Below are 40,523 nucleotides of genomic sequence, written 5' to 3'. Positions count from 1 at the left end.
GGCCTCAGCCAGCCCCCCGCCTCCAACCCCGCGAGCGCTCCGAAGCCACCGACGAGCGCCCCCAGTACCGACCGGGGAAAACAGGGCCCCAACACGGCGCTCACGTGCAGCGCTTCGCGCCGGGTGGGTGACAACGCCTCGTGGCGCGCGGCCAGCACCGCCGGGCCCGACGAAGGAAGGGGCACCAGCGGGTGCTCCTCGTGGAACGCGAGCGCATGCAGCAGGTGCAGCGGATGGCCCGCGCCGACGTGGAGCAACGCGTCCCTGGGCCAGCCCGGACGCAGTCGCGTCGCGACCAGCGCCTGGGCATCCTCCGGATTGAGCAGGCCCACCTCCAGCATCTCCGCGGTCGGCGGCACGAGCCCCGGGCCGCCCGTGCGCTCCAGCACGAGCACGAGCACCGGCGCATGTGCCAGGCGCGACACCAGCACCTCGACGAGCGCCCGGCTGAGCGGGTCCGCGTGCTGCCAGTCCTCCAGGATGAGGATGCGTGGCCCCCGGTGCGGCAGCAGCGCGTGGCAGAGCGCATCGAACAGCGCGATGCTCTCCGAGGAGAGGCTCGCGGGGATGCCCTGCCACTCGCGGCCCTCCAGGAAGTGCGCGACGCGCTCCGCCTCCGCGCTCGACATCCTCCCCACGCCCGCCACGGGCCGCAGGCCCCGCGTGGCCTCCAGCAGCTCCAGCAGGGGCCCCGCGGGAGTCCCCGGCAGCGCCAGGCCACTGCCCTCCCAGACCTCGAAGCGATTGGCCGTGAGCGACTCCACCAGCGCGTCCTTCAGGCGCGACTTGCCCATGCCCTCCGCGCCCACCAGCCAGACGGCGCGCCCCAGCCCCCTGCGGGCCTCCTCGGCGCACCACTTCAGCCGCTCCAGCAGCGCGGTCCGCCCCACGAGCGGCGGCTGACAGGCCCCCGTCCCCCACCGGCGAACCCCTTCAGCCAGGGGCACCCGTGACGACACGCGCGGGCAGGTGGACAGGCCAGGGGAAAGTCGTGTCCCGCAGGCCAGGCACACGCCCGAAGACGAGGTCATGAGCACCTCCAGAGCCCGAACCTCTAACGCTCCCGGCCCCCCGCGCCCCTCGCGCCCAGGGGTTGTGCGTGTGTATTGAATTCGCCTGTGGGCCTGCCCTCCAAGCCACCGCACGCCTCCTCGGCGCTTCTGGCGGTGCGCTCAAACCCTCACAATCCGCACCGATCCACCAACAATGACAGACGTTTCCAACCCCACCGCCCCAGCTCTCACCCGCAGTATGCCCCGCCCCGTTTCTTGGGGGGCAGGCAGGCGTGTCGAGAACTGTTGAATACGAAATAAATTTGGTCGATGGTTGTCTCCGTCGCAACGCGGCGAACCCCCGCCGTGACCTTGGAGAACCCCCCCAGCTGAAACCAGGAACCGGCCCGTCGTGAGATGGCCGCCGGACACACTCCCCGTCTGTCTGTTTTTGAATCCCCAGAGGTCCCTACATGAAGAAGTCTCTTCTGCTGGCTGGAGCACTGCTCGGCCTGAGCGCCACCGCTTGTGGTCCCCAGGACGACGTCACCGAGCTGGGCGAGGCCCCCGCCGGGCTGGATGCCACGGAGTACGCCACGTCCGTCTCCGCCGCCGCGCTGACGGCCACGGGCTGTACGCAGCTCACGGCCGCGTCCGTCATCGCCAAGGGTCATGACGGCAACGTGCCGGCCAACACGATGGACGACAAGCTGGGCACCCGCTGGAGCTATCTCGGCAAGGGTGGCTGGATCGACTACGACCTGGGCGCCAGCAAGTCCATCTCCGGCGTCACCATCGCCTGGCACGAAGGCACCACGCGGGCCAACACCTTCACGGTGTCCGTCTCGCCGGATGGCTACACGTATACGCAGGTGTACAGCGGCACGAGCAGAAAGTCGTCCTCCGCGGAGACGTACTCGTTCAGCAAGGTCTCCGCGCGCCGCGTGCGCATCACCTTCATGGGCAACACCATGAACGACTGGGCGTCCATCGCCGAGGCGCGGGCCTGCTCCGCCACGACCACGACGCCGCCCCCGACGACGCCTCCCCCCACGGGCAGCAGCGTGGTGTGGGTGGGTGACTTCGAGACGAACAACATCAGCCAGTGGACGCGAGCGCAGATGGTGAGCGCGGACCGGCTGGCGATGGTGTCCTCGCCGAAGCGCCAGGGTGGCTACGCGCTCAAGGCCACGGTGAAGCGGGGCGACGACCCCATCAACTCCAGCGGCAACCGCAACGAGCTGGTGCGGATGACGCGCGAGCCGTCGGGCTCGGAGTACTACTACCGCTGGAGCACGATGTTCGACTCCACGTTCCCCAACGTGAACACGTGGCAGCTCTTCACCCAGTGGCACCAGGAGAGCGACACCGTGGGCGGCTCACCTCCGGTGGAGTTCTACGTCTACGGCAACGAGGTCCGCCTCAACATCGGCGGCAACCCGGGCACCATCGTCTGGCGCGCCCCGCTGACGCGCGGCAAGTGGATGGACTTCATCTTCCACGTGCGCTGGTCCGCGGACTCGAAGGTGGGCTTCGTGGAGCTGTACCTCGACGGCAAGCTGGTGATGCCCAAGCGCTACATCGCGACCCAGTACTCGGGCCAGGTCAACTACCTGAAGATTGGCCTGTACCGGAATGACACCATCACCCAGACGGGCATCGTCTACCACGACGGCTGGCTGATGGCCCGGAAGCTCGAGGACGTGCTCAACCCCACGGCGGTCATCAAGGCCCCGTAGGCACGCCACGGCTGTACGGCACCCCACACCGTGCCCTCATCCGGGCCGGGGTCGCGTCCCCACGCGGCCTCGGCCCGGAGTAGTTTCCGGACATGCCCAACAGCCTGCGCGTCGTCCATGTCCAGGTCCACGTCAAGCCGGAGCACGTGGACGCCTTCCGCGAAGCCACCCTCGCCAACGCGCGAGCGAGCGCCCAGGAGCCCGGCATCGCCCGCTTCGACGTCATCCAGGACGCCGACGACGCGACGCGCTTCGTGCTCGTGGAGGTCTACCGGACGGCCCAGGCTCCCGCCGAACACAAGGAGACGGCCCACTACCTCACCTGGCGCGACACCGTGGCGCCGATGATGGCGGAGCCGCGCGCCAGCCGGAAGTTCGTCAACCTGTTCCCCGAAGACGCCGGGTGGTGACGTGAGTCCCACGGCCTTCGAGTTCGCCACCGCGACACGCATCGTCTTCGGCCCGGGCCGGCTGTCCGAGGCCCCCGAAATGGTGCGCTCGCTCGGCGGTCAGCGGGTGTTGCTCGTCACCGGGAAGGCCCCCGCGCGAGCGCGCGGCCTGAGGGCGTCGCTGGAGGCGCTCGGCCTCGCCGTGGAGTCGTTCGCCGTGGAGGGCGAGCCCACGGTGGAGCTCGTGCGCCAGGGCCTGGGCGTCCTCGGGGAGGCGCGCTGTGACGTCGTCGTGGCGATGGGCGGAGGCAGCGCGCTCGACGCGGGCAAGGCGCTCGCCGCGCTGGCGACACAGGGGGGAGATCCTCTCGACTATCTGGAGGTCATCGGGCGGGGCCAGCCGCTCACCCAGGCGTCGCTGCCCTTCGTGGCCATTCCCACCACGGCGGGCACCGGTTCGGAGGTGACGCGCAACGCGGTGCTGGGCTCGAAGCAGGCCCAGGTGAAGGCGAGCCTGCGCGGGCCACAGCTGCTGCCGCGCGTGGCGCTCGTGGACCCGGACCTGCTCATCGGCGCGCCGCCCGCCGTCCTGGCCTCCAGCGGCATGGATGCGCTGTCCCAGCTCATCGAGCCCTTCCTCTCCGCGCGCGCCAACCCCCTCACCGACGCCCTGGCACGCGAGGGCCTGCGCCGCTCCGCGCGCTCGCTGCGTCGAGCCGTCCTGACGGAGCCGGACGCGGAGGCGCGCGAGGACCTGGCGCTGGCCAGCCTCTTCGGCGGCCTGTGCCTGGCGAACTCCGGGCTGGGCGCGGTGCACGGCTTCGCGGCGCCAGTGGGCGGCATGTTCGACGCGCCCCATGGCGCCGTCTGCGCGGCCCTGCTTCCCGCCGTGCTCGACGTCAACCTGCGCGCCCTTCGCGCTCGCGCACCGGAGCACCCCTCCCTGCTCCGCTTCCGTGAGCTGGCCGCGATGCTCATCGGCCGGCCCGATGCTCGCGAGGAGGACGCCCTCGCGTGGGTGGAGTCGCTGCGCGCCGAGCTCCAGATTCCCGGCCTCGCCACCTACGGGCTGACGCCCGCGCGACTGCCAGAGTTGGTGACGAAAGCGCGCGCCGCGAGCAGCATGAAGGCCAATCCGTTGACGCTCACCGAGGCGGAGCTGACGGAGATCGCCACCCGGTCCCTGTAGCGAGCCGCCCCACACCTTCGAGGTATGCCCATGGAAGACATCGAGCTTCAGACCCGTGATGGAGCGATGGACGCGAAGCTGTTCCAGCCGGAGGGGCGCGGCCCGTGGCCCGCCGTCATCCTGCTGACGGACGCGCTGGGCATCCGCCCCGCCTTCGAGCACATGGCCCAACGACTTGCGGACGGCGGCTACGTCGTCCTGCTGCCGAACGTCTTCTACCGCGAGGGCCGCGCCGCGAGCCTCGACCTGAACGGCACTTTCGCGGACGAGGCGTTCCGCAAGCGCATCTACGCGCTCATCGCGACCCTGACGCCGGAGCGGCTGCGCGACGACGGCGCGGCACAGCTCGACTTCCTCTCGCGACTGCCCCAGGTGCGGGGCCCCAAGGTCGGCGTGGCCGGCTACTGCATGAGTGGCTCCATCGCCGTGCGCCTGGCCGCGGACTTTCCGGACACCGTCGCCGCGGCGGTGTCCAACCATGGAGGCCGGCTGGCGACGGAGTCCCCGGACAGCGCCCACCTGCGCGTGGGTGACGTTCGCGGCGAGCTCGTGTTCGGCCACGCGGACCAGGACAGCTCCATGCCGGCCGACGCAATCCTTCGGCTGGAGACGGCACTGAAGAACGCGGGCGTCCGACACCAGTCCCGACTCCGCGTCGGCGCCCGACACGGCTATGCGGTGGACGGCTCCGCCACCTACGACAAGGACGCCGCCGAGCAACACTGGCGCGAGCTGTTCGACGTATTCGGCCGCACCCTCTCGACCTGAGGACGTGTCAGGGCCCTGGCTTGCATTTGAAAGCGGCCGGCGTTATTCGTAGCGACATGGTTCTGGTCGTCAGTGCTCGTCGATTTAGCAGCCCCCCGGCTCCCTTTGGGTGTCGGGAGGCCGTGTCGCACTGAGCGCACGAACCTCTCGTTGGTGAAACGCCGTCAGGCGCGACGCCCACCCGGAGCCGCCGGGGGGGCATCCGAGGCCGGCGGCGCCTGGCGGACTTCTCGCTCGGCGTGCCGGAGACCCTGCGTTTCCACCGCTTCCGAGAGGTTTCCATGTCGTCCCCTTCCGTCTCCATCCTCAGCGCCGAGGAGCTTCGGCGCGCGCTCTCCGTTCGTGACCTGACCGACCCTGCTTCCGGCCCGCATGCCCTGCAACGGCTGGTGGCCTCCGCGCTGGACGCCCTGCGCTCCGCCTGGGGCTGCGACGTCCTCATCCACCGACAGAGCCCCGTCGTCTCCATCGCCGACAACTACGACCGGCTCCACTACCCACCGGGCGGCGTGGCCCGGGACGCGCGCTACACGCGGTATGTCTGTGACACGGCCCTCTTGCGCTCACAGACGTCCGCCATGATTCCGGCCGTGCTGCGCAAGCTCGCGGCGTCCCCACCCGAGGACGTGCTGCTGGCCTGTCCGGGCCTCGTCTACCGCCGCGACTGCATCGACCGGTTGCACACCGGCGAGCCGCACCAGATGGACCTCTGGCGCGTGCGACGAGGACCGCCCCTCACCTCCGCGGACCTGCGACAGATGATTCACACCGTGGTGGGCGCGCTGCTGCCCGGGCGCGAGGTGCGGCTCACCGACGCCGTGCATCCGTACACGACGGACGGGCTCCAGGTGGATGTTCGCGAGGGCGAGGAGTGGGTGGAGATTGGCGAGTGCGGCCTGGCGCTGCCAGCGCTGCTCGCGGAGAGCGGCCTGGAGGCGGGCCCCGTCACCGGGCTCGCCATGGGCCTGGGGTTGGACCGCATCCTGATGTTGCGCAAGGGCCTGGATGACATCCGGCTCTTGCGCTCCACGGACGCGCGCATCTCCGCCCAGTTGTTGGACCTGGAACCCTACCGTCCGGTGTCGCTGATGCCGGCGGTGCGCAGGGACATGTCGCTCGTCATCGACGAAGGCCGGACGTCCGAGGAGCTGGGGGACGCGGTGCGCGCCGCGCTCGGCGAGCGGGCGGAGCTGGTGGAGAGCGTGGAGGTGGTGACGGAGACTCCGTACTCCGCGCTCCCTCCCAGCGCAGTGAAGCGCCTGGCCCTCCGTCCGGACCAGAAGAACGTGCTGCTGCGGGTGGTGCTGCGCGCGTTGGAGCGCACGCTGACGCATGACGAGTGCAACGTCCTGCGCGATGACATCTACGCGGCGCTGCACCAGGGCACGACATGGGAGTGGGCCGCGCGACCGCACTGAAGGCCGCGCGGCGGAGGGCCGGACGCTCAGACCTTGTAGAGCAGGTCCATGTACTTCTTGAGCAAGTCGCTCACCAGGCCCCTGAAGGGGACGGCGGCCGCCATGCCGTAGACGGGCGCCATCGTCCCCTTCTCGCCCGGGTGGGCCTTCACGTGCTCCACCGCCTCGCGCAGGTCCGCGAGGAAGCGCTCGGCCACGCCCGCCTGCGCGTGCCGCAAGGTGACACAGAGGTGCACGGCCGCGGGCTTGTGCAGGCCGTTGAGGCTCCACCCGCGCTCGCCCATCCGCTCCATCACCTTGAAGATGTCCAGCGTCTCCGAGCCGAAGGCGATGACGAACAGCGGGTCTCCCAGCACATGCAGCTCGGGGACGGAGCGGATGCCCTGCTTCAGGGTGTCCGCCGTCTCCAGGATGCGGCGCGTGGCCTCCATGTAGCCCTGCTCGCCCATGCTCACCAGCGACGCCCAGGCCACGGCGATGAGGGCGCCGGGGCGGCTGCCGGAGAAGGTGGGCGAGAAGTAGATGCCCCCGGGCCACTCGGTGGCCGTGAAGTACTGGTGCGAGCGCAGCGCCGTGCCCCGGTACAGCACCACCGACGAGCCCTTCGCCGCGTACCCGAACTTGTGCGTGTCCACGGACATGGACGTCACGCCCGGCAGCCGGAAGTCGAAGGGCGGCACCTGACGCCCCAGCGCGCGCGCGAAGGGCAGCACGAAGCCGCCCAGGCACGCGTCCGTGTGGAAGCCCAGGCGCTTCTTGCGCGCCAGCTCCGACAGCTCGGAGATGGGGTCGATGACGCCGTGGGGAAAGCCCGGCGCGGAGCCGATGAGGAGGATGGTGTTGCGGTTGAGGGCCTTGCGCGTCGCCGCCACGTCCGCGCGGTAGTCCGGCCCCACCGGCACGCGCACCATCTTCACGCCGAAGTAGTGCGCCGCCTTGTCGAAGGCCGGGTGCGCGCTGGAGGGCGCCACCATCTCCGGCTTCGTGATTCCCTTCGTCTCCCGGGCCCAGTCCCGGTACGTCTTCACCGCGAGCATGATGCTCTCGGTGCCACCCGAGGACATGGAGCCGCAGACGTGCTCGTCGGGCACGCGGCCCGCGTTGGCGGCATCGGCGCCCAGCATGCTCGCCGCCATGGCCACGACCTCCGCCTCGAACTTGGTGGCGCTGGGCCACAGGTCCGCGTGCAGCGGGTTGCTCTGCGAGTGCAGGGCGTAGACGCGGTTGAGGAAGTCGATGTGCTCCTGGTCACCGTTGTAGACGGCACCGGACACCTTGCCCTCCCGCCAGCGCTCCTCCTCCTGGGCCTCCAGCGCCTGGAGCTCGCGCAGCACCTCCTCGCGAGAGCGGCCCGTCACCGGCAGGCGCCCGAAGGCCGTCATCTTCCCCCGGTAGGGCTTGAGGCTCCCCTCCAGCTCGGACAGCAGCGTGTCGGTCTCCTTCGACAACAAGTCCCGCACCAGCGGCACGGCCTTGAGGTAGCGCTCGGCCGCCGACAGCAACCGGGGCGGGACGTGGTTCAGCAGCTTGAGCGACTTCGGGTCTGGCAGGGCCATCTTCACTCCTTGGCGTCAGGCGCTCCGGGCGCGATTGAGGCGCGCGAAGATGGCCTTGTTGCTCTTGTAGAGATTGACGAACTCGCGGAACAACTCGTCGTACATCGCCCGGTTGGCCGGGTCGGGCTCGAAGGTGCGAGCGATGGGGACGAGCGACGGAATCTCCTCCACCGTCAGCTCGCCCAGCGCCACCGCCGCCTGGAACGCGGCCCCGCGCGCGTTGGCGAGCACCGGCTCGTCCACCTGCTGAATCACCCGGTCCAACACGTCCGCGTGAATCTGGCACCACAGCGCGGACCTGGCGCCGCCACCGATGATGCGCAGCGAGTCCAGCCTCCGGCCGACGAACTGCTCCACGTAGGTGAACAGCCAGCGCGAGTTGTAGGCCACACCCTCCATCACCGCCCGCACCAGGTGCGCGCGGGTCGTCTTGAGGGATTGGTTGAAGAAGCCCCCGCGCAGGGACTTGTCATCCACGGGGCTCCGCTCCCCGTTGAGCCAGGGCATGAAGATGAGCTTGTCGCTGCCCGCGGGCACCTTCCCCGCCTCGCGCTCCATCAGCCGGTACACCTCCGCGGAGTCCTCTTCCGCTCCGGGCCCGCCCCCCTGGCCATACAGGATGTTGTCCTTGAGGAAGGTGAGGCAGATGCCGGCGGACTCCTGCTCGTTGGCCAGCAGATAGCGCCCCGGCAGCGCGGAGGGGACGGAGGCCATCTGATGGAACAGGTCCGACTTCTTGTAGGGCACGTGGCAGCACAGCCAGGACGACGTGCCCACGCATAGGTGCGCCTCGTGGTCTCTCACCGCGCCGGAGCCCACCGCCGCCGCGAGGATGTCCGGCGCGCCCGTCACCACGCGCACGTCTTCGCTCAGCCCCAGCTCGTTCGCGGCCCGGGCGCTCAGCGGCCCCAGCACGCTCGCCGCGGGCACCAGGTCCGGCAGCTTGTCGCGGTGCAGGCCCACCATCTTCAAGAGCCGCTCGTCGTAGACGATGCGGTTCAGCGCGCGGTTGTCCGTCACCCAGTGCAGGGTGATGGAGTCGAACGACGCCGCGAAGCGTCCGCTCAGCCGCAGGTTGAGCCAGTCCTTGGGCTCCAGGAACTTGTAGGCGTCGCGGTAGATGTCGGGGTGCTCGGCCTGGAGGTAGAGGATGTGGCCCACCGGGTCCTTGCCGGAGAGGCTGGGCACCCCGCCCGTCAGGCGAATCCACGTCAACAGCCGCGCCGCGCCGTAGCCTTCGATGGGAATGAGCCCCCCGGCCACGCGCCGGACGTGGGGGGCGCCGCGCGAGTCCATCCAGATGAGCGCCGGACGCAGGGGCTTGCCTTGCGCGTCCACGGCCACGGTGCCGGACCACTGGGAGCTGCAGTTGACGCTGACGATGTCGCGCGCGGCCACCCGCCCCGAAGCCAGCAGGCGACGCGTGCCCCGGACGACGGCGCTCCACCACGCCTCCGGGTCCTGCTCCGCGCCTCCGTCGGGCAGGAGGTCGAGCGCCAGCGGCTCCACCTCGCCGCCGAGAATCCTTCCGCGAAGGGTGACGACGGCCAGCTTCACGGCCGAGGTGCCCAGGTCGATGGCCAGGATGGACTTCTCGCCTGCTTGGGACACTCGGCCCTCCGAGCCGGACTGCGTGATGCCGCCAACGCCGCGGCGCCGGGACTCTAGAAAGCGCGTCGCGCATCCCGCCATCCACAACTCACGGCAAGGGCGCTTTTCTGAACGCCCGGGCCCCGCGCGCGCCCGAGGTGCTAGCCTGCGCCGATTCCTGGGGGTGGCATGCGCCGGTTCTTCGTCAGCGCGCGGGAGCTGTGGCAACGGCACCCGGTGGCGCTCGGTCTCTCGGTGACCTTCACGCTCAGCCTGCTGCTGCGCTGGCTGTATCTGCAGTCCGCGCCGGACCGCGCGTGGCCCTTCTCCATCTTCTTCTACGGGGACGCGCGCTTCTTCCACACGTACGCGCTGGAGCACGTGCGCGGCACGGAAGGCCCCGCCACCCTGCCCTACCATCCGCCCCTGTTCCCCTGGCTCCTCGGAGTGCTGTACCGCGTGCTGGGGGAGCCCCAGGGCAATGCCTATCCATACAAGCTGTGCCTCGCCGCGCTGAGCGCGGCCACGGTGGCGCTGTCCTGGGCCTGGTGGCGCAAGCTGCTGGGCACCGCGTGGAGTCTGGTGGGCGCGGCCCTCTTCGCCTCCAGCTTCGGCTGGCTGGTGCTCTCCACGACGTACAGCAACGAGGTCCTCTACGCCTTCTTCCTGTCCGCCACGCTCGCGCTCGTCCTGCGGCACAAGGCGGGGCCGACCTGGGGCGGCGCCGCGCTCCTGGGCCTCGTCATGGGCCTGGGCTCGCTCACCCGCGCCGAGCACCTCTACCTGTGGCCCTTCCTGCTCGCGTGGGCCTGGCTCTACCGGGGCTCGACGCCGCTGCCCGCGCTCGCCATCCGCTGGGGCGCCGCGGTGCTCGTCTGTGGACTGGTGCTCGCGCCGTGGACCGTGCGCAACGCGAAGGTGCTCGGAGAGCTGAACGCGAACACGCCGACGCTGGAGCCGCTGCCGGTGCTCGCGCCCGTCACCGCCTATGGCCCCATCAACTTCGCCATGGCGAACCACGCGCGCGCCACCGGCGGCTTCACTCCGGACTCCGTCAATCAGCTCGGCCAGGAAGGCCACCTGGACGTGGCCAATCCCGCGCAGCGCAAGCTCTTGCTGCATGGCTATGCGGTGGGCCTGGAGTGGATGCGCGAGCACCCCGCGGACGCCGCGCGCCTCTGGAGCACCAAGCTGTCGCGCTGGCTGGACGGCCTGAGCCTGGGGCTGGGCGCCTCCAACCTCCCCTCCGGCCTGAGCGGCGCGCGCGCCCCGGTGGACCTCTTCGTCCCCGAGGGCACGTCGCTGAAGTGGCCGCTGCTCGTGCTGCTCGTCGCGGGCGCCGCGCTGTCCCTCACCCGCCCCTGGCGCGAACTCAGCCTGCTCACGCTGGTCGTCCTGCACCGCGCGCTCATCACCGTCGCCTTCTTCGGCTACACGCGCGGCCTGCTCACCATCTTCCCCGCACTGGTTCCGCTGCTGCTGCTGCCCCTCGTCGTCCTCACCGCGCGCCGCCCCGCACTGGCCACGCGCGTGCCCGCACTCGTGGTGGCCCTGCTGCTGCTGTTGTGGGTGGAGGCCGGCGCGCTGGCGCTCGGCGCGCCTCGAGGCTTCATGGCCAGCGGAAGCACGGACAGGACCAGCGGCAAGCTCATCCAGGATGACTGGGTGCGCATCTGGCCCCGCTAGCCCGCAACACCCTGTCAATAAAATTTTGGTGGCAGTGGCACACTTCCGCGCTTAGAGCCATAGCGGGATTTACTTACAGTGCGTTATGGCGTCGGCCAGTGAACACTTCGCGGCCTTGTTTTTCCTGGGGATCCAGTTTCGATTGGTAGCCGGGGAATAAGGCATATTCATTTTTTGGTGAGGCATCAGTAAGGCGTCTGCGGGCTCCGTCTTGGAGCCACCTCGGGTCCGCCCCTCGGGACCCCCTTAGAGGAGAACCGCATGCGCCACACCAAGGTGTCAGCAGCATGTCTTGCCTTGCTCATGTCAGCGACGAGCTGGGCGGTGCAACCCCCCGAACAGGGGCAGAGCGCCATCGCCAGCAAGGCGTTCTACAAGCCCGAGTTCTACCTGCCCATCCAGAACACACCGCTGGAGCAGGCGATGCGGACCATGGCCAAGGACACGGCCACGGGCTGGGATGACTTCTTCGCCCGCAACGGGAAGGACTTCCGCGTCCACATCGACCCTCGCACCGGCACCCCGTCGGGCATCGAGGGCTCCATTCCCCTCATCCCCGGCAAGGGCTTCCGTAACAACGTGACGCTGGACGGCGTGCGTGAGTCCATTGGCCGCTCCGTGGCGGCCGTGGACGAGTCCGTCATCGGCGACCTGGTCTTCAAGTTCATCGCGGACAACCAGGCCGCGTTCAACATCGACCTGATGCAGTTGGGCTCGCCCCGCATCACGGCGGTCAACGAGAACCTGTGGCAGGTCCACATCCAGCAGGTGGTCAATGGCCTGCCGGTGCGCCACGCGCGCATCGCCGCCACCATCAGCCACGGCAACCTCATCCTCATCGGCACCGAGGCGTGGGCCAACGTGGGCATCGACACGCGCCCAGCGCTCGCGCCGAACGACGCGCTGGTCGCGGGCAACGGCTTCGTCGGCCTGAACGCCAGCCCGCAGCAGCTCTGGCAGCAGCCCACGCTGGAGGTCGCCCCCATGGCGCCCCAGGGTGAGTCCTTTGCCGGCGCCGTGGGGACCGGCTACGAGCATCGCCTGGTCTACGCCTACGGCTTCCAGGACCCGGACGCCCACCAGCGCTGGAAGGTGACGGTGGATGCGCACTCCGGCGAGACGCTCGCCATCGAGGACGACAACCACTACTTCGACGCGCAGATCCAGGGCGGCATCTACCCGTCCACGAACATCGGCACCTGCGTGGACAACACGGTGTGCGGCACGATGAAGCCCAACTCGCCCATGCCCTGGGCGAACACGGGCCTGGCCTCGCCCAACAACTTCACGGATGGCGCGGGCATCTTCGCCTATAGCACTGGCACCGCCGCCACCACGCTGTCCGGCCGCTACGTCCGCGTGGCGGACACCTGCGGCGCGATCAACGTCAGCTCCACCACGGGCAACATCGCCATGGGCGGCGCGAACAACGACCACGACTGCATCACCGGCCAGGCGGGCAACTCCCCCGCGTCGCGCTCCAGCTTCTACGAGCTGAACAAGCTGGCCGAGCAGGCCCGCGGCTACCTGCCGGGCAACACCTGGCTGTCCACGCAGCTGCTGGCGAACGTCAACATCAACAGCACCTGCAACGCCTTCTGGAACGGCACGTCGGTCAACTTCTACCGCAGCGGCGGTGGCTGCCGGAACACCGGTGAGATTGGCGCCGTGTTCGACCACGAGTGGGGCCATGGCATGGATGACTTCGACTCGAACGGCGTGCTGTCGAACTCCAGCGAAGGCTACGCGGACATCGCGGCCATCTATCGTCTGCAGACGTCCTGCGTGGGCTACGGCTTCTTCCAGACCGGCAGCCGTGGCTGCGGTGTGACGCCGGACGGCACGGGGCAGAACCAGAACGAGTCGCAGGTCGGCACGCCGTGGTGCAACACCCGGTGCTCCGGCGTGCGTGACGCGGACTGGCAGGCGGCCACCTACGGCGGCGTGCCCGCGCCCCCGGCCACCCCGCAGAACTTCGTGTGCCCCAACTGCAGCTCCGGCACGGGCCCGTGCAGCCGTCAGGTTCACTGCGCCGCCTCGCCTGCCCGTCAGGCCGCCTGGGACCTGGTCAAGATCGACCTGGCTGGCGCGCCGTTCAACTACGACTCCAACACGGCGTTCATCGTCGGCAACAAGCTGTTCTACCAGGGCAGCGGCAACGTCGGCGCGTGGCACTCCTGTAACTGCACCGGCGGCACGTCCGACGGCTGCGGCTCCACCAACGGCTACATGCAGTGGCTGGCGGCGGACGACGACAACGGCAACCTGGCGGACGGCACGCCGCACATGACGGCCATCCACGCCGCGTTCAACCGTCACAACATCGCCTGTAACACCACCCCCCCGGTGAACTCGGGTTGTTCGGCCGGCCCCACCGCGGCGCCCACGCACACCGCCACCCCGGGTGACGGTCAGATTGCCCTGAACTGGACGGCCTCCGCTGGCGCCAGCGAGTACTGGGTGATGAAGACCGAGGGCATGGGCTGCAACTTCGGCAAGGCGAAGGTCGCCACCGTCACGGGCACCACGTACACGGACTCCGAGGTCGCCAACGGCCGCGAGTACTGCTACTCCATCGTCCCTGCGTCCTCGAACGCGTGCTACGGCGCGGCGAGCGCGTGCTCGTGCGCCACGCCGGCCTGCACCGCGCCGGGCCTCGCCACCCTGTCCACCCCCAGCAACGGTGCCACCGGCGCGGAGCTGGCCGCGGTGCTCGACTGGGCGGACGTGTCGGGTGCCTCCACCTACGAGGTCCAGGTGTCCACCGACCCGACGTTCGCGACGGTGACGGCCTCGGCCAACTCGCTGGTCTCCAGCACGTGGACGGTGTCCCCGGCGCTGAACGTCAACACCACCTACTACTGGCGCGTGCGGGCGAACAACTCGTGCGGCGGCGTGGGGGCCTGGTCCACCGCGTTCAGCTACACCACGCGCGGCTGCACGACGCTGTCGGCTCCGACGCTCGCGTCTCCGGCGGACGGCGCCACGGGCGTCGCGACGTCGGCGGCGCTGGACTGGTCCGACGTGCCGAGCGCGGCCAACTACGTGGTCGAAGTGGCCTCTGATTCGGCGTTCACCAACATCGTCCGGACGGGCACCGCCCTGTCGGCCAGCAACTGGACGGTGACTCCGGCTCTGACGAGCGCCACCACGTACTACTGGCGGGCCCGCGCGGCGGATGTCTGCGGTGCCAGCCCCAACAGCACCGTGCGGAGCTTCACCACCAGCACGGTCTGCACGCCCGCGCTGGCCACTTTCAACACCACGCTCCAGGCTCCGACCTGCGGCAACGTGTGCGGTTGCGACACCGGCACCACGCTGGTCAACGGCCGCGGCACGCTGTCTGGCGGCATTGAGCAGAACCAGCCGAACACCATCAACGACTCGTGCGCGGACGGCGTCTCCGGCGTCTACCACACCGACGAGAGCATCGACCGGGTGGTCATCAAGACGACGGACCAGGGCGCGTTCGCCACGGGCAAGCAGGTGACGGTGGAAGTCACCGTGTGGTGCTGGGGGACGACGGACTTCTTCGACCTCTACTACACGACGAACGCGTCGGCTCCGTCCTGGACGGCGCTGACCACCAACGTGGCCTGCACCGCGGGGGGCGTCGCGAGGACCTTCACCCACACGTTCAACCTGGGTGCCACGGCGGGCACGCACGCCATCCGTCCGCAGTTCCGCTTCAACGGGACGGCGAGCGCGTGCACCAGCGGCTCCTACAACGACCGCGACGACCTGGTGTTCTCGGTCGGCACGTCCGTGGCCGCGGCGGACAGCGGCAAGTCCGTCACGTCGCAGGGCCGCTCGGCCCCCGCGGGCCGCTGAAGCCTGGCGCCACGCCTCCGACGCTTCCCGGGTCGGAGGTGCGGCGCTGACGTCAACCTGAGCTGAACGAGGAGGGCTTCCGGGACACACTCCGGGAGCCCTTCTTCACGTCCGGGCGCCACGCCGCTCAATGGCGGTCGCCCTCCGAAGGCGGCCCCCCGTGCTCGGGCGTGTCGTCCATGGGGCCCGCGAACAGCAGCCCCTCTTCCACCGCGCCCCGCCCCGCCTGTCGCCGGGCATTCTCGCGGCGGTGGACGCGCCTCCAGTTCAGTTGCCGCGCCCGGAGCAGCTCCTGGACGAGCACCTGCGCGGCGGCGGCCAGGGGCACGGCGACGACCGCGCCCAGGAGGCCCGCGAGCGCGCCGCCGCAGAGCACGACGATGGAGATGAGCAGCGGGTTCATCCGGATGGCCCGGCGCTGCACCATGGGGCCCAGCACGTTGGACTCAATCTGCTGGTAGACCATGAAGACGACCAGCGCGATGACGGCCGCGCGCAGCCCCACGGTGGCCAGCGTCGTGAGGCTCACCAGCACGGCGCTGATGACACTGCCGATGTAGGGGATGACCCCCAGCACCATCACCGCCAGCCCCAAGGCCAGGAAGAAGGGCACGCCCTGGACGAGCGCGACGGTGGCGGCCACGGTGCCGCCGATGGTCATCACCAGCAGCGTGCCGGCGACGTAGTTGCTCACCGCGGCGCGCATGCGCTCCACCAGCCCGCGCACGTGGTGCCTCCGGCGTGGCACCACCCACTGGAGGATGCTCTCGTAGAGTTCCTTGCCGAACAGCAGGCTGAAGACGGAGAGGGCCACCACGGTGATGCCCGCCGCCAGCAGTCCCAGGGTGGAGGAGAGGACCCCGACGGCGCGACCCGCCAGGTCCATCGGCTCGAAGCGCAGCAGCTCCTCGGGTTGCAGCTCGAAGCCGTAGCGCGCTCCCAGCTCCCGCACCCATTGGGATTCGGAGAGCCGCTCCAACAGCCCCGGCATCGCCTGGACCAGTCCTTCAATCTGCTGGACGAGCGCGGGCACCAACGTGCCCACCAGCACGCCCACCAACCCCAGGAGCACCAGCGCCACCACTGCCACGCCCAACCCGCGCTTCAGGCCCCACCGCTCCAGGCGGCGTACCAGCGGATCCAGCGCGAGGGAGAGCAGCAGCACGACGGCCAGGAGCGTGAACAGCGGATACAGCCGCCGGAGCACCAGCCAGCAGATCGCCAGGAGCAGCACCTGCAGCCCCACGGCCCACACCGTGCGGGCGGGGACGTAGACCGGCAGCTGGCGACTGGAGTCCTTCATGAGCGACAAGGTAGGAAGTGATGCGCCGCCAGTCAGGCCCCCTCGCGTGCGAGCCTGACAAGCTCCGCACCTGAGAGCGGCCTGTCGGGCGCGCGGCGGATGGCCGTCCCCCCGTGGGGCAGCCGAGCGACCAGGCCCCTCTGTGCCAGCTGACTCCACGGGGCGGGCAGCGGCGCTCCGAATCGAACCCGTGCGATGGGGGTGCAGGCACCCCACCCTTTTGTTCGACGAGGTGGGGACACAACTGGACCACGCCCTTGTCCGATAATCTTCAAGCAGGTCTGGAATCGCCACGCCACGAGGAGGGCGACACGATGTGGATTGAAGCCATCGTCATGCCCCGGGAGCAGCCCACTGCGTCCCGGCCGTCCTCTCGCCAGGGTGGCAAGCGACCAGCCGCGTCCGCGCCCGCCAGGAGTCGGGCGGCGGTGGATCGGCAAGCGGGCGAGGAGAGCCAGCAGTTCCGCGACACGGTGCTGGGCTTCCTGCGGGCGCGGGAGTTGATGAGCGCCGTGCGCTGGGTAAGCGAGCCGGGGTTGTTTCCCCTGGTGACGCTGCACTGCACGCGCGGCGTGCTGGAGCAACTTCGCAAGGAGCCGGGGTTCGAGGCGGGGTTGTCCATGCCGCTGGAGTTGATGACCTGAGCACTGACGTCCGCCGGGAACGTCCCTAGGTTTCCCTTGGGAAACATGGGCGGGCCCGGGGCGTGTGGGGCGTGCGGCGCTCCTCCCTCCTCTGGCTCGCGGAGGGAAACATCATGAGCGAGTTCATCATCAAGCGATTCTCGACACCCGATGAGCGCCGGCCGTTCGAGGCGCACGGGCATGCGGACGTTCTCCAGTTCGACGGAGGGCGCACGGTGGGGATGGGCGTCTTCGAGCCCGGTTGGAAGTGGTCCCAGGACGTCAAGCCCATCGCTGGCACGGAGAGCTGCCAGGTGGCCCACTCCATCTACGTCGTCAGCGGAAGGATGGTGGTGAAGATGGACGACGGCGACGAGAACGAGATGGGGCCTGGGGACGTGGCCATCATCCCACCGGGGCACGACGCGTGGGTCATCGGCAACGAGCCCTGCCTCTGCGTCGACTTCGAGGGCATGGCGGAGTACGCGCAGCGAGAGGCCACGAAGTCGACCCGGTCCGGCATGACGCCCGAATCGGCGCCTGGCCTGCACTGAGTGAAGGGACTCGGAGGGCGCACGCACGGCACCTGGTGCCTGGGCCCTCCGCGCGAAGGAAGCGGCCCCGGTCCGGCTACAGCCGGGGGTCCACCGGCTCGCTCTCCAGCGCGAGCACGCCGAAGACACACTCGTGGACGCGCCGCAGCGGCTCCTTCCGGACGAAGCGCTCCAGTGCCTCCACCCCCAGCGCCAGCTCCCGCAACGCCAGCGAGCGCTTCGTGGACACCCCACGTTTGCGCAGACGCTCCAGGTGCTCCGGCGCGGTGTACTCCGGACCGTAGATGATGCGCAGGTAGTCCGGGCCCCGGCACTTGATGGCCGGCTGGAGGACTCCCTTCTTGCCTCGGGCCACGTACGCGAGGGGCTTCACCACCATGCCCTCCCCGCCTCGCGAGGTCAGCGACTCCCACCAGCGCGTCGCGTCCTCGACGGCCCGCGCGTCGCTCAGTGACACCACACGATGGGACGTCGCCATGAGCCAATCCGGGTCCGCGCGACACACCTTCGCCAGCGTCTCCAGGTGCCACACATGGTCCTTGTCCACGTGCACCGCCCCTTCCGTCGCCAGCAGGTGGAAGGGCGCGAGCCGCACGTCCTCCAGCGACTGCACCGGCCAGCAATAGCGTCGGTAGGCCGCGACATACCGCTCCACGCCGTCCGCCCTCGCCTGGAGCCTGGCCCCAAGCCCCGCCACCTCCAGGCCTCGCGCCGCGGCCTGTGCCACCGCCGTTCGCGCCTCCGCCACTGACGCCAGGGCCGCCGCGCCCACCGCCGCGTACTGCTCGCGCACCAGCTCCCGGGCCTTCAGCGACCACGGCATCAGCTCGCAGTCCAGACAGGCCCAGTCCGTCCGGTGCTCCTCCCAGAATCCCGAGGACTCGAACGCCGAGCCCAGACGCGCCAGGAACGCGGCCTCCATCGCCGCATCCTGGAAGAAGCGTCGCCCGGTGCGCGTGTAGCAGGCTCCTCGCTCGTCGCCGTCGAGCCCGAAGCGCCGCCGGGCCACGTCCGCGTCCCGGCACAGCACGACGACCGCCCGCGAGCCCATGTGCTTCTCCTCGCACACCACCTGCTCCACGCCCTCCCGCTGGTAGTACGCGAAGGCCTCGGCCGGGTGCTCCAACAAGCCGGGGCGCTGGCTCGTCTCCGACGGCGACATGGTGGGCGGCAGGTAGATGAGCCACTTGGGGTGCAGCGCGAAGCGGCTCATCACCTCCAGCGCCGCCGTGGCGTTCTCCTCCTTCAGCGTGATGTTCTGAATCAGCCGCGTGGAGACGATGCGCTTGCCCAGCACGTCCGCGAGGTCGAGCACGTCGTCGTGTTGCTGCTGCGCCGTCAGGGCCGCGACGGGCATCTCGCGCGCGCCGAGCGGCTTCTTCGGCTCGCAATACATCCGCGCCGCCTGCACGGACACCACCTCCCGCTCCGGATAGCGCAGCGCCGTCAGCTTCCCGCCGTAGACACATCCCGTGTCCACGCAGAGGGTGTTGTTGAGCCACTCGGCCTCGGGCACCGGCGTGTGGCCGTACACCACCATGGCCTTCCCCCGGTACTCCGATGCCCAATCGTGGCGCACCGGAAGCCCGTACTCGTCCGTCTCTCCCGTCGTCTCACCGTAGAGCGCGAAGTCGCGGACCTTCCCCGAGCCACGTCCCTGCATCGACTCCTTCAGCCCCGCGTGCGCGACAACGAGCTTCCCGCCATCCAGCACATAGTGGGACACCAGCCCGTCGATGAACTTCACCACCTGGGCGCTGAACTCGGGCGGCTCGCGCTCCAACTGCTCCAGCGACTGCGCCAGCCCATGCGTCACCTTGACGTCGCCGCCGCGCAGCTTGCGCATCAGCTTGACCTCGTGGTTGCCCGGCACGCACAGCCCGGTGCCCGCCTCCACCATCCCCATCACCAGCCGCAGCACCCCCACGACGCCCGGCCCCCGGTCCACCAGGTCCCCGAGGAACAAGGCCTTGCGTCCCTCGGGCGGACGCACGTCGAAGCCGGGAGACCCCTCCTCACGGCGCGACACCGCGTACCCCAGTCGCGTCAGCAGGAGCAGCAGCTCATCCAGGCAGCCATGGACATCGCCGATGATGTCGAACGGCCCCGCCTCATGCTTGCGGTTGTTCCACAGCGGCTGCCGCTCCAGCTCCAGGGACTCGAGCTGCTCGGGCTTCAGGATGTGGACATGGCGGAAGCCCTCGCGCTCCAGGCTCCTCAGCGAGCCGCGCATCTGCTGGAGCTGGTTGCGCACCACGCGCACGCCAAACTGCCTCTCCGGGCGGAGCTGGTTTCGCGCGTGGCACACCGCCTCCGGCACATCCAGGACGATGGCGACGGGCAGGACGTGAAACTCACGCGCCAGCGCCACCAACGGCTTGCGTGACTCCGGCTGCGTGTTCGTCGCATCGATGACCGTCAACCGGCCTCGGGCCAGGCGCTTCGCGGCGATGAACCGCAGCACGTCGAACGCGTCGCGCGTCGCATCCTGGTCGTTCTCGTCATCGCCGACATGGCCGCGGCAGGTGTCCGACGAGAGGACCTCCGTCGGTCGGAAGTGCGTGCGCGCGAAGGTGGACTTGCCGGAGCCCGAGGGACCGACGAGCAGGACCAGGGACAACTCGGGAATGGAGAGCTTCATCGTGAGAACACCGCCATCTGGGTCGGAGAACCGACCTCCGCATCCACCGCGCCCACGGGGACGAAGCGCACGCCGTAGCCGAAGCGCTCGGCCCGCCCTCGGGCCCAGGACTCGAACTGCGCGCGCGTCCACTCGAAGCGGTGGTCCTTGTGCCGGAAGCCACCCGAGGCCAGTCCCTCGAAGCGGACGTTGTACTCGGCGTTCGGGGTCGTCAGGACGACGACACCCGGACGGGCCCACTCGAACAGCACCCGCTCGAACGCTGCCAGCCGGGGCGGGTCCAGGTGCTCGACGACCTCCACCACCGTCGCCGCGTCGTACCCTGTCAGCCGCGCGTCGCGGTACAGTAGCGAGCCATGCAGCAACTGGATGCGCTGTCGTTGCAAGTCCGGGAGCCGCTCCAGCTTCAAGCGCTCGCTGGCGATCTCCAGGGCTCGGACGGAGACATCCATGCCGGTGATGCGCGTGAAGCGCCGCTCCTGGAGGAGCGTCCGGAGCAGCTTGCCCTCACCGCACCCCACGTCCACCACCGACGTGGCACCGTGCTCGACGAGCGCCGAGAGGACGGCCTCGCGCCGCTGCTCGTCCAGGCTCACCTTCCGCTCCAGCATCACCTCGCCGTCATCAGGCGCGGACGGAGCGTCTTCGGGCTCCGGGGCCTCGTCGCCTTCCGACAGCCGCGCCATGGCCTCGCGCGCGAGACTTCGCTGGTGACGCAGGTATCGCCGGGTGATGACCTCCCGCTCCGGATGTGACGCAAGCCAGCCCTCGCCGTGGCGCAGGAGCTTGTCGATTTCGTCCTCCATCACCCAGTAGTGCTTGTCGTCGTCCAGCACGGGCACGAGCACGTACAGGTGGCTGAGCAGCTCCCCCAGCGGCAGCGTCGCATCGAGCGTCACCGTGAAGTAGCGGCTGTCACCCCACTCCGGCACTGTCGCGTCCAGCGCGTGCCGGGTCGCGGTGACGGTGTAGCCGAGCGGCTCGAAGAGACGCCGCAGGAACACCTCGCCTCCGCGACAGGGCAGCACGGACAGGCGCGCGGTGAGCGGCAACGGTCGCGCGGCCAGCTCGGGGCGCTCGCGGCTGCGCCCGGAGAGTGCAGCGCCGAAGACGCGCGACAGGGCCACGCTCAGGAACGACGAGGCCACATAGGGGCGGTCATTGACGTACTGCTCCAGGGAGCGGCCCTCGCCAGAAGACTTCTGTCGGTCCCGGACCAGCGCCACCGGGTCCACTTCCAACAGGAGCGCGGCCGTGCAGCGTTGCTCGGTGGCCTCCGGGTAGAAGACGTGCGCCAACCCGAACGACACGTCGAAGGACTGGGGTTTGTGCGGGCTCTTGTGCAGCAGGTAGCCCAGGTCTGTCGCGGGGGAGTGGGTCGTCGAGAGTGTCAGGAGCATTCAGTGCCAGACCCGGGTCGAGGCGATGAGCGTGTCGAGGTCGATGCGAAAGGCGCGAGTGCCTTCTCCACCGTAGAGCCAGGGACCGCGCCCGCACATCCAGGTGGGCTGCCACCGGGTCCCATCCGGGTCCACAAAGACGAAGGTGCCCGCCGGAGTCAGCGCCTCCTCGCGGCCACCGTGCAGGACGAACAACTCGAAGGTGGAGCGCGCCGAATAGGAGCCTCCGAACAACACGTGCGTCGCCCCCACGGCGAGCGCGCTCGCCCCTGTGACAGGCGTCTTCCAGACCGCGGGCCGGCCCCCCGTGCGCAGGCGGACCAGGGGAAAGTCCGTGTAGAAGTACAGCCACATCTCGTCATTGGAGGCGACGTTGAGCGCGTAGCAGTCGACGATGACATCGGTGCCCACGGCCCTCGCGTCGTACTCACTGAGACGCTGGCCCCGCGCATCGAAGAGGACCAACCCGCTTCGTCCAATCGGCTCGCTGTCGATATCCCCGCGCCCCCACCCTCGATTGCCGAGCACGCCTTCGTCGAAGTAGCTCACCCACAGGCGCCCGTCGGCGGTGGCCTGCACGTCCTGGATGCCGTCGCCGAGGGTGAGTTCACGCGTCACACACCCGTCGCGGGAATAGACCACCGCGTTGCGTTCGTGCGCGTCCTTGTCGAGATAGCCGCAACGGCCACCCACCAGCAGCAGCTCACCCTCCGGCAGGGGCTGCACGAAATGGAAGTTGCGTCGGTTGGGCGGCAAGCGGACGCACTCGGGCGGAGCATCCGGCGAGGAGAAGCGCAGGACCTCGTAGGTCTGCGGCACATCCGCCAGCGACTTCGCGAAGGATGGGAGGCCCGGTGCGACCTTCTCCCGGTCATCCCGTTCTCCCTCCAGGGCCAGGAGCCACAGGTCGAAGTCGGGTCCGACGCCTTGGGCCATCAACTCCCGACCCGAGAGGGCCTCGGAAAAGTCGACGAAACACGGCACCTCGAGATGCGTCAACTCACGCTCGGTCATGGGTTTTCTTTCGCGCAGGGAGCCGAAGGGGCCAGCTCCAGGAACCGTGTGCCGGGGGGCCGGTTTCGAGGCGTCGGACGCCGGGCGCGGAGACGACCTGACGCCCTCCCCCATCAACCCACCCGCATGCGCGACGGGCTCCTGCGCTAGGATTCCAGGCCCCCCCGCGCGCTTCGTTCCCTGCTTCGGAGTCCTTCATGTTGTCGCATCGCGCAGTCGCGCCGCTGCTCGTCCTCTTCCTGTTCACCGCCTGCTCGGATTCCGACCCCACACCCGGGCCCGTGGACAGCGGAACCAAGACGGATGCCGGCCCTGGTCACGACGGAGACCCTGACGGTGGCCCACCCCTGGATGGTGGCCCCGACACGGATGCGGGCCCCACGCTCGACGGCGGCCCCGACACGGATGGCGGCTTCACTCCAGACAGCGGCCCCGACCTGGATGGTGGGTTCGTTCCGGACGCGGGCCCCGACACGGACGGTGGCTCCACCACGCCTCCCGTCGTCCTCACGGAAACCCTGGCGGACACATACACGGGCGATCCCTACTCGCTCGCCCTGTCGGCGAGCGGTGGACTCGCGCCCCTGACCTGGGACGTCACCGCCGGAGCACTGCCCGCGGGCCTCACGCTCGGCACCAACGGCTCCCTCGCCGGCACACCGTCGGCGGCCGGTGATGCGACCTTTACCGTGCGCGTGCGGGACGCCTCGGGCGCGAGCGACACCGCCGACCTCGCCCTCTCCGTCTACGCGCGTCCTCGCATCGTGCAGTTCCAGCTCTCGTCTCATGAAGTCGGCGAGAGCGTCGCGCTGACGCTGACCGTCGTCGGCGGTAAGGCCCCCATCACCTTCGCGCGCGTGGGAGACCTGCCTCCCGGCCTGACGCTGTCGGCGCAGGGACTCCTCCAGGGAACCTTCACCGAGGCGGGCCAGTTCAGCTTCGTCGTCTCGGCGACGGACGCCAATGGAAGGCAGGCGCAGTATGCCACCCAGCTCACCGTCCTCACCGCCTTCAGCGTCACCACCGCTTCACTGCCCAGAGCCACCCGGGATGCGGCCTACCAGTCCACCCTCGCGGCCACCGGAGGCGTCGAGCCCCTGAGCTGGGCCGTCACGATGGGCGCGCTGCCAGACGGCCTCACGCTGTCCTCGGAGGGTGTCCTCTCCGGGACGCCCACCGTGCAGGGAACGTTCGACCTCATCGTCACGGCGACGGACTCCACGGACCGCACGGCTTCGCGGAGCCTGGTGCTGACCATCTCCAGCTTCAGCCCGCCGGTCTTCAAGGTGGGCCACTACAACCTCACCTATTTCGGCTCCGACACGCAGGGCCCCGTGAACTCGACGTCGCAGGGCGGCGCGCTGGATGACCTGCAGATCGCCTCCGCGCGCGACGTCATGCTCCAGGCGGGCGCCAACCTGTGGGGCATGGTGGAGATGGTCGACGTCGTCGACTTCGACACCCTCAAGGCCCAGCTCCCGGGCTTCAGCGGCTTTCTCTCCAACAACGCCAACTACGTCACCGGCAGCACCTCTCCGTACGGCGGCACCACGCAGAAGCTGGGCATCCTCTACGACAGCGCGCTCAGCTTCCAGAGCGCGGAGTTGCTCCGTGTGGGCAGCGAGAGCGACTTCGGAAACCGCCCGCCCCTGCGCGTGAACTTCACCACCGAAATCCAGGGCACGCAGACGCCGCTCGTCGTCATCGTGGTCCACATGCGCGCGGAGAACGGCGTCGACACCAGCCCCCGCGCCGCCCGTGAGCGCGCGAGCGCCGCGCTGAAGGAGTACCTGGACCAGAACCTGCCGAACGAGCACGTGCTCGTCCTGGGCGACTGGAACGACGACGTGGACGAGTCCATCACCCTGGACCCCGGCACCCAGCAGCCCATGCCCACGCCGTACCAGAACTTCGTGTCGGACCCGAACGGCTACACCTTCATCACCCGTGAGCTGTCGCTGGCGGGCGACGACACGTCCATCGGCTTCGAGAACATGGTGGACCACACGCTGGCCAGCAACGAGGTGGCCGGCCGCTATGTCCCGAGCTCCGCCGAGGTCATCTACGCGGACGAGTGGGTGCCCGACTACTTGAACACCCTGAGCGACCACCGCCCCGTCGTCACCACGTATGCGTTCAGCTCCGCGACGGAGCCGTTCGTGCGGCTCAAGGAGCCCCACGGTGGCACCTTCCTCGCGGGCTCCGTGCTCCACATCCGGTGGCATGCATGGGGTGTCGGTGACGTGCGCGTGGAGGCCACCACCGATGGTGGCACGACGTGGAGCGTGCTGGCCGCCTCGGTGCCCGCCGTCCAGGGCAGTCATGCGTGGACGCTGCCCGCCCTCTCCTCCACCAATACGCTCGTGCGGGTGGTGGACACGTCGAACGCCACCCTCTTCGACGAGAGCGACGCGCCGGTGACCATCGTCCAGGGCGCCGGCCGCGTCATCATCAACGAGGTGCTCGCCAACGAGCCCGCCGTCAACGGCAACAACAACCCCGCCTATGAGTTCGTGGAGCTGGTCAACGTCGGCGCCGTCGCCGTGGATATCTCGGGATGGAGCGTGTGGGACTCCGCCCTCTCGCGCCACGTCTTCCCGGCCGGAACCACGCTGGGCTCGGGCAAGGCCGTGGTCGTCTTCGGAGGGACCGCGGGCATCCCTGCGGGCAGGACGAACGCGGTGAGAGCCTCCAGTGGAGCGCTCGGACTGAGCAACGATGGCGACACCGTGCGCTTGCGCAAGGCGGACAACACCGACGTGGACACGTACAGCTACGTCTCTCCGGCTGACAATGTGTCCGACAACCGCTCCCCGGATACGGACCCGAACGGGGCCTTCGTGCGGCACACGTCGCTGCCCTCCGGCATCAGCTCGTCCCCGGGGTTGCGCGCGGACGGCACCGCGTTCTGACGCACCGCGAAGGCGCTCGGGAATCCCCGGGCGCTCTCGCATCCTGGCTACACGAACGGTGCGGGGAGGAGTAGGAAGCAGGGCATGCGCACCCTGCTCTCCTCCGTGCTGCTCTGCCTGTTGGTGACTCCCTCGCTCGGCTCCGCCCAGGCCGAGCGCGCCCGCCCCCGCGCCAGGAACCTGGGCATCACCTTCGGTGGCCAGTCAGGTCCGCTCGGCGCCATCACCGATGTGCCCGGTGTGGAGGTGGGCCATACGACGCTCATCTCTGGCGAGGGTCGCATCGAGCCCGGCAAGGGCCCCATGCGCACCGGTGTCACGGCGGTGCTGCCCCGTGGCAGGGACGGCGTCGCGGAGCCGGTGTTCGCCGCCACCTACGCCCTCAATGGCAACGGTGAGATGACAGGCACCCATTGGATTCAGGAGTCCGGTGAACTCAATGGCCCGGTGATGATCACCAACACCAACGACATCGGCGCGGTGCGCGAGGGCGTCATCTCCTGGGCGATGGGCAAGGACCTCGCGTGGGACCTGGGGCTGCCCGTGGTGGCGGAGACTTGGGACGGGATGCTGAACGACCTCTATGGCTTCCACGTCAAGCCGTCGCACGCCATCCAGGCACTCGAGTCCGCACGCCCGGGCCCCATGCTGGAGGGCTCCGTCGGAGGCGGCACCGGCATGGTGTGCCACGGCTTCAAGGGCGGTATCGGCACCGCCTCGCGCAAGCTGCCGGAGTCCGCGGGCGGCTACACCCTGGGCGTGATGGTGCAGTGCAACTACGGCTCGCGACGCCTCTTCTCCGTCGAAGGGGTTCCCGTCGGCGAGGAGCTGGCGGACCACAAGCCCTGCTATCTCGGCACGCAGAAGCCCGGCAGCCCGATGATGAGCTCCCTGACGTCCTGCGGCGCCACCGGCGGTCCGCCCGCGGTGCCCACTCCCTTCGAGGGCGCGGGCTCCATCATCATCATCGTCGCGACGGATGCCCCCCTGCTGCCCCACCAGCTCGGACGGCTCGCGCGGCGCGTGCCGCTGGGCATCGCGAAGATGGGCGGACTGGGTGAGAACTACTCGGGAGACATCTTCCTCGCGTTCTCCACGCAGAGCCTCAAGCCCGCGGCCCAGGATCGTCCCGCCAACGTCGCGGTGCTCAGCAACGACAGACTCAATCCCCTCTTCGAGGCCACGGTCCAGGCCACACAGGAAGCCATCCTCAACGCGATGCTCGCCTCCGACACCATGACGGGCGCGGACAACATCCGCGTCTACGGCCTGCCCCCGGACGGACTGGTGAAGGCCCTGAAGAAATACGGACGGCTCACGCCCGCGCCCAAATCCAAGCGGCCCCCGGCAGGCAAATCCGGCCGATGAGTCCAGGCCCGAGACAGGAGTGTGCTCGGAGGTGCGCGCGAAACATTCAAGACAGGCGGACGGCCGAGCCTCGGCCTCTGTGAAACGGAACACGGTCATCTGTCGACACGTCGGTTGGGCGTGACGACGTCGTGACGTCCGTGATTAAGAAACGAGGATGCGCTTCTCCTTCTTCGCGACGCCCACCACCCTGAAGAAGCTCAACTCCCCCGAGCTGCCAAAAGTCCTCCTCGCTGGAGGATTTAACGGTTACTGGAACTTCGGGGACATCCTCATGCTGCAAGGGGTTGTCCGCTGGCACCGCGCGCGCCAGGAGTCAGCGGTCGTCGCCTCCCTGCATGAGCTGGGCAGGGTGACTGACCCGCAGTCCCTGAAACAACTTCCCGCGGTGCTCGGCACGGAGGACTTCGTCTTCTTCTCGGGCGCGCCCTGGGAGGAGGCGGACCGCTCGGCGAGGAGCCTGGGGTTGGAGCCCGTGTCCCCGCTCCTGCTTCGGGGGCCCTGCCGCCTGCACGTCTATGGCGGCGGGTACTTCAACGGGCGCTGGGGGGACTCCATGCTGGAGCTCATCGAGACGGTGCTCCGCGCGTGGCTGCCGGGCCACTACGTCCTGTCGGGACTCCAGGTGGGGCCGGAGTTCGCCAGCCGCCTCGCGGCGCATGCGCGGCAGTGGCAGCCCGCGCTCGTTGGTTGCAGGGATCCGGAGTCCACCGAGGCCCTCGTCGCTTGCGGCCTGGAAGCGCGCCTGTCTGGAGACGACGCGCTGGAGGAGTTGGATCGCGCGGGCGCGCAGGCCTCACGCGGTGAGCCCCGCACGCCTGGCGCCGGACGCTTCGCGCTGCACATGAACCTCTCCACGTATGTCTACACGAACGTGGGAGAGGACCCGGCGCTGATGCCCACGCCCACCACGTTGATGAACGGGCAGCTCCAGGCGCTGCGGGCGCGATTCGGAGAGGACGCCTCGCCCGTCGTCCTCAACGCGTACATCGATGAGCGGCCCGTGGTGGAGGACAGCGTCGCGGCCATGCGCAAGACGTCCTTCCCGGAGTACTTCCCTCGCGCGGACGTCATCGACCTGGTGGGCCTGCTCTTCCAGGGACGACTGCATCAGGCCGTCGAGCAAATCCAGCAGGGCGAGGTGCTCTTCGCCTCGTCCTACCACGTCACGTTGCTGGGCAAGGTCGCCGGAGTGCCCACCCACCTGTTCGCCTTCAACGACTACTACCGCCAGAAGAAGGCGGGGCTCGCGGAGACGGAGGGTTCGCTCGCGGAGTTCCTCGCGAGCGACTGGAGCCAGTCCCTGGCCCGAGGCACGGAGTACATCGAAAGCCAGCGGGCGCTGCGCCGCGAGTGGCTGGAGCGACTGGCGGTCAGCCTGGAGCTGCCGACGCCGGACGTGAGCTGGGTGTCGCGCGCGTCCCTGTGGATGGAGGACTTCCGCCAGGAGCTCCAGCAGGCGCGGCTCCAGCGGGCCGAGGATGCCCAGGCGGCCCAGGCCGCCGCGAGGGAAGCGGAGATGCGCCACCAGGCGCTGCTCGAGCGCGGCGAGGCCACGGAGGCCCGGCTGCGGGAGCTGGAGCAGCAGCGCACGCGGTGGGAGGCGGAGCAGTTGGAGCTGCATACCCTGCGGGCACGGCTCGCCGCGCGCGAGGAGGAGCGGGAGGAGCTGTTCTCCCTGCGTGAGCAGCTCGCCGCGCGCGAGCAGGAGCTGCGCGCCTTCGCCGAGCGGGAGGAGGAGCTGCGGGCCAGCTACGAGGCCCTGCTCACCACCGAGCCCCCGCTGCGCCACCGGCTGGTGGACGACCTGAATGACCGCCTCATCAAGGCCGGTGGCCCGCGCGCCCACCGCGCCATCAAACAGCTGGTGCGGGCCACGGTGAAGCGCGGCAAGTAGCTACGGCGCTGGTGCGTGGGACGAAGCCCCCTTCTTTCCGGCGGGGGGCTGCTGTCCCGCCACCCACGCGTCGACCTTGCGCTCGAGCACGTCCAGCGGCAGCGAGCCCCCGAGCAGCACCACGTCGTGGAACTCGCGCACGTCGAAGCGCGAGCCCAGCGCCTGCTCGGCGCGCGTGCGCAGCTCCTGAATCTTGAGCTGCCCCACCTTGTACGCGAGCGCCTGCCCGGGCCAGGCGATGTAGCGGTCCACCTCGTTGGTGATGTCCAACGCCTGGCGGGGCGCGTTCTCCATGAAGTAGTCGAGGGCCTGCTGGCGCGTCCACTGCTTCACATGCATGCCGGTGTCCACGACGAGGCGGACGGCGCGCCACATGTCATAGGAGAGCTGGCCGAACTTGTCGTAGGGGTCCGCGTAGAGGCCCAGCTCGTCCCCCAGCGTCTCGCAGTACAGCGCCCAGCCCTCGCCATAGGCCACGTAGTAGCCGTAGCGACGGAACTCAGGCAGCCCCAGTTGCTCGGTGGCCAGGGCCGTCTGGAGGTGATGTCCGGGCACCGCCTCGTGCAGCGTGAGGGGCACCATCTCCCAGAGCGGGCGCGTCTCCGGACGGTAGAGGTTCACCAGGTACGTGCCGGGACGCGAGCCGTCCGACGCCGCCGGGTAATAGAAGCCCGTCGTCACGTCGGGGGCCATGGCCTCCGGTGTCGCCTCCACCGCGTAGGGCTGGCGCGGCAGCGTCTTGAACAGGCGCACCAGCAGCGGGTCAATCCGCTTGGACAGGGCCCGGTAGCGCATCAGCAGCTCGTCGCCGGTGCGGGCGTAGAAGCGCGGGTCCGTGCGCAGGAACTGGAAGAACTCCGCGAGCGAGCCCTGGAAGCCCGTCCGCTTCATGATGGCCTCCATCTCCCCTCGGATGCGCTTCACCTCCGCCAACCCCTGGGTGTGGATCTGCTCCGGCGTCAGCGCGGTGGTCGTGTACTTGCGCGCGAAGAAGCCATACATCTCCACGCCGTCCTGCCACTGCCCGACGCCCACGGCCTCGGGCGCGCCCGGGAGGTACTCGGCGGTGAGGAACTGGTGGAAGCGCCGCAGCGCGGGCACCACGCCCTCGCGCACGGCCTTCCGGCCCGCCTCCGCCAGACGCTGCTGCTCCGTGGCGGGGAGCTTCTCGGGGAAGCGCAGGAAGGGGCTGTAGAAGCCGCTCTTCGTCGGGTCCTCCACGAGCTGCCGCTCTATTTGAGGCGGGATGCGCTGGAGGATGACGCGCGGATGCACCTTCTTCTGGCGCAGACCCTCGCGCATCAACGCCACCACCTGGTCCACATAGGTGCCGAAGCCCTGGAGCCGGACGAGCCAGTCCTCGTAGTCCTTCACCGTCTCGAAGCGCAGCGTGTCCGCGAGCTGGTAGGCCGTCTGCACGCCGGGGGGCTGCTTGATGCCCTCGGGGATGCCTCCCATCTGATTCGTGGGCAGCAGGTACCAGCCGAAGCGGTGCTCCTCCACCCACGTCTCGTGGTCCCTGCGGAACAGGTCCAGGTTGAGCTGGTCCTCGGCGGACAACCGGGCGCGCTCCACCTTCTTGAGCTTCTCCAGCACCTGTCGCGAGTGCTGGTGGTCCGCCTGGATGGCCGCGAGGCTCAGGTCATCCCAGCGCTCGTTCCAGCGACGGTCGCCCTGGACGGACGCGTACGTCGGACTGTGCTCGAGCTGGTACTGCCAATCCTGCTCGATGAGGGCACGCAGCGTGCTGGCCGCGTCCGGCTTCTTCGCCTCGGCATCCACGGACGTCATCAGGAGAACTCCCAGGGTGGTGAGTTGGAGCCACTTCACGAGAACAGCTCCAGCAGGTCTTCACGGGTGATGGCCGCGGCGCCGGCGGCCTCGCTCAAGGCCGCTTCCATCAGCGCGCGCTTCTTGTCCTGGAGTCCGAGGATGCGCTCCTCGACGGTGCCCTGGGACACCAGGCGGTACACGTTGACGGGCCGCTCCTGACCGATGCGGTGCGCGCGGTCCGCCGCCTGCGCCTCCACGGCAGGGTTCCACCACGGGTCCACCAGGAAGACGTGGTCCGCCGCCGTGAGGTTCAAGCCCGTGCCGCCCGCCTTCAACGACATGAGCAACACCGGCGGGCCGTCCTCCGACTGGAAGCGGGAGGTGACGTCGCCGCGATTCACCGTGGTGCCGTCCAGCCGGTCGAACCCGATGCCCGCCTGCTTCAGCGCCGGCTCGATGAGGTCCAGGAGCGAGGTCCACTGGGAGAACACGAGCGCCTTGTGGCCCTCCGACACCGCGGTGTCGAGCGCGTCCACCAGCGTCTCCACCTTCGACGACGAGGTCGCCTTCTGACCGGGGACGAGCGCCGGGTGGCACGCCGCCTGTCGCAGTCGCAGGAGCGCCTCCAGCGCCTTGAGCACGCTGCCGCCCTCGTTGAGCAGGGCGACCACTTCCTTGCGCGTCGCCGCCATCACCGAGTCGTAGATGGAGCGCTCGCGCTCATCCAGCGACACGTGCATCACCGACTCGATGCGCGGGGGCAGCTCCGGCGCGACGTCCCGCTTGAGCCTGCGCAGCACGAAGGGGCGGATGCGACGGCGCAGGTCCGCGGAGGCCGCCGCGTTGCCCTCGGAGATGGGGCGCGACACCTTCTCCTCGAACTGCCGCCGTCCCCCGAGCAGGCCCGGGTTGGTGAAGTGCATCAAGCTCCACAGCTCGTCCAGCCGGTTCTCCAGCGGCGTACCGCTGAGCGCCAACCGGAAGTTGGACTTGAGGCCGAACGCGGAGCGCGCGACCTGGCTCTCCGGGTTCTTGATGGCCTGCGCCTCGTCCAGCACCAGGGCGGCCCACTCCCTGGCGCCCAGCGCCGCCGCGTCCAGTCGCAGAATCGAGTATGTGGTGAGCGTCACGTCGGCCGCCGGGTCCAGTTCGCGGCCGGGGCCGTGGTAGACGCAGACGCTCAACGACGGTCGGAAGCGCTTGAGCTCCGCCACCCAGTTGGGCAGTACGCTGGTGGGACAGACGACGAGCGATCGCGGCCCCAACACGCAGATGGTCTGCAGCGTCTTTCCCAGGCCCATGTCGTCCGCGAGGATGCCGCCCAGGCCCGCGCTCTTGAGGAAGCCCAGCCAGCTCACACCCGTCTGCTGGTAGTGACGCAAGGACGCGTTGAGGTCGTCCGGCAACACGGGCGGCGGCAGCTTCTCGAAGCCCTCGACGAGCGGCGCCAGCTTGTCCAGGCCCGGAGGAGGCGGCTGCTCCAGCGTCTCGCACAGCGAGGAGAGCTGCGGCAACGCGTGGTTGGAGACGCGGCCGTCCGGCTGACGCGCGGCGAGCAGGTCCGCCACGCGCTGACCATGCTTGTCCAGCCACGCGCGCGGCAAGGGCGCCCAGCCCCCTCCCACCAGCGGCACCAGCCCCAGTCCTTCCTGCCACGCCCGGACGACGGCCGCCGCGTCCACCGAGCGGGCCTCGCCGCCCTTGCCACCCTCCACCTGGAACTCGAGCGTGAAGCGCACCTGCGGGATTCCCGCGCCATCCCCCGCGGACTCCACCGAGAGCGATGGACGCAGCCGCACATCCGGACTCACCACGGACGCGCCGTCACCAGCCAGGTCTCCGCCCCACCGTCGCAGCCGGTCCGCCCAGCGCACCATCTCCGGGCCCTGCACCGTCACCCGACGGCCGGGCACCAGGTTCAGCTCCTCGCGGAGGTCGTGGATGAGCCGCTGCTCCACCGCCTCGTCGCGCAGCGGCACCGCGCCGCGCAGGTACACCATCTTCCCGTTGTCGATGCGCACCGTCGGCGGCGCGCCGTAGACGAGCGTGGGCAGCACGGACAGGCCCGACTCAAGCTGGTTCAGCTCCAGCAGGATGCGCGGCTTGAGTTCGCGGTCGATGGACGGCACACGCTTCGTGCGCACCTCCACCGGCATCCGGCGGCCCAGCTCCGGCAGCACCTTCGACGTCAGCTCGCCGAGGTTCTCCGCGCTGTACGTGCGGACGATGGGGAGGTTCTGGAGCCACGGCCCCGTCATGCCCGTCTCACCCATGCGGGCCAGTGCGTCTCCCACGCGGGCCACGCCGGGGCTCACGACTTCGGACACGCGCGAGTCGCGCGCCACCGTCACCACGAGCTGCCCGCCGCGCTCCTCGACCAGCGCCCGGGGCACCACCACCTCGTCGGGGATGGCGACGGGGCGACCGTCCAACAGGACGTTGCGCGCCTGCACCAGCACCTTGAGCAACGCGTCGAGCGTCTCCGGGTTGAGCGTGCCGCGCGTGCGGCGCTGCTCCAGGATGCGGTCGGCGAGCAGGTCCGCCTGCTCCACCTGGAGCTTCGCGGCCTGCGCGGGCTTCGCGATGTACGAGGTGAGGCTGCCCTCCAGCGCCTCTTCCTTGCCGTCCGCGTGGGCCAGCGTGCGCTTGAGCTGGAGGCCGTCCCCCGTGCGCGTGAAGTGATAGGCGATGCGAGACCAGCGGGTCGCCGCCGTCTGCATGGGCGCGTCCTCCCGCTCCGCCTGTTGGAGCGAGATGGCCGCCGCGACGACATGCTCACACGGGTCCACGAGGCTGGGGCAGTCACACTCCCAGGCGTCGTCGGCGGGATAGAGGGCCACCGTGAAGGGGACCGGGCGCCCCGCCGAGCGGACCCTCAGCTCCAGCTCGCTGTCCGTCTTCGACTGGAGGACCACGGCCCCGTCACGGGCGAGACCCACGCCTTTGGACCAGAGACCGGGGCGGGCTTCCTTCCGAACGGCTTCGAGCAGCTTGGCGAATGCGGACATGGGAGTGTCGACTCCCTACGCCCCCGGGGTGCGCCGCGCAACGGCGATGCGCACCCCGGCTCCCTCGCTCAGCCGCAGGTCAGCGTCCAACGGCAGGTATTAGACAGGCATTCCTTGCCATACAGGCACGTTGCCCCCTTGGCCTTCTTCGGCTGACACTTGCCGCTGTTGAGCCCCCAACCGCAGTACTGGGTGCTCGCGCAGTCGGTCTCCTGGTCGCAGATGCAGGTGCCCGCGCTGTTGCAGCCGGACGCGGTGCATGCGTCGCTGACGCACTCCTCCTTGAAGCGGCAGGACTCACCCACCGCCTTGGAGTCCGGCGCGTAGTGCTCGCCGCACAGCACCGGGTACGCGGCCTCGCGCGTGCCCTTGTCCACGTAGGTGGCCACGCCCGCGGTGTCGATGTCCGCCGCCGCGTCCGCCATGCCCGTGCGCGGATTGGACGCGCGCTCCCACACCTTGAGGAAGGCCTCCGCCGAGCCGGACAACCCCGTGGTGTTGGCGCCCACGCGGCCCAGGTCCTTCAGCAAGTCAGGCAGGTAGCCCACGTGCGCGAGGCCGAACTCGTCGAAGCCCGTGCCCAGGCGCGCGGGACCGGAGACGTTCTGCTGACGCAGGTGCGCATCCGCCTCCGCCTGGAACGTCGCGGAACACGCGCCGTTGTTGCCGAAGCGCGGACGCGTCTGCTGGATGAAGCCGTTGAGGTCCGCGCCGAAGGCCATGGGGACCTTGAGGCCCTGGCGACCGAACTCGACGGCCTGGGCCAGCGAGCGCGTGGAGCCATGGCAGTTGTTGGCGACGCCGGAGCGCGTGTACGCGCGCGTCTCGTCATGCGCGGTGCGCAGGCCGAAGATGCCACCCGTCTGGCGCAGGTAGCGCACCACCCACGCGGGCGTCGTCTTCTCGTCGTCGGCGAGCTTCGGGTTCATCACCTCGCGGAAGTGGCCGTGGGAGATGACCAGCGGGTAGTAGGTGTTCGCCTGGGCGACGGCGAAGGCGTCCTGGAGGCCCTTCTCCGACAGGTGGGCCACGTCGATGAGCATGCCCTTGCCCATCATCGTCTGGAGCAGCGCCTTGCCGTCCGTGGTGAGGCCCTTGGTGTTGCGGCAGTTGCCGGCCGCGTCGCGGTACACATCGAAGCCCAGCGTCATCGTGTCCGTCGTCACGCCGCAGTCGGTGTCGATGTGGCAGTTCTCCGTGAACTGCGCGGCCTGGAAGATGGCGTTGTGCAGCGCCGCGCCGCCGAAGCGGTTGTCCAGCTGGTGCACCGGCTGGAGCGAGCGGACGCCCAGGGCGTGGAAGCGGTCCAGCTCCAGGCGCCAGTCCTGGGTGCCGAACAGCTTGCTCGTCTCGATGGAGAGCACCATGGCCAGCTTGCCCGAGGCGATGATGCTGCGCGCGTGCGACGGCGTCAGGGCGATCTCCACCCAGTCGGTGCGCGCGTCGAAGGCCCGCGCCATCTGGAGCTGCAGCTCCACGTCCACCATCTCGTCACACGGCCGGGAGATGTTCTGGTACGGCAATGCCTTGCAGAGGAACTCGTTGCTGACCAGCGACACCATGACCAGGGACATGCCGCCCTGGTGCGCCTGCCGCAGCCACCCCTCCCACGACTGCTGATGCGCGATGGTGTCCCAGCGCGGCCACTGCGTGTTCACCGACATGCGCCCCAGGTGGATGCCCGTGTCGCCCTCGGTGCCCTCGATCTTCCCGATGAACTCCGAGCCCACCGCGCCGCCCAGGCCAAAGAACGCCGCGAGCAACGGGTTGCCGCTCAGGTCCACCCCGGGGCAGAGGTTGAGCAGGTTGCTCAGGTCCATGCGCACCCGGGCGTGGTCACTCTCCGGCAGGCCACCGTCACAGCTCACCAGCGAGCCGGTGTGGCTGCCGTGGAACCACCCGCCGCCGAACGCCTCCTCCGCGAACATGTGGTGGTGCAGCTCCGCGAAGCCCGGAGCGGCCAGGGGCTGCGTCTGGGCCTCGGTGGCGACCTCGACGGGAGCCTCACCCTCCTGCACGGGGCCGCACGCGAGCCCGAGACAGAGGGTGAGAGGAAGGAGGGCCAGGGCTCCCTGGCGCCGACGGTGCTGAGACATGAACATGGAGGGGGATTCCTTCTGGGATGCGGGGGCGGACGGCTCCGCCTTCGCGCCCGGGAGGATACTCCCCGCACGACGGGCATATCGAGCAATCCACGCCCACCTAGAGACCGTGGTTTCAGGGGACGTCTCCGTGCGTCACGAGGAGTCGCCGGCCTGGAAGCGGCGGGCGCCGGGGTGTCGGTCCAATGACAGGCGCGTTTGGACCCGGTTGACGGCGTGGAGCGGAACAACAGACACAGTGCGGCAGGTCGGGCGCACATCCGCGCTACCAGAGCCATGCTGATACGATTGTCCTCGCCCATGGCGTCCCGCACTGGCGCGAGGTCGGCCGGGGTCTCGAAGGAGCAGTCATGTCCCTGCGCCGTGCCCTCCCGTGGAGTCTCGCCCTCCTGTTGTCCTTCACCACGGCCGCCTTCGCCGAGCCGGCCACCACCGAGGTCCTCGCGCCCGAGTCCAGCGAACCCCAGGACGCGGCGAGTCTGGTCTGTGTCGCGGTCCGGTGCTCGACGGTGAGCGAGTGCTGGGCCGCGTGCCCTGGCGCGAGCAGCGTGAGCTGCGTCAGCAATGGGTGTCGCTACACCCTTCCTGGTGGTGGTGGCGGTGGAGGCCCGTGGTGCGAGCTGACGCGGTGCAGCGACGACGCCGACTGCGTGTGCAAGGGGCAACAGGGTTACTGCGAAGCCCGCGCCTGTCGGTACTGAAGTCGAGGTGTGCCTTGGGCCGTCCTCGCGGCGGCCCGAGGCAAGGCGGTATCCTCGTGCGCCGCACCTGGAACGCGTTCCGCGGTCCGGTGCGCCACAAGGGCTTATGCACCTGGACGACTACACGCGATACGACGCGATGGGGCTGGCGGAGCTGGTGCGTCGCAAGGAAGTGACTCCGACGGAGCTGACGCAAGCGGCGCTCGCGGCCATCGCCCGCGTCAATCCGAAGCTGAACGCGGTCATCGACGTCCGGGAAGCGGACGCGCGGGCCGCCGTGCAGAAGGGGCTTCCCCAGGGTCCTTTCACCGGGGTGCCCTTCCTCATCAAGGACCTGGCGCTGCATGCGGCGGGCGTCCCGACGGACCTGGGGAGTCGGCTGACGCGCGGACTGATGCTGCCGTTCGACTCCGTGTTGATGGAGCGCTTTCGCCGCACGGGCGTGGTGTTGCTGGGCCGGACGAACACGCCGGAGTTCGGCAACAACGCGACGACGGAGCCGGTGCTGCATGGCCCCACGCGCAACCCATGGGACCTGGGACGCAGCTCCGGTGGCTCCAGTGGAGGCTCGGCGGCGGCGGTGGCGGCGGGCATCGTCCCGGTGGCCCATGGCAATGATGGCGGCGGCTCCCTGCGCGTTCCCGCCGCCCTCTGCGGAGTGTTCGGCCTGAAGCCCACGCGCGGGCGCAACTCCGTGGGGCCCAATTCGGGAGAGGCCATCAACGGCCTGGGCGTGGAGCATGTGGTGACGCGCTCGGTCCGCGACAGCGCGGCGATGCTGGATGCCACCCACGGCCCCGCGGTGGGCGACCCGCACTTCGCGCCGCCGCCGGAGCGGCCCTATCTCAACGAGGTCCGGCGGGAGCCGGGGCGGCTGCGCATCGCGATTTCGAGGAGGCCGGCGTCCGGAGGGCCCGTGAGCCCCGACAACGTCGCGGCGGTCGAGGACGCCGCGAAGCTATGCGCCTCCCTGGGGCACGACCTCGTCGAGGCCGCGCCCGTCTATGACGACGCCGCGCTGGTGGAGGCGATGGTGACGGTCTGGTCCTCGACCAACGCGGCCCTGGCGGGGATGCTGGGCGGGGCCCTGGGACGTCCCGTGGGCCCGGACACACTGGAGGCCACCACCTGGGCGGCGGTGCAGCATGGCCGTTCGCTGAAGGCGACGGATCTCCAGGCGGCGCTGGGAGTGTTCAATCAGGTCAGCCGCGCCGTGGGCGCGTTCTACGTGGACCATGACCTGCTGCTGACGCCCACGGCGGCGGTGCCGCCCTACCCGCTGGGCGCGATGGATTCCAACAAGCCGATGAGCGCTGGCGAGTGGTACCGCCACGTGTTCTCGATGATTCCCTTCACCGCGCTCTACAACGTGACAGGACAGCCCGCGATGTCCGTGCCGCTGCACTGGAACGCGCAGGAGTTGCCCATCGGCGTCCAGTTCGTGAGTCGCTTCGCGGATGAGGCCACGTTGTTCCGCCTCGCGGGACAGCTGGAGGAGGCACGCCCGTGGTCCGTGCGCCGGCCTCCCGTGCATGCGGCGCGGGACGCCTGACACACCCTTGAGTGAGCGGGCTGGGCCGCTCGAGGAAGAGAGGCTCAGCGCGGGAGCGGCAGGTATCGACCGAGCCCGTCCATGACCAGGCTCTCGATGCGCACCACCGTGCGCTTCGGGCCAACCTCCAGCCTGTCGAACTTCGTGAGGACGGAGAGGAACGGCGTCTCCCGCTTTCGCTCTCGAATCTCCGACCAGGGAATGAACAGGGGAGGATGGAAGGGCATGAAGACGGGAATCATCGAGATGTAGAGGCCATCCTCGTCCGCCCCCACGGTGAGCGAGTTCCTGTAATGGACCCAGCCCATCCGCCCCGTGACACCACTGATGGCGCCCCTCGGCATGGGTTCGTCCGTGCGAAACCTCCGCGCGAGCCAGAACCAGCCCCCCTTGAGCGACGAGAAGAGCGCCAACGCCAGCAGGCCCACCACAAACAGCGGAATGCCCAACCAGAGCGGAATGGAGGTCGCGGCCAGCAGAAACACGGAGGGTGTCTCCATCATCGTCACTCTCCCTGCCGAGGCGCGCGTGCCCAGACCACATCCCAGATGGACGCAGGGGACGAAAACCCAGGCACCACGAGCCGGACCAGCACTTCCGTGGAGGCCACCTGGGCGCCCTGACTCCGCGCCTCCGCGAACAAGCCTCGGAGCAGCGCGGGCCCATCCACATACACCGCGGACAACAGCCCGGACTCGCCCACCGGAGCCGGCGGCGAGACGTCCGGGTCACGAGGCTTCAAGCCCCAGGCCTCGAGGATGTCGCGGTACAGTTCATCCAGGTCATACAGCGGCGCATGAATCCCCAACGCGCCACACGGGCAATCCCAACCAAAGCCCCGAGCCAATCCACCCTGGTCCAGCATCCGACCCCGCGCGGCCTCTCCACAGAGGCCACACTTCACTGAACCCACCTCGCCTGTGAGTTCATGCCGTGCGTCGAAGGTGATGCTGAGCGTTTCCATCAGTTCGCCGGGGGCAGGTAGAAGTCGAGGGATTCCGTCACGGCGGCCCGGAGCCGAATCCGGGTGGAGTGCTCCCCCGCCCGAAACGTGTCGCGCTTCACGAAGAAGAACGACGTGACCTCCCTGTCATGAATCTCCGACCAGGGGATCCGCAGCGGGGGATGAAAGAGTCGGAAGATGAGATTCGGCACCAGGTAGAGCCCCTGCGCATCGCCGCCCACGGCAAGACAGCTCTTGTAGTCGATCCAGCCGATCTTCCCCGTGGTGAAGTTCCGCATGTCACTCGGGGCGGGCCCGTCCGCGCGGAACTGCCTGGCGAGGCCATGCCAGCCACTCATCCACGACGCCACGCGCAGGGCCAACGCGAACCCCACGACGAGCAGGAGCGTGGCTCCCCAGGGATGCGTCTTGACCAGGAGTTGGAGGAAGGACGAGGGCATGGCCGCTGTCCTAAGTCGCCAGGGTCAGTCGCGAAAGCGCCTCGCGCAGTCGCTCGGGAATCGCCGTGGACTTGCGCGTCTGGCGGTCCACGAAGACGTGGACGAAGTGCCCGTGGGCCGCCGCTTCCGACGCCCCTTCCTTGAAGATGCCAATCCCATACGTCACCGAGCGCGTGCCCAGCTTGTCCACCCGAAGCCCCGCCCGCAGCGCGTCTGGATAGGCGAGCGGCGCGCGGTAGTGGCACTTCGACTCCACGACGAGCCCGATGACGGAGCTGCCGTGGATGTCCAACCCGCCCTCCTGGATGAGGAAGTGGTTCGCCACCGTGTCGAAGTAGCTGTAGTACGTGACGTTGTTGATATGGCCGTAGACGTCGTTGTCCATCCACCGCGTGGTGATGGGCAGGAAGTAGCGATAGCGCTCGGCGGTCTCGACGTCACTCACGGCTTCAGTCTCCCCATGGCTACCAATACCCCAGCGCCTGCTGGAACAGCCCACTCAACACGGGCCGCGACATCTCGCGGGGAGCATTCTGCAACAGTCGCTGCTGGGGGAAGGCCCCCTCCGTCAGCGCCGCCACGTCCGCCTCGGTGTACCCGACTCCGCCCAGTCCGTTCGGCATCCCCACCGCGCGCATGATGCGGATGAGCTTGTCCGCCAGCACCTCGCCCGCGTCCTTCGGCCCCGCGCCGCGCGCGTCCGCGCCCAGCCACGTCGCGGCCTCCAGGTGCCGCTCCGGACTCTCTTCCGCCGTGTACCGGAACACCGAGGGCGCGTTGAGGATGACCGCCATTCCATGGGGTACGAGCGGTTCGTCCTGGGGATAACCCGTGGGCCTGAACTCGCGCACGAGCCCCGCCACCGCGTAGGCCATGCCGTGGGGCGCATGCACGCCCGCGTTGCCGAACGCGATGCCCGCCAGCGTCGCCGCCCACATCAACTGCTCGCGTGCCTCGTGGTCTCCCGCGTCCTTCACGCCGCGCTCCAGATACAGCCCCATCAACCGCAGGGCCTCACGACATCCCAGGTCGCTCCACGGGTTGGCCCCCTGGCTCATGGGCCGCAGGCTGGGACGCGGAGGCGCGGGGCGGCGGACGTAGGGTCGCGCCGTA

29 protein-coding genes (1 of these 29 cut by a window edge) are annotated in these 40,523 nt (G+C 69.5%); 14 read left to right on the top strand and 15 right to left on the bottom strand.

The genetic code is table 11. The features are described from left to right. The coding region (locus FJV41_RS03330) for an AAA family ATPase (protein WP_141640928.1) at positions 1 to 1,031 on the bottom strand (1,031 nt) is incomplete at its 3' end. A gap of 434 nt (positions 1,032 to 1,465) precedes the next feature. Between FJV41_RS03330 and FJV41_RS03325 the strand changes: the two genes are divergently transcribed. The 5 genes from FJV41_RS03325 to srmL all read left to right on the top strand — a co-directional run bounded on the left by FJV41_RS03325 (position 1,466) and on the right by srmL (position 6,495). Continuing rightward, positions 1,466 to 2,731: a heparin lyase I family protein gene (locus tag FJV41_RS03325; RefSeq protein WP_141640927.1), complete on the top strand. Its 1,266-nt coding sequence runs from the start codon at positions 1,466 to 1,468 to the stop codon at positions 2,729 to 2,731. A gap of 92 nt (positions 2,732 to 2,823) precedes the next feature. Then, entirely contained in the window at positions 2,824 to 3,141 is a 318-nt protein-coding gene (locus FJV41_RS03320) for an antibiotic biosynthesis monooxygenase (protein ID WP_141640926.1), read from the top strand. 1 nt (position 3,142) lies between these two features. Further along, positions 3,143 to 4,309: an iron-containing alcohol dehydrogenase gene (locus FJV41_RS03315; protein WP_141640925.1), complete on the top strand. Its 1,167-nt coding sequence runs from the start codon at positions 3,143 to 3,145 to the stop codon at positions 4,307 to 4,309. Positions 4,310 to 4,339: 30 nt separating this feature from the next. Then, positions 4,340 to 5,077 carry a dienelactone hydrolase family protein gene (locus FJV41_RS03310; protein WP_141640924.1) on the top strand — a complete coding sequence of 246 codons (738 nt, stop codon included), beginning with the start codon at positions 4,340 to 4,342 and terminating at the stop codon, positions 5,075 to 5,077. Positions 5,078 to 5,358: 281 nt separating this feature from the next. Further along, a complete protein-coding gene (gene srmL, locus FJV41_RS03305; RefSeq protein ID WP_141640923.1) occupies positions 5,359 to 6,495 on the top strand; it encodes a PheS-related mystery ligase SrmL in 1,137 nt (378 codons plus the stop codon). A 26-nt stretch (positions 6,496 to 6,521) separates the two neighbouring features. On the opposite strand, the gene FJV41_RS03300 is transcribed toward srmL, so the two are convergent. Both FJV41_RS03300 and FJV41_RS03295 read right to left on the bottom strand, forming a co-directional pair. After that, positions 6,522 to 8,051: a pyridoxal phosphate-dependent decarboxylase family protein gene (locus tag FJV41_RS03300; protein ID WP_141640922.1), complete on the bottom strand. Its 1,530-nt coding sequence runs from the start codon at positions 8,049 to 8,051 to the stop codon at positions 6,522 to 6,524. Positions 8,052 to 8,066: 15 nt separating this feature from the next. Then, a complete protein-coding gene (locus FJV41_RS03295) occupies positions 8,067 to 9,662 on the bottom strand; it encodes a xylulokinase (RefSeq protein ID WP_246136966.1) in 1,596 nt (531 codons plus the stop codon). Positions 9,663 to 9,830: 168 nt separating this feature from the next. Between FJV41_RS03295 and FJV41_RS03290 the strand changes: the two genes are divergently transcribed. Next, entirely contained in the window at positions 9,831 to 11,327 is a 1,497-nt protein-coding gene (locus FJV41_RS03290) for an ArnT family glycosyltransferase (protein WP_141640920.1), read from the top strand. Between the two features lie 324 nt (positions 11,328 to 11,651). Beyond that, entirely contained in the window at positions 11,652 to 15,158 is a 3,507-nt protein-coding gene (locus FJV41_RS03285) for an endopeptidase (protein WP_438616728.1), read from the top strand. A gap of 127 nt (positions 15,159 to 15,285) precedes the next feature. On the opposite strand, the gene FJV41_RS03280 is transcribed toward FJV41_RS03285, so the two are convergent. Continuing rightward, entirely contained in the window at positions 15,286 to 16,461 is a 1,176-nt protein-coding gene (locus tag FJV41_RS03280; RefSeq protein WP_141640918.1) for an AI-2E family transporter, read from the bottom strand. Positions 16,462 to 16,775: 314 nt separating this feature from the next. Between FJV41_RS03280 and FJV41_RS03275 the strand changes: the two genes are divergently transcribed. Both FJV41_RS03275 and FJV41_RS03270 read left to right on the top strand, forming a co-directional pair. Next, positions 16,776 to 17,105, top strand: coding sequence for a hypothetical protein (locus FJV41_RS03275; protein ID WP_141640917.1), 330 nt, complete (start codon positions 16,776 to 16,778; stop codon positions 17,103 to 17,105). 113 nt (positions 17,106 to 17,218) lie between these two features. Next, positions 17,219 to 17,638, top strand: coding sequence for a cupin domain-containing protein (locus tag FJV41_RS03270; protein WP_141640916.1), 420 nt, complete (start codon positions 17,219 to 17,221; stop codon positions 17,636 to 17,638). A gap of 76 nt (positions 17,639 to 17,714) precedes the next feature. Here FJV41_RS03270 and FJV41_RS03265 read toward each other — a convergent pair whose 3' ends face one another. Genes FJV41_RS03265 through FJV41_RS03255 form a run of 3 tightly spaced genes read right to left on the bottom strand, consistent with a single transcriptional unit; the run spans position 17,715 to position 22,693 of the window. After that, a complete protein-coding gene (locus FJV41_RS03265; protein ID WP_141640915.1) occupies positions 17,715 to 20,279 on the bottom strand; it encodes a polynucleotide kinase-phosphatase in 2,565 nt (854 codons plus the stop codon). After that, positions 20,276 to 21,679, bottom strand: a complete 1,404-nt coding sequence (locus FJV41_RS03260) for a 3' terminal RNA ribose 2'-O-methyltransferase Hen1 (protein WP_141640914.1) — start codon at positions 21,677 to 21,679, stop codon at positions 20,276 to 20,278. Before FJV41_RS03260 ends, FJV41_RS03265 begins: the two co-directional genes overlap by 4 nt. Then, entirely contained in the window at positions 21,680 to 22,693 is a 1,014-nt protein-coding gene (locus FJV41_RS03255; RefSeq protein WP_141640913.1) for a YxiH-YxzG fusion protein, read from the bottom strand. A gap of 197 nt (positions 22,694 to 22,890) precedes the next feature. Here FJV41_RS03255 and FJV41_RS03250 point away from each other — a divergent pair, with 197 nt between their 5' ends. From FJV41_RS03250 to FJV41_RS03240, 3 genes are all read left to right on the top strand, one after another. Continuing rightward, complete coding sequence (locus tag FJV41_RS03250) at positions 22,891 to 25,605, top strand: putative Ig domain-containing protein (protein WP_141640912.1); 2,715 nt, start codon at positions 22,891 to 22,893, stop codon at positions 25,603 to 25,605. 84 nt (positions 25,606 to 25,689) lie between these two features. Continuing rightward, positions 25,690 to 26,973, top strand: a complete 1,284-nt coding sequence (locus FJV41_RS03245; RefSeq protein ID WP_141640911.1) for a DmpA family aminopeptidase — start codon at positions 25,690 to 25,692, stop codon at positions 26,971 to 26,973. A 157-nt stretch (positions 26,974 to 27,130) separates the two neighbouring features. Next, the gene (locus FJV41_RS03240) at positions 27,131 to 28,870 is read left to right on the top strand and encodes a hypothetical protein (protein ID WP_141640910.1); all 1,740 of its coding nucleotides are present in this window, start codon (positions 27,131 to 27,133) and stop codon (positions 28,868 to 28,870) included. Here the strand turns inward: FJV41_RS03240 and FJV41_RS03235 are convergent, their stop codons facing one another. From FJV41_RS03235 to FJV41_RS03225, 3 genes are all read right to left on the bottom strand, one after another. Further along, complete coding sequence (locus tag FJV41_RS03235; RefSeq protein WP_141640932.1) at positions 28,871 to 30,661, bottom strand: DUF885 domain-containing protein; 1,791 nt, start codon at positions 30,659 to 30,661, stop codon at positions 28,871 to 28,873. A gap of 35 nt (positions 30,662 to 30,696) precedes the next feature. After that, positions 30,697 to 33,651, bottom strand: coding sequence for a DEAD/DEAH box helicase (locus tag FJV41_RS03230; protein ID WP_141640909.1), 2,955 nt, complete (start codon positions 33,649 to 33,651; stop codon positions 30,697 to 30,699). 68 nt (positions 33,652 to 33,719) lie between these two features. Next, positions 33,720 to 35,747, bottom strand: coding sequence for a membrane dipeptidase (locus FJV41_RS03225; RefSeq protein WP_246136967.1), 2,028 nt, complete (start codon positions 35,745 to 35,747; stop codon positions 33,720 to 33,722). 356 nt (positions 35,748 to 36,103) lie between these two features. Here FJV41_RS03225 and FJV41_RS03220 point away from each other — a divergent pair, with 356 nt between their 5' ends. Further along, positions 36,104 to 36,454 carry a hypothetical protein gene (locus tag FJV41_RS03220; RefSeq protein ID WP_141640907.1) on the top strand — a complete coding sequence of 117 codons (351 nt, stop codon included), beginning with the start codon at positions 36,104 to 36,106 and terminating at the stop codon, positions 36,452 to 36,454. Between the two features lie 106 nt (positions 36,455 to 36,560). Then, positions 36,561 to 38,006 carry an amidase gene (locus tag FJV41_RS03215; protein ID WP_141640906.1) on the top strand — a complete coding sequence of 482 codons (1,446 nt, stop codon included), beginning with the start codon at positions 36,561 to 36,563 and terminating at the stop codon, positions 38,004 to 38,006. 44 nt (positions 38,007 to 38,050) lie between these two features. On the opposite strand, the gene FJV41_RS03210 is transcribed toward FJV41_RS03215, so the two are convergent. The 5 genes in view from FJV41_RS03210 to FJV41_RS03190 are tightly spaced (at most 19 nt apart) and all read right to left on the bottom strand, a layout consistent with a single transcriptional unit that may run on beyond the window. Next, positions 38,051 to 38,509 (bottom strand): hypothetical protein, encoded by a 459-nt coding sequence (locus FJV41_RS03210; protein WP_141640905.1) that lies wholly within the window; start codon positions 38,507 to 38,509, stop codon positions 38,051 to 38,053. Between the two features lie 2 nt (positions 38,510 to 38,511). After that, on the bottom strand, positions 38,512 to 38,970 hold the full coding sequence (locus tag FJV41_RS03205) for a hypothetical protein (protein WP_141640904.1): 459 nt from the start codon (positions 38,968 to 38,970) through the stop codon (positions 38,512 to 38,514). Beyond that, positions 38,970 to 39,410, bottom strand: coding sequence for a hypothetical protein (locus tag FJV41_RS03200; protein ID WP_141640903.1), 441 nt, complete (start codon positions 39,408 to 39,410; stop codon positions 38,970 to 38,972). The genes FJV41_RS03205 and FJV41_RS03200 overlap by 1 nt, the downstream gene beginning before the upstream one ends. A gap of 10 nt (positions 39,411 to 39,420) precedes the next feature. After that, entirely contained in the window at positions 39,421 to 39,855 is a 435-nt protein-coding gene (locus FJV41_RS03195) for an acyl-CoA thioesterase (protein ID WP_141640902.1), read from the bottom strand. Between the two features lie 19 nt (positions 39,856 to 39,874). Beyond that, positions 39,875 to 40,523: the final stretch of a hydroxyacid-oxoacid transhydrogenase gene (locus FJV41_RS03190; protein WP_141640901.1), read on the bottom strand. Its footprint extends 665 nt past the window's final position; the window shows 649 of its 1,314 coding nt (coding positions 666-1,314); the start codon falls outside the window, past its right edge — the gene reads right to left on this strand; the stop codon is at positions 39,875 to 39,877.

The sequence above is a fragment of the Myxococcus llanfairpwllgwyngyllgogerychwyrndrobwllllantysiliogogogochensis genome (genome assembly GCF_006636215.1).
GTDB lineage: Bacteria > Myxococcota > Myxococcia > Myxococcales > Myxococcaceae > Myxococcus > Myxococcus llanfairpwllgwyngyllgogerychwyrndrobwllllantysiliogogogochensis.
This window is presented reverse-complemented; position numbering and strand designations above follow the sequence as displayed.

Excerpts from the sequence above, each read along its gene's own strand:
- FJV41_RS03325 (WP_141640927.1), top strand. The coding sequence starts at position 1,466 with ATGAAGAAGTCTCTTCTGCTGGCTGGAGCACTGCTCGGCCTGAGCGCC.
- FJV41_RS03320 (WP_141640926.1), top strand. The coding sequence starts at position 2,824 with ATGCCCAACAGCCTGCGCGTCGTCCATGTCCAGGTCCACGTCAAGCCG.
- FJV41_RS03310 (WP_141640924.1), top strand. The coding sequence starts at position 4,340 with ATGGAAGACATCGAGCTTCAGACCCGTGATGGAGCGATGGACGCGAAG.
- srmL (WP_141640923.1), top strand. The coding sequence starts at position 5,359 with ATGTCGTCCCCTTCCGTCTCCATCCTCAGCGCCGAGGAGCTTCGGCGC.
- FJV41_RS03300 (WP_141640922.1), bottom strand. The coding sequence starts at position 8,051 with ATGGCCCTGCCAGACCCGAAGTCGCTCAAGCTGCTGAACCACGTCCCG.
- FJV41_RS03290 (WP_141640920.1), top strand. The coding sequence starts at position 9,831 with ATGCGCCGGTTCTTCGTCAGCGCGCGGGAGCTGTGGCAACGGCACCCG.
- FJV41_RS03280 (WP_141640918.1), bottom strand. The coding sequence starts at position 16,461 with ATGAAGGACTCCAGTCGCCAGCTGCCGGTCTACGTCCCCGCCCGCACG.
- FJV41_RS03275 (WP_141640917.1), top strand. The coding sequence starts at position 16,776 with ATGTGGATTGAAGCCATCGTCATGCCCCGGGAGCAGCCCACTGCGTCC.
- FJV41_RS03270 (WP_141640916.1), top strand. The coding sequence starts at position 17,219 with ATGAGCGAGTTCATCATCAAGCGATTCTCGACACCCGATGAGCGCCGG.
- FJV41_RS03265 (WP_141640915.1), bottom strand. The coding sequence starts at position 20,279 with ATGAAGCTCTCCATTCCCGAGTTGTCCCTGGTCCTGCTCGTCGGTCCC.
- FJV41_RS03260 (WP_141640914.1), bottom strand. The coding sequence starts at position 21,679 with ATGCTCCTGACACTCTCGACGACCCACTCCCCCGCGACAGACCTGGGC.
- FJV41_RS03255 (WP_141640913.1), bottom strand. The coding sequence starts at position 22,693 with ATGACCGAGCGTGAGTTGACGCATCTCGAGGTGCCGTGTTTCGTCGAC.
- FJV41_RS03250 (WP_141640912.1), top strand. The coding sequence starts at position 22,891 with ATGTTGTCGCATCGCGCAGTCGCGCCGCTGCTCGTCCTCTTCCTGTTC.
- FJV41_RS03245 (WP_141640911.1), top strand. The coding sequence starts at position 25,690 with ATGCGCACCCTGCTCTCCTCCGTGCTGCTCTGCCTGTTGGTGACTCCC.
- FJV41_RS03240 (WP_141640910.1), top strand. The coding sequence starts at position 27,131 with ATGCGCTTCTCCTTCTTCGCGACGCCCACCACCCTGAAGAAGCTCAAC.
- FJV41_RS03235 (WP_141640932.1), bottom strand. The coding sequence starts at position 30,661 with ATGACGTCCGTGGATGCCGAGGCGAAGAAGCCGGACGCGGCCAGCACG.
- FJV41_RS03230 (WP_141640909.1), bottom strand. The coding sequence starts at position 33,651 with ATGTCCGCATTCGCCAAGCTGCTCGAAGCCGTTCGGAAGGAAGCCCGC.
- FJV41_RS03225 (WP_246136967.1), bottom strand. The coding sequence starts at position 35,747 with ATGTCTCAGCACCGTCGGCGCCAGGGAGCCCTGGCCCTCCTTCCTCTC.
- FJV41_RS03220 (WP_141640907.1), top strand. The coding sequence starts at position 36,104 with ATGTCCCTGCGCCGTGCCCTCCCGTGGAGTCTCGCCCTCCTGTTGTCC.
- FJV41_RS03215 (WP_141640906.1), top strand. The coding sequence starts at position 36,561 with ATGCACCTGGACGACTACACGCGATACGACGCGATGGGGCTGGCGGAG.
- FJV41_RS03210 (WP_141640905.1), bottom strand. The coding sequence starts at position 38,509 with ATGATGGAGACACCCTCCGTGTTTCTGCTGGCCGCGACCTCCATTCCG.
- FJV41_RS03205 (WP_141640904.1), bottom strand. The coding sequence starts at position 38,970 with ATGGAAACGCTCAGCATCACCTTCGACGCACGGCATGAACTCACAGGC.
- FJV41_RS03200 (WP_141640903.1), bottom strand. The coding sequence starts at position 39,410 with ATGCCCTCGTCCTTCCTCCAACTCCTGGTCAAGACGCATCCCTGGGGA.